Genomic DNA, 57671 nt, shown 5'->3' with positions numbered 1-57671 from the left:
GAGTAATGTACGAAAACGCGCCGACGTGGTCATTTGCGGCCTGGGCTGGGCCGGTTCGGTAATGGCCGAAGAACTCACCCGCGCCGGGCTCGAAGTGGTCGCCATCGAACGCGGCGCCTGGCGCGACACCTCGACCGACTTCCCCCCCGCGGTGGACCCGGACGAACTGCGCTGGACCACCCGCCGCGAGCTGCTGCAGCCGATGAGCGTGGAAACCACCACCTTCCGCAATCGCCTGGACCAACAGGCCGCCCCGGTGCGAAACTGGTCGGCGTTCCAGTATGGCTGGAACGTCGGCGGCGCCGGTGCGCACTGGGCCGGCATGTCGTGGCGCTTCTCGCCGTGGGACTTCGAGGTCGCCACGCAGACCCGCGAGCGCTATGGCGCGGCAAAGATGAAAGGCCTGCAGCTGCAGGACTGGGGCGTGACCTATGACGAGATGGCCCCCTACTACGACCGCTTCGAGCGCATCGCCGGGACCTCGGGGATTGCCGGCAACATCAATGGCCAGATCCAGCCCGGCGGCAACCCGTTCGAGGGGCCGCGCTCGCGTGAATACCCGACCCCACCGCTGAAAGACACGCACTGGATGCGCACCTTCCGCGACGCCTCCACGCGCCTCGGCCACCATCCGTTCACCATTCCTGCCGGCAACATCTCGCAAGCCTTCGTCAACCCGCTGGGCGTCACCATGGGCCCGTGTACCTACTGCGGCTTCTGCGATTTCCACGGCTGCGGCAACTTCTCCAAGTCGTCGCCACAAGCCTGCATTCTGCCGGCGCTGATGCGCCGGCCGAACTTCACCCTGCTCAGCGAAACCGAAGTGCTGCACGCGGTGAAGCACGACGACGGCAAGACCGTCAAAGGCGTGAAGTTCATCACCAAGGAAGGCGTCGAAGGCTTCCAGCCGGCCGATGTCGTGTGCATCACCGCCTACCAGATGGACAACGTGCGCCTGATGCTGCTGTCGCGGGTCGGCGAGCAGTACGACCCGCGCACCGGCCGCGGCACGGTCGGGCGCAACTACAACTACCAGACCTGCTCCACCGTCACCGGCTTCTTCGATGACAGCTACATGAACCCGTTCATCGGCGGCGGCGCCCTGGCCGTGCAGATCGACGACTTCAACGGCGACAACTTCGACCACTCCAATCTGGACTTCATCGGTGGCGCCGGGATCATGGGCTACTCCACCAATGGCCGGCCTATCCAGAACGCCAACACCGTGCGCCCTGGCACCAAGCGCTGGGGCAGCGAGTGGAAGAAGGCCTATGCGCGCGACTACCAGCAGTCCGGCGGCATCTTCTGCCAAGGCACCTCGATGCCGGTGCGCGATGCCTACCTGGACCTCGACCCGACCTACAAGGACCGCCACGGCCAGCCGCTGCTGCGCCTGACCTTCGACTGGAACCGCAACGACACCAACATGCTCGACTATGTCACTGAGCGTGCCGTGCGCATCATGAAAGAGGCCGGCGGGCGCGACATCATCGTCGACAACCAGGGCGAGCAGAGCTGGAACCCGTACATGCAGCACAGCTCGCACACCATTGGCGGCGCGGTGATGGGCGCCGACCCGACCACCTCGGCGATCAACCCGTACCTACAGAGCTGGGATGCGCACAACCTGTTCGTGGTCGGTGCATCGGCGTTCCCCAACAACGGTGGCTACAACCCGACCGTGACGGTCGGCGCGCTGGCCATTCGGGCGGCACGGGCGATCCACGAGACCTATTTCAACAATCCAGGCGCACTGGTCAAGGGTTGAGCGAGCAATGAAAAACTGGAAAAAAATCGCCACCGGGACCGCGCTTGTGGCTGGCCTGGCGGCCGTGGGCGTAGCCTGGATCGCCGTGAAGACCTTCGACACCTCGCGCTCCGCAGTCGCCGATAACACGGTGCCCCTGGCGCAGTTTCGCAGCACCGACCAGGCGGCCATCGTGCGGGGTGAGTACGTGATGCGCCTGGGCGACTGCGCAGCCTGCCACAAGGCCGACTTTGCCGGCGGCTACAAGATCGACACACCATTCGGCTCGTTGCTCACCTCGAACATCACCCCCGACACCCAGACCGGTATCGGCGCGATGACCGAGCGCGACTTCTTCAATGCCGTGCGTCAGGGCATCGGCTCGCATGGCCTGCTGTACCCGGCCATGCCCTACACCGCCTACACCAAACTCAACGACCGCGACATGCATGACCTGTGGTCCTACCTGTCGACCATCGCACCGGTGAACAAGCCCATCGACGAGAACGCCGGCATGCACTTCCCGTACAACGTGCGCCTGGCCATGGCCGGCTGGGACATACTGTTCTTCGACAACACCCCGTTCATCGCCGACGTCACCCAGGGCAAGGACTGGAACCGCGGCAAGTACCTCACCGACGGCCCGGCGCATTGCGGCACCTGTCATACGCCACGCAACCTGCTCGGTGGCGAGCGCAGCAGTGCCTACCTGCAAGGCGGGCGACTCGGCGCCTGGTATGCGCCCGACATCACCCCCAACCCGCTGACCGGCATTGGCCACTGGTCGGTCGACACCCTCACCACCTACCTCAAGACCGGCTCGGATGACATCGCCGTCGCAGCGGGCCCGATGGCCGAGGCTGTCGAGCACTCGTTCCAGTACTACAAGGTGAACGACCTCGATGCGATCGGCAGTTACCTCAAATCGCTGCCCGCCTCGCCTGCACAGCCTGGCCAGCCGATGACCCCGAACGCGCAGCGCATGAAGGCGGCGGCGCTGACGTATGAAGTCAACTGCTCGGCCTGTCATGGGCTCGAGGGCGAAGGCATCAAGGGCATGGTCACGGCGTTTGCAGGCAACCGCCGGATGCTTACGGATGACCCGACCAACCTGCTGCACGCCATGCTGATGGGGGCGCGCGCGCCGCATACCGAAGCACGGCAAACCGCAGCAGGGATGCCATCGTTTGCGTGGAAGATGAACGATCAGCAGGTCGCTGAGATTCTCAACTACGTGCGCAACAGCTGGGGCAACGCAGCAGTGGAAGTGAAACCCGAGCAGGTGGCTGAATTGCGCGGGGAGTTGGGAGCACACCAGAAGCTCGCGGTTCCCGAGCACGTGTCGGTCAAATAGTCCTTCTGGCAAGATCAGCGGAGCGCCCTTGCGGTGCCCCGCTGATCATGCCCAGTGCAGGCCTCTCTAGGCTTGGCGCACACCTTGCGCGTTAACTGCGAGCGGGGTCAGCAGGCGTGGCATAAGCCCGCGCTGGAGCAACCAGCCATCCAGCGAGAATTTACCTGCGCCGCTGATCATCACACCGATGAACACCACCATCAGCAGCATCACATACTCCCAGCCGCCACCACCGGCCATGGCCCACGCATAACCGCGGGTCCACTCGCCGCCAAAGCCGACGGTCGCCACCAGGAAGTAGATCAAGCTGACGAAGGCACCGAGCCTGGCGAACATGCCCAGGCCGACACTGACAGCGCTGGCGAACTCGATCAGGCCGCCGAGGACCACGAACGCCGCTGCCGCCTCGCCGAAACCGAGGTTCTGGAAACCGATTTCGAGTTTGTTGAACCACCCTGTCCCGGCGAAGATCTTCTCCGCCGAATGGCACAGCTCGTTGAGGCCGAAACACAGGCGCACCAGCGTCGCCTGCCACAACAAGGTGCCAAGCCAGGCGCCTGGCTTGCCGCGATCGCGGCGCAGGTCGCTGACCACACAGTCGATGAACTGCACGAGCAACGGCACCGCGGCAACGCTGGCGACCCAGACCATGACCTTCGCATCGTTCATTGCCGCGACGCGCCAGGCGAGGAGAAACGGCAGCAACGACAGCAGAAACCCAGGCGCGAATACCCGCGGCGTGATCAGCACGGCCGACATCAGCGCGACCGCCATCCATCCTGCGCCTGACCAAGCCGCGAAATCCGGCAGCGAGTAGTCGACCCAACCGCAATACACGGCCGCGACGAAGGTGGCCAACAGGGCCGTCATGCTCAACCAGTGCGGTGTGCGCGAGGGTTTGAGGACGTGATAGTCGCTGGCAAATGCACCATCGACGACTTCACGGTGAAGTACAGGGCTGTTCATGGGCAGGTGCTCGCTCAAGGTTGTGGGGCTGGGAGGGTTTTCTCGAAGGCGCGCGCCAGTTCAGTGGCAAAGCGCTGTTCCTGAGCGTCACCGGCGCCGCCGGCGACACCAATGGCGCCCACCCGCTGCCCCTGCTGGCGGATCACCACCCCGGCAACGGCCGGCAGGATGCCGGGGATGCTGCCCAACTGAAGGTTGTCCTTGCGCGCCAGGTCGTAGAACACCACGGTGTCGACATCGTTGATGGCCGCCGAGTTTGCTTTCTTGATGGCCGCGTCGACGCAGCCAGGGGCCGCGCCATCCATGCGCTTGAAAGCCAGCAGGTAGCCGCTGGCATCGGTCACTGCAATGCACGGGTGTACCCCGTCATCTGCGGCCCTGCTGACAGCTTTATCCAGCAGAGTGGTCGCGCCACTCAGTGACAGGTTAGGACCGTAACGCAAGGTGTTCACGGCATCAGCTGCCAGGCTTGGAGAGACAAGCACCATTGCCAACCAAGCGGGCAGCAGCCGCCTGCTGATGGCATTCAACAGCGGCGGTTTCGGGGCCTGAAAAATGTGGGCACGGGGCGGTATTGTCATTATTGGTGTCCTAGAGCCTGCAAGAAAATGGTAACGTTACCATATTTAATTGAAAAATAGACGTGATCTCTAATGAATGCAACGTGGCCGCCAGGCCCGCATCGTACGGAACAACCTTTTCCCAAGCCGCATTTCAATCTCTTCGACCCCACTGGTCAGTTTGTGCTGGTGCCCGACAAGGGGCTTGATCGAATCTTCAGCTTCCGATTCGAGCAAGGACGCCTGACCCCGGCGGCGAAAACCTAAATCTGATGGCCTGGATGGCGAAGGAATCAACGGGATGGTTACTGCCCTGGCGAACAATCCGCGCATGCTCAGCAATGACTCCACCAACCTCATCCATGCCATGTTGATGGGTTCTCGGGCGCCTCATACAGAAGCACGCCAGACAGCCGCCGGCATGCCTTCGTTCGCTTGGAAGATGAACGCCAGAGAAATTGCCGAGATTCTTAATTTCGTCCGCAACTCCTGGGGTAACAATGCGGCGGTCGTAAATCCTGAGCGAGTGTCGACGATGCGAACGGCACTGGGGGCCAAGAACAATTTGACAGTCCCAACTGCTCAGAACCTTCAGTAATAGAGAAGCTTCGCACTGAGGCTCCTTGAAGCCAGGCCCGTCAGGCGCTACGCATACAGTGAGGCGAGCGCCTGAGCCTGCCACTCCTGTCGGAGATGACCTAAGTCATTGGGAATATTGGTGTCTGACGGAGTAATTCGAACACTCGACGCCTTGCAGCCCACGCGCATTTATCGTGGTTATTCATGGATGTGAATAGCCACCCGTGGCAGGCCAAAACCCGGTAAAATCGCGCACCTAAGCCCCGAACGGCTACCACCTCGATCCGCCAGAATCCACCGACAGCCCCGTCACTCGGTGGGGTAAAGTGGGGTAAAATTCAAGCTAAACGGTTCAAGCTGAGGGTGGTACATGGCCAAACTGACAGCCAAAAGACAGGAAGCCTTCACGGCTGACGATCACGAAACTGTCCTCCGACAGGACGGTGGACTGGTCGCAAAAATCCGCGCTGGAGTGGGTGGCGTAACCATACTTTTTCGTTTCGAGTCCAAGCACGAAGGCGTGAAGCGCGACTCTGGCCGACAGCGTGGCTAATCAATCGGGTGGTAGACATGGATAAAAGGCACGGCACGGATGCGGAAGGATTCATCAGGCGAGTCCATAGCAAGCACCTACAACCCGAGTTCAAAAGCACTGTTGAAGATATGTGTGCTTCCTTGGTAGGGATACTAGGCGAGGTGGTAGATAGCATTTACCTGTATGGCAGTATTGCTGGGGGTACCGCCAAACCGGGCGAGTCAGATCTAGACGTAACTCTGCTGATCAATGGTCAACCTGAGTTATATGCTGACCAAATAACCCTTATAAAGAATGAATTACAGGCAAGGCACCCAGAGATAACCAAGATTGACTTCGACACTGGGTCTATCACCGAAGCCTTGGCTCCTGAAAACCTCTTAAGCTGGGGCTATTGGCTGAAGCACCATTGCAAATGTGTTTGGGGGAGAGACGTCACTACCAGCCTGCAACGTTTAAAGCCCTCGCGGGCTATTGCATTGGCGGTAAACGGAGACTTCGCATCAATACTAGGAACGTATGCCCAGAAGATTAAACATACCACTGATATCCCTGAGCTGCGCCGCCTTCAACGAGAGGCCTCCCGAAAGCTAATCAGATCGACAAACATTCTACGTATGGAGCAGGACGCATCATGGCCTCTGACACTTGAGGATCATGTAGAATTTTTCCTTCAGATAGCACCGAAGATGAAGCCTGAGATCGATTATTTTCTGAAACATGCAAGAACGCCCAGCTCAGGGGGAGATACGTTTTCGGCAGCACTCAATTTCTTCACCGATTGGCTGCAGGAACAGCAAGCCCTTCGAGAAATCCCCACCTAGCAAAAACGCCCCCTGGGCCGACACCATAGGCACTACACGCAGCTTTTGTTTCAACACTGCCTTCACCGGACGCTTACGGTATAGCCCCCTTCGGCACAGACTACGTTTCCCTCGCCGTGCAGTAGTTGTTAGACCTAAATGACATCGGCCACGTTGGCCGCCGTGCCCACCCAGCTATGCACGAGGCCCGATTCGGCATCGGCATGATGTTCGCTTTCATGCCGAAGTACCATTAATTGCCTTTCTTGGCCTGATGCATTTCCGGGTCGCGCTTACCGTCCTGATTCTGGCGCAGTATCGTGGTCTCGCACAACGCCTCCTGCACCGCCGGATCGCTCTAGCCGAAAACGTTCTGCATCAGATGTACGCTCAGCATTGCCATCAACGAATAGACCGACCGCCTTCCACCTTCAGACAGTGAGGCTCGATCAGGGCAATAATACCCTGCCACGGCACCAGCCGATCCATCTCGATCAGGAACAACTCTTTGCGAATCTGTTTGCGCTTGCTGGTACTCGGCATCAGCGAGGGTAATCGGCGCCATCGGAAAATTCGGGCAACGGGATCGGCATATTTCACCAGACTCGGGAAATTGTCTTCAGGATTTCCCTAACTTTTGAGGGGAGGGCAATTGGTTTGCGCGGTATTTCATACAGAGCTTAGATATTGTCCAGCCGAATTTGAACAAGGGGATCAGGAAACTGGAAGAAAAATTGGCCGACTCAGCCCGAGGCCGAGCAAGCAGCAGCTAGCTGGCGAAATTCGACCGTTCGTGTAACTCCGCTGGAATCGATGTAACGCATGGTCGCTGTCACCACTTGACAAGTGAGGGGCGACGGCACGTCGATACTAATCACCTTGGCGATGTCCATATGGTCACCATAATGATAATCATCGGCATTAGCGAGCGGTGCACTTAAAGCCGACGTCACTAGCGCAAGGCAGGCGATACGAAATAACACGTTACGGAATGTACTCATTAGTCTCAGCTTCCTTGTTAACAAAATTAAAATCATGTATCCACTATAAACTCCTCATACAGCGTAAATCTTCCCGAAAATCCCGATAAGTGTCCCTTGTTTGTTGAATCATGTCCGCACCGTAGGAATTTGTCGCAAAAGTGTATCCGGGGCCGAGACCACCGCCTCATACTCCTTTCATCGCTGGGCAGCGCTTTTCTTTTAAGGCTACCTCCTCTACCCTGAATATCGAGAACTCCTGGCGAAAATCACCCCATGAACAGTGCTACGCACATTGTCATCGTCGATGACTACGAAGATATTCGGGACCTAGTCGGTCAATATCTGCGCCAACACGGCTATCACGTCAGCGCCTGCAAAGATGCAGAATCGCTGCGTCGTTTGCTTGAAGCTCAAACCCCGCACCTCATTATTCTCGACGTCATGATGCCCGACGAAGATGGCCTAAGTGTGTGTCGGTTCTTACGCAAGCACACCGATATACCGGTTATTTTCCTGAGCGCGATGACTGAAGACCTGGATGTCATCCTCGGCCTTGAACTGGGTGCCGACGACTACCTGGCCAAACCGTTCAACCCGCGAGAACTCCTGGCACGGATCAAAGCAATACTGCGCCGTGCGCAACGGCCCACGGAGCCGCCCGCCCCTCCGCCTTCGGAGGCTGTCAGATTTGGCCAATGGACGTTCAACCGAAAACTGCGCGAACTAGTAGGCACCGATGGTATTTCAACACCTTTGAGCGCCTCGGAATTCAAACTGCTGAGCGTTTTTGTTGACCATCCCGATCAGGTACTGTCTCGCGATGAGCTGCTTGAGCAGGTCGCCGGGCGCCAGCAAGACTATTTCGACAGAAGCATCGACAATCAGGTCAGCCGCCTGCGCAAGAAAATCGAAAGCGATCCCAAGCATCCTAGGCACATCAAGACCCACTGGGGCGGAGGCTATTCCTTCTCGCTGTTGGCACTGGATTCATGAAAAAACCTTGGGAAACCAACCTCACGGCCAGATTCATTTTTCTGATGCTGCTGGCGTTGATCATCTCGCAGCTCTTGACCCTCGGGATCTCATGGGATGAACGTGGCAAAGCCTTGCGGGAGGTTGCGAAGGGCGAATTCCTGAGCCGGGCATCCTCCTTGGCCATGCTGCTCGACAGTATGCCTGGCGACAAGCGGCGTGAGATCCTCAACGTAAGCAACACCACCTATGGGCGCTTCTGGCTTCACAAAAATGAGGCTCGCACACCTTCGCAATGGTGGTTGTATGCACGCGCGCACCTGCTAGCCCCCCTGGCGAACAATGAACGCCTTGAGGACACACGACTGAATGCCAAGGTGTCCAGCGAAAACCTGGCCCCTGAGCAGATCGACAAGTTGGCCAATTGGACCACGCCCACCGACGAACTCTGGTCCTCGCCGCGACCGGTCAAATTCGTCTATCTGGCGCCGCTCAATGTTATGGGCATCGCCACACCGCTCAAGGACGGTACCTGGCTGCACGCGGTGTACGCCAAGCCCGTGGAGGTATCCCCTTTCGAAACCAAAGCCGTGTTGTCCTGGTTGATGACCGCGCTGGCTCTATCTGCCATCGCCGCGTTGATCGCCCGCGAAATCAGTCGCCCCCTGAAGCAGCTCGCCGAAGCGGCCGAGCGCTTGGGGCGAGGCGAAATCATTGATGACCTGCCCGAAACCGGACCTGCCGATATTCGCCGAACCGCGAAGGCCTTCAACCGCATGCAATTGCGCATCCGACGCTTCGTGGAAGACCGTACACGCATGCTTGCCGCCATCGGCCACGACCTGCGTACGCCGCTGACTTCGCTGCGCCTGCGCGCCGAGTTCGTTGTCGACCCCGACCTGCAAGATAAGATGTTGCGAACCATCGCTGAAATCAGCGCTATGACCGAGGCGGCTATCCACTATGCACGGGGAGAATGCTTAAGCGAGTCCACTCGGCTGATTGATATATCGGCGTTGGTCGAGAGCCTGTGCGAAGATTTGACGGAACTTGGCCTAAATGTTCAATACGCTACCGATGAGAAAATCGTATTGCATTGCCGGCCGGACTCACTACGGCGAGCTTTGCGCAACCTTATCGAGAACGCAGTGCGGTATGGCACACGTGCTCAGATCACCGTCGCTCAGACGCCGAACGACGTCCTGATCGAAGTTCAGGACGAGGGGCCGGGAATACCGCCAGGTGAAATGGAGCAGGTGTTCACACCTTTCTACCGCCTGGAACAATCGCGCAACCGTCATACTGGGGGCGTGGGGCTGGGCTTGCCGACCGCGCGCTCGGTTGCGAGACAGCACGGTGGTGACATCACTCTGCACAATTCGCCCAACGGCATGACTGCGCGCATCATCCTTCCAAAACCCTGATCCTTGCGCTTACCAAACCGCTGATCCCCTACGGGGGGCCTACGGCGATCTGGTCGGAGTCGGAGGCAGACCAGCCCCCGCCCAGGGCCTTGTACAACTGGATCTGCGCAGTCCTTTGAGCAAGCCGGTCAGTTAGCAGTTTCTGACGCGCTGTAAGCAATTGCCGTTGCGCATCAAGCAACGTCAGGTAGCTGTCAACACCTTCGTCATATCGCTGCTGGGCCATCTGCGCATACTCGACGCAAGCGCTCACCAGATCTTCCTGACTCTCGAGCGCCTCCTTCCAAGTCTCCACCGCCGCCAAGCCATCGGTCACTTCCCGGAACGCGGTCTGAACCGTCTTTTCATAATCGGCCACCTCGATACTTTTTTGGATCCTGGCGTAGTTCAGGCTGGCGGACAGTCGCCCGCCATTGAAGATGGGCATGTGGATCTGCGGTACAAAGGCCCAGCTTTCGGAGCCAGGTTCGAACAGCCCGCTGAGCTGGCTACTTGCTGTGCCGGCGCTGGCGGTCAAGCTAATGCTGGGAAAGAAAGCCGCCCGAGCCGCACCGATGTTGGCATTCGCCGCCACCAACTGGTGTTCGGCGGCGCGGATATCAGGCCGTTGTTGCAGCAGATTGGCTGGAAGGCCTGGCGGCACTTGAGCTAATACCTGCGCGCCAGGCGCCAAGGTTGGCATGTCCGCAGGAAGATCGGTGCCGACCAGCAACCGTAGGGCGTTGAGGTCCTGTGCCACTTCTCGAGTGTAGGCCTGGACCTGCCCCCGAGCGCTGTCAACCAAGGTACGCGCTTGGCGAACATCCAGTTCCGATGCGGTACCTGCATCGCTGCTGGCTTGGATGAGAGCCAAGCTATGGTCATAGTTTTCCAGGGTCGAGCGAGTCACCCTTAACAAATTTCGGTCGGTGTGCCACGTAAGGTAGGCCACAGCCACATCGGCCACCAGACCTATACGGACGCTTCGGCGGGCCTCCTCGCTCGCCAGGTAAATTTCCTGGGCCTCTTGCGACAGGCTACGAATCCGCCCCCACACATCCAGCTCATAACTGGTCAGGCCCACCGAGACGCCGCTGTCACCAGACGTCAGATGCTTACCCGTGTCAGACAAGCCTGCAGGGCTACGTGACCGCTCACCTTCACCGTCCAAGCCGATTTCGGGAAACAGCGCCGAGCGCTGGATTTGGAACTGGGCTCGATAGGCTGCAACGTTCAGGGCTGCCTTGCGCAGATCACGGTTATTGACCAATGACAGGTCGATCAACCGGTGCAATGCCGGGTCTTTGAAAAAGTGCTGCCAGTCGATCGGCGCACGCTCGTCTCCGTGCTCCGCCACGTATGTGGCACCTTGGGTGTAAGCTGCTGGGACGGGCATGTCAGGACGTTGGTAGGTCGGGATGAAGCTGCAAGCCGCAAGGGAAACGACCACAGTCAGCAACAGCAGCTTATGCATCATGCGTCACTCCTTTTACGCCCTCAGCTTTCGCCGCACGCCTGGAGGCGAACAGTTTCATGACACTCACATAGAACAGGGGAACGAAAAAAATTGCCAGGAAGGTCGCGGCTAACGTGCCACCCACCACCCCTGTGCCGATTGAATGTTGGCTGCCGCTGCCGGGACCGTGCGCACGAGCCAGGGGCAGCGTGCCCATCACGAAGGCGATGGATGTCATGATGATCGGACGCAAGCGCAGTCGCGCAGCTTCCAGCGCAGCCTCCACCAACGAACGACCATGCTTTTCGTGCAAGTCCTTGGCGAACTCAACGATGAGGATCGCATTCTTGGCCGCCAGACCCATGGTGGTCAGCATGCCCACCTGGAAGAACACGTCATTGGACAGCCCGCGCCCAAGGGTAGCGGCCAAAGCCCCAAGAACACCGAGCGGCACCACCAACATGACCGCCACCGGCACCGACCAGCTTTCGTACAGCGCTGCCAGACACAGGAACACAATCAACAACGACACGGCGTAAAGCATGGGTGCCTGCGAGCCTGCGGCGCGCTCCTCGTAAGAGAGGCCCGTCCAAGAAAGCCCGACACCATTGGGCAGTTGGGCTGCGATGCGCTCGACCGCTGCCATCGCGTCACCCGTGCTGTACCCCTCGGCAGGCTGACCTAGCACTTCCACTGAAGGGATGCCGCCAAAGCGTTCCAGCTTTGGTGAACCATAAATCCATTCGCCGCTGGCGAAGGCCGAAAAGGGCACCATCTGTCCGGCATCATTGCGCACGTACCATTTGTCAAAGTCTTCAGGCGCCAACCGGGAATCCTTTTGACCTTGTACATAAACTTTCTTGACACGGCCTTTGTCGATGAAGTCGTTCACGTACGATGATCCCCAAGCAACCGACATGGTTTCATTGATCGAGGTGATAGGTACCTGTAACGCGCGGGCTTTTTCGTCATCGACGGTAACTTGATACTGGCCCTCGTCGTTCAGCCCATTGGGACGGGTCAAGCGCAATATCGGCTCTTTTGCCGCCAACGCCAGGAACTGATCACGAGCTTTCATCAATCCCGCATGACCAATGCCGGCGTTGTCTTGCAGGAACATGTCGAAGCCGATCGCGTTGCCCATTTCCTGAATTGCCGGCGGCACAATCGGGACCACGTTGGCATCTTTGATGCCAGCGGCAAATTTGCCGATGCGCGCAGCCACAGCAAACACACTCTGGTCTGACGTTGTGCGCTCATTGAACGGTTTGAAGCCGATGAATACCAGGCCCGAGCTCTGCCCGCGACCTGCGAAGTTGAACCCATTGACCTCAAAGGCCGAACTCACCGCCCCCTGTTCGTGGGTCAACACATAGTCCCGTACCTGATCCATGACTGCCTGCGTGCGTGCGGCACTGCTGTTGGGAGGGGTCTGCACCTGAACCATCATCACACCCTGGTCCTCGTCGGGCAGGAATGAAGACGGCAACTCATGGAACAGTAACGCCATGCCCGCCAGCAGCAGCACGTAGATCGCAAAGGTTCGCTTGGGAGCACGCAGCAACCGACCGACGCCGCGTTCGTATCGCGCAGCATTGGTTTCAAACTTTCGATTGAACCAGTCGAAGAAGCCCCTCCTCGGGCCATCGACTGCTGCATGGGGCTTGAGCAGCGTGGCGCACAACGCCGGGGTGAACACCAATGCGATCAGCACCGACAGCGCCATGGACGAAATGATCGTAATCGCGAACTGGCGGTAGATGATGCCCGCAGACCCTCCGAAGAAAGCCATAGGCAGAAATACCGCACTGATGACCAAGCCAATACCGACCAAAGCGCCAGATATCTGCTCCATGGATTTGTAGGTGGCGTCCCTGGGAGACAGGTGTTCCTCTGCCATAAGCCGCTCGACATTCTCGACCACTACGATGGCGTCGTCCACCAACAAACCGATTGCCAGCACCATGGCGAACATGGTCATTACATTGATCGTGAAGCCACAGGCATACAGCACACCGAAGGTCCCGAGCAGTACCACTGGTACCGCCAGCGATGGTATGAGCGTGGCGCGTATGTTCTGCAGGAACAGCAGCATCACCACGAACACCAAGGCGATGGCTTCGAACAGAGTGTGAACCACCGCGTGGATCGAGGCATTAACCACCGGTGAGGTGTCATAGGGAAACACTACCTCGACCCCCTCCGGAAGGTATGGCTTGAGCTTTTCGACCGTGGACCGTACCCGGGAAATCGCATCGAGCAGGTTCGCACCCGTGGCCAGCCGTAATGCGATACCAGCCGCAGGCTTCCCATTGTATTCCCCACTGATCGAATAGTTCTCGCTGCCCAAGGTAACCTCGCCCAGGTCCTTAAGCCGGATCTGCGAACCATCAGCCTGCACCTTGACCAGAATCTCCTTGAATTCACCGGCCGTACGCATACGCGTCTTGCCTATGATGGTCGCATTGAGCTGCACGCCCCCAAGCGTTGGCAACCCGCCGATGGACCCGGAAGACACTTGCACGTTCTGCGCAGAGATCGCGTCCACCACATCCTCAGGCACTAACTGGTAGCTGTTTAGCTTGGCCGGGTCTAGCCAGATACGCATTGCGTTCTGCGCACCCATCACGAGGTAATCGCCAACACCTTTGGTGCGTGACAGCGGGTCCTGGAACTGGGAGACGATCAAGTTACCCAGGTCGAAGTTGGAAAGCCGCCCGTCCTTGGACACCAGCGCCATCACCAGCATGAAGTTGATCTGATATTTCACTACTCGAATGCCCTGGCGCTGCACCTCTTCAGGGAGCATGGGTTCGGCGAGCTGAAGTTTGTTCTGAACCTGGACCTGAGCGATATCAGGGTTGGTGCCCTGATCGAACGTGACGATGATCTGCAGGCTGCCATCGGAGTTGGAGTTGGAGGTGATGTAGCGCAGGCCATCAAGGCCGTTGAGCTGCTGCTCGATCACTTGCACTACTGTATCCTGCACCGTCTGTGCCGAAGCCCCCGGGTAGGTAACGCTGATCTGGATGGCCGGAGCTGCAATGTTGGGGTATTGATTGACCGCAAGCGATCGAATCGCCAAGGCACCGCCCAACATGATGACTAGAGCGACAACCCAGGCGAAGATCGGCCGGTCAATAAAGAAACGAGACATGGAATATTACCTTTATCGCGACGCAGTCAGCGGGTCTAGATCGACGTTATGCGCCACGGTGGCGTGCAATACGCTGTCCGCATCGACGTGCTGTAGGCCTTCGGTAATCACCTGCTCGCCTGGCTCTACGCCATTGTCGACTAGCCAGGCATTACCCAGGGTGCGAACCACATTAAGATCGCGGTGCTCGACGTGATTGTTCGGGGTGACGACCCAGGCGGTGGCCACCCCACGGCTATCGCGTACGATTGCCTGCTCGGGCACCAGCAACGCGCTTTCACGCACCCCTTCCTTCAATTGGGCGTGTACGAACATTCCCGGTAGCAGTGCCCGATCAGGGTTAGGGAATACCGCCCGTAGGGTCACCGAGCCGGTACCCTCGTCAACATTCACCTCCGAAAACTTTAAGGTCCCAGTCAGCGGATAGGCACTACCGTCGTCAAGTGTGAGGCTGACTTCGGCGCGGTCAGCCCCCGCACTTTTCAATGTGCCGGACTTTAGGGCGCGCTTGAGCGCCAGTATTCGGGTAATCGGCTGGGTGACGTCAACATAGATCGGATCGAGCTGGGTGACTGTCGCCATCGCACTGCTTTGGCCATTGGTTACCAAGGCGCCTTCGGTCACTGCCGACCGACCAATACGACCGGAGATCGGCGACATGACCCCGGTGTATTGCACATTGATGTCGGCGACCTGCTTGTCTGCTTCAGCCTGTTTCCAGGCCGCAAATGCATCATCATACTGCTGTTGGCTTACCGCCTTGTTCTTGAGTAACCGACCGTAACGCTCGGCCAGATTGCGAGCGCTACGCAAGTTGGCTTGCGCACGGGACTGTTGAGCCTCATAGGTGCGCGGGTCAATCTGATACAACCGCTGCCCCTGCTTGACCTCAGCACCTTCAGCGAAAAGACGGTGTTCAAGAATGCCACTGACCTGAGGGCGCACTTCGGCGATACGGAACGCTGCAGTGCGACCCGGCAGATCGGTGGTCAGCGTCAGCGGGGCCGCGGTGATGGTATAAGTCCCAACCTCAACAGGCGCAGTCGCAGTCGCTTGCTGCACCTGGTCACAGGAGCAAAGCAGCGCCAATAAAACGATCAAACACGTAACGCGCTGGGCGCTGGATAATTGCACAACATGGCTCCTCAATAATTAAAGGATCTGGAGGGCGAGTACGGCCACTTCGCTTGCTGGCTACACCACACTTCACGAATGCCATCCGACAGAGATGCACCCTTAGGGTTTGGCCACAGCTAATGAATTCGAGTGTTCATGGACACCCTCAAATCGCCGCTCGAAGATTCGCTAATATAGATGCCGCCCCCCCTCGTTTAATGCCGAAATTGATCGGTGTTGTCGGCAGTTTGTCTAAAGTGTGTCGCTACCTTATAAAATCGTCGCAAGAATGTAGCGTGGCTGATGACGCTCAGTCTTTGCTCTTCCGAACGGCCAGCCGCTGCCCGCAAGTTCCAGTTAATCCGCGTCGCCGGCACATGACGCCCGTCGCGGAGCAACAGCTTGCTGCCGAGCAGCACAGCGTGATGCCAAGAAGCCTGCGATAAAAAAATTGGATATCTCATTAAAGAAATCCCGCAGGCGCTGCCATGGACCTTGGGATTACAGTCCGCCTCACGCCGTAGTCCGGCGGGGTGATTGCTGATGGACCGTTACGCGTTCGAAGCCTTACCGGAACCATCGCAATTCACACCAATACAAGAACAAAGGTGACCACGCATGCTTAAGCCTCCTGTCGATGCCCCTATCGATGTCAAAGACTGGATCGATAACCGCCCCATTGCTGCCTACCAGTGGCTGATCCTGTCGCTGTGCTTCCTGATCGTGCTGTTCGATGGCTTCGATGTCGCCGTCATGGGTTTCATTGCGCCTTCGCTGATGCAGGACTGGGGCCTGTCGCGCGCTGCCTTTGGCCCGGTGATGAGTGCCGGCATGGTCGGCCTTGCCATCGGCGCACTGACCGCCGGCCCTTACGCCGACCGGTTAGGGCGCAAGAAAGTGCTGCTGATCGCGGTCAGCGGTTTCAGCCTGCTGAGCCTGGCCTGTGCCTTCGCCCGCAACCCCTATGAGCTGGCCGTGTTACGGCTGCTGACCGGCATTGCACTGGGTGCGGCCATGCCCAACTGCACCACTCTGCTCGCCGAATACCTGCCCACACGCAACCGCTCGCTGATGATCACCATCATGTTCACCGGCTTCAACATGGGCTCGGGCCTGGGCGGCTTTTTGTCCGCCTGGCTGATCCCTCATCACGGCTGGAAATCGGTACTGCTGGCCGGCGGCCTGCTGCCACTGGCTTTGCTGCCCCTGCTGTGGTGGCTGCTGCCAGAGTCCGCTCGCTTCCTCGCTGCACGCCAGGCACCGGCCAGCCAAATCGCGGCGGCCTTGGCCAAGCTCGGCGGCCGCTTCGCTGCTGGCACCCGCTTTATCGTCAGTGAGCCAACCACGCAACACAAGGCACCGGCCCGGCAGCTGTTCAGCGAGCGCTACCGGTTTGGCACCCTGGCCCTGTGGCTGACCTATTTCATGGGGCTGCTGGTGATCTATCTGACCATGGGCTGGTTGCCGACCCTGCTGCGTGATGGAGGGCTGTCCATCGAGCGCGCCGCCACCATCACCGGTCTGTTCCAGATCGGCGGCGCAGTGGGCGCAATTGTGGTCGGTTGGATCATGGACCGACGCAACCCCAACCGGGTCATCGCCATCGCCTACGCCCTCGGCGGCCTGTGCATCGTCTCACTGGGCGCCCTGAGCCTGGAGTCGAGCCTACTGGTAGTGGGCGTGGCGGCTGCCGGGTTCTGCATGAGCGGTGCGCAGACCGGCCTGAACGCCTTCGCCCCTGGCTATTACCCGACCGAGTTCCGCGCCACAGGTGTAAGCTGGATGCTCGGTATCGGGCGCTTCGGGGCCATTTTCGGCTCCCTAATCGGTGGTGCCGTGCTCAGCCTGGGGCTGGGCCTGCCGCTGCTGTTCACCCTCCTTGGCCTGCCGGCATTCGCCGCAGCCCTGGCGATCCTGGCCAACGGCCACGCCCGGCTGCGTGCGAACCCCGCAGTAACCGCGCCGTAACCTGTAACAGAGGACCTTCGCATGGCTCGTATCATTGGTGGCCTGGCCGTCTCCCATACCCCAACCATCGGCTTCGCAGTCGACCACGACAAACAGGAGGAAGCCGCCTGGGCGCCGATCTTCGAAAGCTTCGAGCCGATCCGCACGTGGCTGCAGCAGCGTCAGCCGGACGTACTGTTCTACATCTTCAACGACCACGTCACCTCGTTCTTCTTTGACCATTACAGTGCCTTCACCTTGGGGGTAGACGAGCAATACGGCGTGGCCGATGAAGGGGGCAACCCGCGGGATCTTCCACCAGTTGGTGGCCACGCAGGGCTGTCGCGGCACATCGGCCAGAGCCTAATGGCCGATGAGTTTGACATGAGTTTCTTCCGCGACAAGCCGCTGGACCACGGCTTCTTCTCGCCCATGTCAGCGCTGCTGCCCTGCGATGAAAGCTGGCCCGTACAGATCGTGCCGCTGCAGGTCGGCGTACTGCAGCTGCCGATACCCACGGCGCGGCGCTGCTACAAACTGGGCCAGGCATTGCGCCGCGCCATCGAGAGCTACCCCGAAGACCTCAAGGTGGCGATCGTCGCCACCGGCGGGGTGTCACACCAGGTGCACGGCGAGCGTTGCGGCTTCAACAACCCGGAGTGGGACGCGCAGTTCCTTGAACTGCTGGTGAACGACCCACAGCGCCTTACCGAGATGACACTGGCTGAGTACGCCACGCTCGGCGGTATGGAAGGCGCCGAGGTGATCACCTGGCTGATCATGCGTGGCGCGTTGTCTGCCAACGTTGAGCGAAAGCACCAAAGCTACTACCTGCCGTCGATGACCGGCATTGCCACCCTGCTGCTGGAAAACCGCGACCAGGCACTGCCGGCGCCGGTCAACGAACGCCACCGCCAGCACATGCAGCATCAGCTGGCGGGGGCGGAGCAGCTTGAGGGGACCTACCCCTACACCCTGGAGCGCAGTGCGAAAGGCTACCGCCTGAATAAGTTCTTGCATCGCATGATCGAGCCGCAGTGGCGCCAGCGCTTTCTCAGCGAACCCGAAACGCTATACCGCGAGGCGGGCCTGAGCGAAGAGGAAAGCGACCTGCTACGCCGCCGCGACTGGCGCGGGCTTATCCACTACGGGGTGATCTTCTTTGTGCTGGAGAAGCTGGGCGCCGTACTGGGTGTGTCCAACCTGGACATTTACGCCGCCATGCGCGGGCAGAGCATCGAAGACTTCATGAAGACCCGTAATCAGCAGGTACGCTACTCGGTGGCCGGCAAAGCGCCGAACTGACCGACGCACCCGCTCCGGGGCCAAGCCCCGGAGCCCTGCACTCTGGAATTCCACAAAAACCATAAACGGAATCCGCCCCATGCCGCAACTTACCCCACTTCCCGCTTGATCGTGTGACGGCGCGTCCGCGCCCCCCCCCGCTCCCTGATTCAACCTGCCCAGCGCTCATGCGCCGCTGGCGGGCAGCGCTTTGCCCATCCCTGGAGAATAAAAACAATGAACTGTCGCACCCTGTACCCACTCGTCCCTACATTCGCACTGGCAGCCAGCCTACCACTGCAAGCCGTGGCCGAAGGCTTCGTCGACGACGCCAAGGCAACCCTGACACTGCGTAACTTCTACATGAACCGCGACTACACGGGCACGGCAAGGCAAGGCAAAGCCGAGGAATGGACGCAAAGTTTCATCCTTGACTTCAAGTCCGGCTACACCCCCGGCGTGGTCGGTTTCGGCGTTGACGTGCTGGGCCTTTACAGCATCAAACTTGATGGCGGCAAGGGCACCGCCGGCACGCAGTTGCTGCCTGTTCATGACGACGGGCGCCCGGCGGACGACTTTGGCCGCACGGCGCTGGCGGGCAAGATGCGGGTGTCCAAGACGGAACTCAAAGTCGGTGAGTGGTCGCCTACACTGCCCATCCTGCGCGCCGATGACGGCCGCTCGCTGCCACAAACCTTGCAGGGCGCGCAGGTCACCTCCAACGAGCTGGCCGGTCTGACCCTGTATGGCGGCCAGTTCCGCCAGAACAGCCCGCGCAACGACGCCAGCATGCAGGACATGAGCCTGTTCACACGCACAGCCTTCACCTCGGACCGCTTCAACTTCGCCGGCGGCGAATACCGCTTAAACCAAGAGCGCACCTTGGTCGGCGCCTGGTACGCCCAGCTGGAAGAAATCTACCAGCAGCGTTACGTTCAGGTGCAGCATCAACAGCCGCTGGGCAACTGGGTACTGGGCGCCAACCTGGGTTACTTCTGGGGCAAGGACGACGGTGGCGCCAAGGCAGGCGAACTGGACAACCGCACCGCTTCTGGCCTGTTCTCGGCGAAGCTTGGTGGCAACACGTTCTACGTCGGCTTGCAGAAGGTCATGGGCGATGATGAATGGTTCCGGGTCAACGGTGCCAGCGGCGGTACGCTGGCCAACGACGCCTTCGGCTCAAGCTACGAGAGCGCCCGGGAACGCTCCTGGCAGGTGCGCCACGACTTCAACTTCGTGGTGCTTGGCATACCCGGCCTGACCCTGATGAACCGCTATATCCACGGCGACAACGTGCATAACGCCAGCACCCAGGATGGCACCGAGTGGGGGCGCGAAAGCGAGCTGGCCTATGTGATCCAGTCTGGGCCGCTCAAGGCCCTTAACCTCAAGTGGCGCAACTCCAGCCAGCGCCGGGACTGGGGCAGCACCAACAGTTTCGACGAGAATCGGCTGATCGTCAGCTACCCGCTGAGCCTGCTTTAAGGCTACTGGGCTCACGCCTGCTCGGCGATGACCTGGCGAATATAGGCCATCAGCGCGACCGCCGCCGGTGACTGCAGGCAGCCACTGCGCTGCATGAGGCCGATGGCGCGGGCAGTACCGGGCAGTGCCAGCGGCAGGCGTTGCAGCTCGCCGCTGGCAATCTCGTAAGCCAACTGGTGCGCAGACACCGCCGCCAGCATGTCCGATCGCACCAACAGGCCACGGATAACCGCCAGATCAGCGCTTTCCACCACCGGCCACGGCGCTGCCAGGCCAGCGGCGGCGAAGCAGTTGTCGAGCAGCCGGCGCGCCGGTGAGCCGGCGCGCGGCAACACCCAGCGCGCCTGGTGCACGCCCTCGAGCGTCAGGTGTGTGTGCAACAGCGGATGCCCCCGACGGGCCAGCAGCACCATTTCCTCGTTGATGAGCGGCTCGCCCACCAGGTCACTGGCATAGTCGTGGGGCCGCAAGGCGCCCAAGACAAAATCCACATCCCCTACTCGCAGCTCGGTTGCCAGCAGGTCAAACGGGCTTTCGTTGGTAACCACCCGAACCTGTGGATGGAGGGCACTGAAGCGTAATATGGCATCCGGCAGAATGCGCGAGCGGCCCAATGGTAATGCGCCGACATGCACCACCCCACGCAGGGTGCCTTGCATCGCGCTCAGGTCACTGTCCAGAAGCCGCAACTCGTTCAGCGCCCGGCGGATGGGGAACAGAATGTCCCGGCTGGCCACAGTGGGCTGCAGGCCGCGCGAAGTACGCACGAACAAGGGCTGCCCGCACCCGCCCTCAAGCACTTTTAAAGCAGCACTGACAGCCGGCTGGCTAAGGCCGAAGTGCCGTGCCACGGTTTGCATGTGCCGTGTCTCACAGAGTTTCACGAACACCTGCAGGCGCCGCGCCTGAAACAAGTAAAGGGGCTCGCCCTGCGCGGTGCCCAGCAACCTCGGCACGCCGTCCAGTTCCGCCAGCACACGCAGTGCACGCGGCAGCAAACACTCGCCATAGTCGGTCAGGCGCATACCATTGGCATGGCGCTCGAACAGGGGCACAGCGAACCGCGCCTCCAGCTCGGCGATAGCGCGGGTGACCACGGACTGAGCACGGAACAACACCTCCGTCGCCCGCGAAACACTGCCCAGTTCGGCTACGCGGATGAACGCGCGTACTTGCATCAGATTGGGCAGTTCGACGTCGATCATAAGGCTTCCCCACCGCTCGGCTCGTGACTGGGGCCACTATGCCTCTACACCGCTTGCCAGGCAATAAGTAAAACGCATAGCCATTGCAGTCGAACGCATTAGTGCCGCGCACAGGCCGATGACATCCTGCGCTAAACCCACTGCAGGAGCCAACGAACAATGAAAACCCCACAAAAATCCGCCCTGGTGGTCAGTGCACATTCCGCCGACTTTGTCTGGCGTGCCGGTGGCGCCATTGCGCTGCACGCTGAGCAAGGCTATGCCATGCACGTGGTTTGCCTGTCTTTCGGCGAGCGTGGTGAGTCTGCGAAGTTGTGGCGCAAGGGTGAAATGACCGAAGCCAAGGTCAAGGACGCTCGCCGAGAGGAAGCCATGGCAGCGGCCGAGATCCTCGGTGCCAGCGTGGAGTTCTTCGACATCGGCGACTACCCGATGCGCGCCGACAAAGACACCCTGTTCCGCTTGGCTGATGTGTATCGCCGGGTCCAACCGGAATTTGTGCTCAGCCACTCCCTCAAAGACCCCTACAACTACGACCACCCACTGGCCATGCACCTGGCCCAGGAAGCCCGCATCATCGCCCAGGCCGAAGGCTACAAGCCGGGCGAGAAAATCGTTGGCGCCCCGCCGGTATACGCCTTTGAGCCGCACCAGCCCGAACAGTGCGAATGGCGCCCGGACACCTTCCTGGACATTACCTCGGTGTGGGACAAAAAGTACGCCGCCATCCAGTGCATGGCCGGCCAGGAACACCTCTGGGAGTACTACACCCGCGTGGCCCTTCAGCGCGGCGTGCAAGCCAAGCGTAACGTGGGCATCACCAGTGCACGCAACATCGTCTACGCCGAAGGCCTGCAGAGCGTGTTCCCACGCGTGACGGAGAACCTGGCATGAGCGGGCTGATCGGCAAGACCGGCATCGTGGTGCGTAATATCCCACGCGTTGAGCCACACATCATCGATGCCCTGGGCCGGCTGGGTGTCGCCACGGTGCATGAGGCCCAAGGTCGCAAGGGGCTGTTCAATACTGCCGTGCGCCCCATCCAGCAGGGTGTGGCGGTGGCTGGCAGCGCGGTAACCGTGCTGGTGGCACCTGGCGACAACTGGATGTTCCATGTTGCCGTGGAGCAGTGCCGCCCGGGCGACGTGCTGGTGGTGGCGCCCAGTTCGCCATGCAGCGATGGCTATTTCGGCGACCTGCTGGCGACCTCGCTCCAGGCCCGCGGCGTGCGCGGCCTGGTGATCGATGCGGGCGTGCGCGATAGCCAGACACTACGCGACATGGGCTTTGCCGTGTGGTCCCGCGCCATCAACGCCCAAGGCACTGTGAAGGAGGTGCTGGGTTCGGTGAACCTGCCACTGCTGTGTGCCAGGCAGTTCGTCAATGCCGGTGACATCGTAGTGGCCGATGACGACGGTGTAGTGGTTGTGCGCCATGGCGAAGCCCAGGCGGTACTCGATGCCGCCACCCAGCGCGCCGACCTGGAAGAACGCAAACGCGTGCGCCTGGCCGCCGGCGAGCTTGGCCTGGACATTTACGAGATGCGCCCGCGCCTGGCGGCGAAGGGCCTGCGTTATGTCGACCACCTCACAGACCTGGAAGGCTGAACATGAGCCAGACCCGCATACCCTGCCTGCTGATGCGCGGCGGCACCTCAAAGGGCGCTTATTTTCTGCATGACGACCTGCCGGCCCCTGGCCCGCTGCGTGATCGGGTGCTGCTGGCGGTGATGGGCTCACCCGATGCCCGGCAGATTGACGGGATCGGCGGCGCCGACTCGCTCACCAGCAAAGTCGCCATCATCCGCGCTTCACAGCGCGATGACGCCGACGTCGACTACCTGTTCGCTCAGGTGGTGGTGGACGAGGCGCGGGTGGACTATGGGCAGAACTGCGGCAACATCCTGGCCGGCATAGGGCCGTTCGCCATTGAGCGCGGCCTGGTGGCCGCCAGCGGCGCGAGCACACCGGTACGCATCTTCATGGAAAACACCGGGCAGATCGCCATCGCCCAGGTGCCGACCACCGATGGCCAGGTGGAGTACGCCGGCGATACCCAAATTGATGGGGTGCCGGGCCGTGCGGCGGCGCTGGTGGTAACGTTTGCCGACGTGGCCGGCGCTAGCTGCGGAGCCCTGTTGCCCACCGGCAACAGCCGCGACTGTGTCGATGGCCTGGAAGTGACCTGCATCGACAACGGCATGCCCGTGGTGCTGCTGCGTGCAGAAGACCTTGGCGTGACCGGTTACGAGCCGTGCGAAACGCTGGAGGCCGACAGCGCCCTGAAAACACGCCTGGAAGCCATCCGCCTGCAACTGGGCCCACGCATGAACCTGGGTGATGTCCGCCAGCGCAATGTGCCAAAGATGTGCCTGCTGTCAGCACCGCGCAACGGCGGCACGGTCAATACGCGCTCGTTCATCCCGCACCGCTGCCATGCGTCCATCGGGGTGTTTGGTGCGGTGAGTGTTGCTACGGCCTGTTTGATCGAAGGGTCGGTTGCACAGGGCCTTGCCAGCACGTCCGGCGGTGATCGTCAGCGTTTGGCGGTGGAGCATCCGAGTGGGGAATTTACGGTGCAAATCAGCCTGGAACATGGCGTGATCAAGGGGTGCGGGTTGGTGAGGACGGCGCGTTTGTTGTTCGATGGCTTCGTATGTATTGAGCGGGACATCTGGGGTGGACGGGACTGATTAACTCCTGCAGATTTAAATAACGTGCAAATGCAAGTGATAGGCATGTGCGTCAATCGGTAAACTCGTGCCTACCCTGACCTCCTCCCCCGAGCAGGTACGGCCCCATCGGAACACATTATGATTACTCCCCTCTTGTCCTTTCATCGCCGGCCGAAGGCACGCGTCAGGCATGCCATGTTCAGCGGCGTGTTGATGGTATGCAGCGCCAGTGCTGTCGCTGGCACGACGCTGGACACGGCCTTCGGCCCCGTGACGGTCAATGGCCACCCTGAGCGCGTTGTGACGCTGGGTGACAACAGCCTGGACGCTGCACTTACGCTAGGTGTGAAGCCCGTCGGAGCCCTGGCCAGCAGGGGGGGAAACGATATACCGGGGTATCTCAAGGCGGTGTCTGGCAGCTTGCCTTTGGTCGGTAATGTCCGCGCAGTGAATCTCGAGGCCGTTCTGGCCAAGCGCCCCGACTTGATACTCGCGGGCCCGGACTTGACCCAGGAGCAATTTGCCAAACTCAGCCTGATGGCGCCCACGGTAGTGCCTAAGGGCAATGTCATGAGTGACTGGCGCGCGACGTTGCGCACGTTTGCACACGCACTTGGCAAACCGTTGGAAGCCGATCAAAGGCTCGAACAAGTCGACAAGCGCATCACTGCATTACGCACTCGCTTGCCATCAGAAATGAGCCTGAGTGTCCTGCGCTGGAACCCGCAGGGGCCGATCATGATGTCCAGCCACCTGTTCGCAGGCCAGTTGCTGGATGAGCTGGGCATAACGGCCAACCCCTTGGCGGCCCAACAAACCGCTCGCCCACATACCGACACACTGAGCCTGGAGAACCTGGGCAAGGCTGACGCCGACTGGATCTTTCTCGCTACGTTAAACGCGGATGGGGAACGGGCGGTGGCTGAAGCGCGACAGCAGCCGGCCTTTACGCGCCTCAAGGCCAGCCAGGCTGGCCACCTGGAGAGTGTCGACGGCCAGATCTGGAGTAGCAGTTCAGGCTACCTGGCAGCCCAACAGGTACTGAATGACGTGGAAAAGGCCTTGGCCGAGTAATGAGTGTTCCACGTTTGTCATTAACTCTTTCCATCTGCCTGGCCGCATCAGCGTTGCTATTGCTATGCCTGGCAAGCTTTTTGCTCGGTGCCGGTGCCGCAGGTGTAGGCCAAAGCTTACAAGCGCTGTTTGGCTCAGTCGATGCCGACACGCAGTTCGTCGTCGGTGTGCTGAGGCGCTCACGTACTGAGTTGGCCTTGTTGGTTGGCATGGCCTTGGGTGCCGCCGGCCTACTGTTGCAATCGGTAACCCGTAATCCTTTGGCCGAGCCGGGCCTGCTCGGCGTAAGCGCTGGCTCTGCCTTTGCCGTGACCACGAGCATCAACCTGGGGCGCAACTGCAGCGGGCCTACATCTGGGCGTAGCTGTGGCGGGAGCCCTGGGCGGGAGCCTGCTGGTGCTCTGCGTCTCGAGGTTGAACCAGATCGGCCATGACCCGGTGCGCCTTGTACTGGCAGGCGTTGCTTTCTCCGGCTTGCTGAGCGCACTAAGCAGCCTTTTCCTGTTGTGGGACCAACGTACCGCCGATGAGGTACGGTTCTGGGTCGTGGGTAGCCTGGCCGGGCGCCCGCCACACACGCTGCCGTGGACAGCGGCGGGCCTGCTTGCCGGCATTGCAGTGGCACTGCCACTGCTGCGCCCCCTCGCTGCACTGGCATTGGGTGACAACGTTGCCAAAGGGCTGGGTCACTACCCGCAGCGGGTGCGGCTATTGGCATTGCTGGCGGTCGCATTGTTGGTTGGAACAGCCAACGCCGCGGCGGGGCCAATCGCTTTCCTGGGCCTGATCGTCCCTTTCATAGCCCGGCGCCTGATCGGCAACAACCTGCGCGGCGGCTTTGTGCTGTGCCTGTTCCTGGGTCCCTGCATATTGCTGCTTGCTGACATCCTGGCACGGTTGCTTGTACAGCCCTACGAACTGCCGGTAGGCGTGATCACTGCCTTGCTTGGCGCGCCAATTCTCATCGCTGTGGTGCGCTCACAGCGTCTGCCGATCCTGCACCCATGAATACGTTGAGAAACAGACCTCAAGGCTATGGCCTGATTCGCTTCGATCAATGCTCGCTGCTCTTGGACATACGAGCCCTGTGGGCAGGGTCGATCTTGCTGACGCTGATTGGCGTCGCGACGCTGTTCTGTCTAGTCGGCGACGGTATTACAGCTAGGCAGGTGCTGGCGACCCTGGTTGGCCAAGGCGACCCAATTCAACAGTTGCTAGTGTACCAGTTGCGGCTGCCGCGTCTGATGGCCGGTTTGCTGAGTGGTGCCGCCTTGGGCGCCGCGGGTTGCCTGATGCAGACGCTGGCCCGCAATCGCCTGGCGACCCCGGGCATGGTTGGTCTGGACAACGGTGCCACGGCCTTCGCGGTGGCTTCGATCGTTGCGGTTCCCACCAGCCTGGCACCCTCGGCCCTGGCACTGACCGGTGCTGCAACCGCGGCCGCACTGACCTTCGTGCTTGCCGCCGGGTCGAGTGCGCGCGGATACCGTTTCATCGTGGTCGGGCTTGGTATCGGCGCCCTCTTCGGGGCCATCACCAACCTGATGTTGGCCCGTGCCGACATGGATGCAGCGAACGCTGCCTATCCATGGACCATCGGCAGCCTCAATGCGCGCCCCACACAAGCCGTCTGGCTACTGGCACTAGGGCTGGCGGTTGGCCTGCCCATGGCCAGATCACTGGGGCATTCACTGGCTTTGATGCGCTTCAGCGACAGCGTGGCGATCACGTTGGGCCTGCGTATGCGCGAGACGCGCGTAGCCACGCTTGGCCTGAGCGTTACTCTCACAGGGTTGGCCGTTGCGGTCGCGGGCCCGCTTGGGCTGGTTGCGTTAATTGCACCGGAGATCGCCCGGTACCTGAACAGATGGCGTGGCGTACCGGTGCTCAATGCCGCATGGTGCGGCGCCCTGCTCACGCTGATCGCCGATTGGCTGGGAAGAACCGCGCTGGCGCCTATGGAGATACCTGTGGGCATCGTCATGGCGTTGATCGGCGCCCCCTATCTGCTGTGGATCATCCTTCGCCAACCCAACAGGAGCACGACATGAGCCTTTCCCTGCAAACCGAGGCCATTATCGAAGCACGCGGGTTGACCCTTTGTCATGGGAAGCACCCCATCATCGAAGGTCTGAACGTGCAGCTACCAACGGGCCAGGTAACCGCAATCGTCGGCCCCAACGGTTGCGGCAAGTCAACCTTGCTGGCAGGCCTGGCACGCTTGCACAAACCCAGCGGCGGCACCGTGCTGCTCGATGGAAAAGTCATTTCCAGCCTGCCATCACGAGAGGTCGCGCAGCGCCTGGCGCTGCTGCCCCAGGATGCCACTGCGCCAGAAGGTCTCACGGTCTCGGAATTGATCCGCTATGGTCGCCAGCCTCATGTGGGCATGTTCCAGCAATGGAGCGAGAAGGATCAGGCTGTGGTAGAGACGGCGCTGGCCGCTGCTGACCTGCAAACACTGGCGAATCGTCCATTGGAATCGATGTCGGGCGGGCAGCGCCAACGCGCCTGGATAGCCATGGCCATTGCCCAAGATACCGCGCTGCTACTGTTGGACGAACCTACCTCCGCGCTGGACATCGGCCATCAGGTTGAAATTTTCGAGCTGATTCGCAAGCTTGCCGCAACGGGGAAAACCATCGCCATGGTGGTGCACGACATCACCAGTGCTTCGCGGTATGCCGACCATGTGATTGCCATGAAAAGCGGCAAGATCGTCGATGAGGGATGCCCCAGGAAGGTCATCACCAAGGCATTGGTCGACACCCTCTACGATGTCCACTGCACCTTGCTCGCGGACCCACTCAGCGGGACCCCGGTTATCGCCGGGCTCAGGCCAAAGTCAGCATGTGCCCAGCCCACAGACACATCGGCGAGCCGGGCTGGCTAGCCCTGCGTACAGCATCACTGATCATAAGCATAATGAATGCCCCCTTAATGATATCGCGTTTCCTGGAACTCCCCCCTGCGGCAAAAATGGGTCTCCAATAATTAAAAGAAGGGACAACACTCATGAAGCTTGGGTGGTACTCGCACTTGTCTCCAACGGAAAAGCGTACCTACTGGGCCTGCCTGGCGGGCTACACGCTGGACTCGATGGATTCGACGATCTATTCGCTTGTGATGCCGGTTTTGCTCACAGTGCTCGCGCTGAGCAAGGCGGATGCTGGTGTCCTCAGTTCAGTAGCGCTGATCGGCAGCGCCATCGGTGGCTGGGGGGCTGGCTTGCTCGCAGACCGCTATGGGCGAATCAAGATCATGCAGCTGACTGTGTGCTGGGTCGCAGCATTTACCTTAGCAGCAGCGTTCTGCACAGATTTCTGGGAGTTCTTCATCGTACGGTTCCTCCAAGGCATCGGCTACGGGGGGGAAGCCGTGGTGGGAGCGGTATTGATCAGTGAAGTCATCAAGCCCGCCCTGCGAGGCCGCGTAGCCGCCTCGATTCAAAGCGGGTATGCACTCGGTTATGGGCTCTCGCTTTGTGCCATGCCCGTGGTGTTCTGGGTTCTCCCGGATGACATCGCATGGCGATGGTTCTTCGCCATCGGGATACTGCCGGCGGTGTTGGTGTGGTTCATTCGGCGCATCGTGCCGGAGTCTGAAACGTTCACCAAGTCACGTGTCAAGGTTCGGGACAACGCTGATTTCCTCAAGATTTTTGTCTCTCGTCAGCGTCGCATAACCATTACTTCGACGCTTCTGGCCACCGGGATTTTTGGTGGCGCATACATCATGATCACATGGCTACCCACCTACCTGCGCCTGGTACTTGGGCTGCCGATCACCTCAATGTCTGGCTATCTTGCGGTGAATATCCTGGGTTCCCTCATCGGGCCTTTCATCTACGGTCTTGTCAGTGATCGCTATGGTCGAGGCCGCACGTTCATGATGTTCCTGTGCTGCCAAGCTGTGGTGGTTGCGTGCTACCTATTCCTGCCCATTGGCTTGGGTTTGACGCTGGTGTTGGGATTATTCCTCGGCGCGTTTCAAGGGGGACTTGCATCGGGTTTAACCCCAACGTTCGCTGAGCTCTATCCCACGTCGATCCGAGCCAGTGGTGCTGGATTTTGCACCAGCTTTGGACGGGGCTTCGGCGCAATCATGCCGGCTGCAGTGGGCATTGCCTCAGCCTATATACCCCTTGGATATGCGATGGGAGGCTTTGCCATCCTGTCGTATCTGCTGGGTTTCTGTGCGGCGTGCGTTCTGCCCGATGCCACCGGCGTTGATATGAATGAGGTCGCAGACGCAACGATCCTGCCTGTCGGTGGAGCAGATAACCCAAGCGAACTAAAGGCACGATAAGGTTCAGCAGATCTGACATTTGAAGCAAGCACGGGTTTAGAATCACAGCGGGAGCAAGCGCTTGCGGTGATGCCATGCAGGGATCCCCGCAAGCGACAGGCTTAGTCAGTTGCAATCCGGAGTGATGCAACGCGCGTAGGCGATCGCCCGCGTGAGCAGTTCTGACTCTTCGACCACTTCATGGAAGAAGCCGAATTTTCCGCCTTCTCAAGGGAATACAGCTCGCCTTTAAGGGTTGTCAGGGCGCCGGCCTGATTACCCAGCGCATATTTGACGATCTCGACGTAGGCGGCCGGCATCGGAATACCGATAGGCACTTCGTTGAGACCAAACTTTGCCGGCTTGCGCGCCGCAATCCTGAAATCACAGTCCAGTGCGGTAATCAGCCCGCCTGCAATCGCATGACCATTGATCGCAGCAACAGTGGGCCGTGGATACTGGAAGATCCTCGTCAAGTACCGCAACGATGAGAGTATCAGCGCCACGATCCGCCAATGCTTGCGCGGGCAAAGCCCTGAAGCCTGGCCGAAGCTCGACGTGCTGGCAACGATGCTGGGCGTGTCGTATTCAACACTGCAGCGCCGTCTGCTGGCCGAAGGCCTCAGCTACCAGCGGCGACTAAAGGACAACCTGCGGCGGGATATCGCAATGCTCAGCCAACCAGGTCTGACAGTCACTGGCGCGGCGCAGTAGACCGGATTCCAGGAAACCAGCGCCTTTCACCGCGTCTTCAACAAGTGGACCGGAGTAAGCCCCGGCGCCTATCGCCGATCCCAGGATGCGCCGACCTCTGACAGCGAGCAGTCCTAACAAGCCCCCCTTTACGCATTGATTTGCAGCGCCCGTCCCACAGGGTACACCCTGCAAGGCCACACCTTCGGTGGGGGCTACCAGAAGGCGTGGGGCGATACGCCGTTCGCATTCGTCAACGGGTCAGATACCTACCTGTTTGGCGAATCACTGGTGAGCACATTCACCGCGCCTAACGAACGCGTCTGGTTTGGCCGTTACGACTACGATTTCGCGGCCCTGGGTATCCCCGGCCTGACACTGACTCTGAGGTACGTCAAAGGCGATGATGTCGATCCGGCTCTGCTGACCACTCGCCAAGCTGCAGCACTGCGCGGGGCCGGTCAACAGGGCAAGGAGTGGGAACGGGTCAGTGACATCGCTTACGTGATCCAGAGCGGCCCGGTCAAAGGCCTGGCGGTGCAATGGCGCGACTCAACCAACCGCTCCACCTATGCTGACAGCGCCAACGAGAACCGCCTCATCGTGCGCTATACCGTCAACTTCTAGGCATCGGCTTCGCCAGTAGATCGCGGGTCAAGCCCCCACACACAGCACCTATAGGAGCAGCTTTGCCCCAGAAGAGTCCACTATTGCCAATGCAAATCGCAGGGCGCCAGCCCCGCCCTGCCAAACCAAAATCGGCCCGTAAGTCAACAAAGCGAGAGCGCAAACATTCGCCCGTCGGCGATTGCTGTTGATCTTGATCTACCAGCAACACTGAAGGCCGAGCGCAGGTCCTGCGGAGGGAGGGGGGTGGCACCACGGAAGGCTAGCAAGCACTGGGCCGTTCTGCAGGAATCGAGTTCGATTTCAGCCTGCAGAAGACTCAAGAAACTAGCGACCAACAGCGTCTCAAACGAGTAAGGGCGCTTGAGTCCTAATCCAACTGTTTCCAGTGAGTGAGCGTAGTTGACGCACGGACCCGTTCGTTGAGACGGTGCATTTTGCACATATGGACTTGGCGACCTGAGCGCCCAGAGTTCCTCCCCACCAATCGCTAAACCTCGCAAAGACAACAGAGACGGCTCACCTGCCTCGAGGCGGTCGACTACTAGCGACTTGTTCAAGGGGAAGGCCATGGTGATGCTAGTGCGTTATCGCCTACCTATACTTTGAACTGCTCGACTAGGTGCATCTGATAAGTCGTCAGTGTGTTCAGTTCGGCACTGACCTTAGCACTTGCGCCCGCCTGCTCTGACAGTTTTTCGGTCACGCAACCAATGGCCGCAAGGCTGCGGTTCACGTCATCGGCTACCGCGTTTTGCTCCTCAGCCGCGCTTGCGATCTGAAGATTCATCTCTGTGATCACACAGACGGCAGTGTTGATTAAATCCAGTGCCAACGATGCCTCAACCGCCTGTTCGGCGTTCAAGTGCGCATGATTCCGGCTCGAGTGCATGGCCGCGACCACGTTTTGAGTGCTGCCGTGAATCCCCTCAATAACATGCCGAATCTCCTCCACTGAGTCCTGCGTACGTTTGGCTAAACCACGGACTTCGTCAGCCACTACCGCAAACCCGCGGCCGTTATCACCGGCGCGAGCAGCTTCGATCGCAGCATTAAGCGCTAAAAGGTTGGTCTGTTCAGCAATGCTACGAATCACATCGAGCACGATCACGATCTCCTCATTGTTCTCGGCCAGATGCTCAACTTGCACGACAGCCTTGCCTACTTCGTCAGCAAGGATCTTGATCCCTTGGGCACTCTGTGCAATTACCTCCGTTGCGGCACTTGCGGCTTCTTGCGCATGCTTGGCGGCGCTGGCCGCCTTGGCAGCGCTGCACGCTACTTCGTGAGCCGTGGCACTCATCTCGTTCGAGGCTGTGGCAACCTGTTCGATCTCTCGATTTTGCACGTACATACCGTCCCTGGTCTGCTGCGCAACCAGCGCTGACTTGTCCGCAGTCGCACGCGCGCCAGTGATGCTGGACTTGAGATCCGCGACAATAGGCTGAAGCTTATCGAGAAACCTGTTGAAGTTGTTAGTCAACGCGCCGAGTTCGTCGCTACGTTCATAGTCAAGGCGCTGGGTGAGGTCTCCGTCACCGCTTGCAATGTTTTCGAGCATGCGGGCAACTCGATCAATGGGGCGGGTGACACCGGATGCCGTAAACCACAATGAGACCAAGCCACACAACGCCGCCAAGGCAGTGACTAGCAGGGTAGCAAACGTACCCTCACGCTGCGCGTCACTTAGTGCTGCGCGGATACTATTGGATTCTGCCAGAAACACGTCGCGGGGCAAGTCGATGGTCACAGCCCAGGCGGGCGCGCCCTCCGCTGGGCTGACCGAGTACACAGCTCTGATGAAGTCGTCTTGCTCGATAATGGACGCCGTAGTCCCAGCGGCACGCTGAAGCGTTTCGAATCCGTCTTGGCCCAATACCTCAGCGATAGGCTTGCCCAGGCTGGTAGGTTCAGAGCTATCCGCTGCAACAACGCCGTTACCCGCGAGAACCATTACGCGCGCGGTGCCGCCAAATAATTCTGCCTGCGCGTGCTCGGCGCTTTCCTGCAGCGCGCTAAGCGCTATATCCACACCCGCGACACCGATGGTCCTGCCGGCGAGAATCACAGGGACAGCGATAGTGGTCATTAGTACGGTCTGCTTGCCAACATTGACGGCGTAGGGCTCCAGCAAGCAAGTCCGAGAAGAACGCAAGGCGCAGGCGTACCAATGATTTGAGGAAGCACCTGAGCTATTGATCTGCGTGTTGGCTAAATCACGTTCGGCAATGACCGAGTTCACGTCCTCACCGCTCGTGCGGCTCCAGTAGGAGCCGAAACGGCCAGTTTCATTTGACCCTAGCCTGGACTGATTGATGGCCATGGCATCGCGCCCGTCAAAAGCGTCGGGCTCGAATACACTCCAGACACCTAATACATCCGTGTTCCGCGTGAACGCGCGCCCCAATGCTCGATTGGCGTCCTCGCGCATCGCAATGCTGGAAGTGCCGTGACGGCGGAAGGCATCACTCAGGTTGGCGAGTTGCTCCGCAATATCCTCAGCCAGCATGATGTCGGTAGAAAAAAGTCGCTGCAGCCGGACTGCATGTTCGCCGGCCTTGGCCAGCACCAACGCCTCAGCAGTGGCGGTCATACTTCGATTCGTTCGTTGGCTGACCAAAGCGTTGTTGGCGTGGCTTTGGTACAGGTTCATCAAGAGCAATGTGAGGATCACGGCAACCAGTGATAGCCCAGAAAGAAGAACAATTCTTGATCGTATGGAAAGAGGCGGCAACATGGTCATGCTCGTGCAAGTTGAACTTGATGAAGGGCGCCCCTCTGGCGAGACAGCGACCAGCATAAACAAGGTTTGTGGCGTCCACGCAATGGCCCGACAAGTGCCGGGCACGGGTTACAGGCTCGTTAGAATTTCGCCATTAACAACAATTGGGCGTAGACGTTGGTACGGTTGTCGTTTAGCTGAGATCCGCCGTTGTCGATGTCTTTTTCCGGCTTATAAAAGCCCACCAAGGGCATCGCCGAGAGCCGCTCGTTAATTTGCCACATGGCATAGATATCGAGCTCGGATCCATCAAGATTCGCAAACGCGCCGGCAGTCTTGCTGACGGTTTTAAAGCGGTAAGCAAGGATCCCTAGCGTAACACTGTCGGTAGGCGTCAGCGCGAGGCCCACCTGATGGATGCGTGTATTGGTGCTGAAGGGCCCTGCGTAGTTACTCGCCACTTCCCCTTGAAACCAGGTTCCCAGCGCTCTGACGTTTCCATAGAAGAGTGGATCGTACCCTTCCGAAAAACGGCTGTAGCGATAGCTCACTGCAGGACGCCAAGGTGTATCGGAGAAGGTCCATCCTGACTCGAGGTACCAGGCATTTTCTTCGCCAGCGTTGCGCTGCTGCTTGGCGTATTCCCCGCTGAGGAGCAAACCAGGTTGACCAAGATCACCCTGCGCCCTGATTGAGACGGTCCTGGTGCCATCGCGATCAACGAAGTCTAAGGCGGGATCGGTGTCGACAACTTTCAGATAGGTCAGCCCAATGGTACCCAGCGTGCTGACGTTTTCCAGCGTCGCAGCAACGATCTCTGACTTTCCCTGTGCAGGGTTATCCGATTTCAGCCACATCAAATCGCTGCGAAGACCTTCTGCGCCACCGATCCTTACGACGGCTGTTTCGTCGAATGCCTTACGCCCAGTCAGATAGTACGCACCACCGCGGTTAACGGAGCCATCTAAAAAGGATTTACCAATATTCAGAGCATCACCCGCAATCAGGAAGCCATCCCCAACGATGACATTCTGCCGCCCGAATGAAATATCCAGGCCGTCTTTACCCAACCCTGAAACGCTGTCGCCGGACTTCCAGCCAAGGTAGGCATCCTCAATCTTGGTCGTACGTTCAGTCCCTTCTGTCCAGCCCGCTGCATCGCCTTCGCCGAAGGTCGCGCTGGAAACCCAGTTCAACGCGCCATAAGTACGTTGTGACTGGCTACCCGAGTTGACCCACCCGCTGAGGCCGTATTTGGCATACGACTCCTGCCAGTCTTTAGCTCCGCCCATCATAGTGCTGGACTGGCCATAACTTTTGCGGCTATGAAATACGCCGAGCGCGATTTCAGCGTCTGCATTCAACACACCGCCGTCAGATGAATACAATTCATAGGCACTCACCATGGGAGTGATTTGCAATGCCGCGCAAAACAGTAAGACGTTCGTATTCTTATTATAACTGACCATCGAGTGTGCTCCGTTATGAGTTTTACCGACTACGTGAAAGTAAGTGAGGGGCAAAAGCAAAACGGCAGTTAGGGGAAGCCTGGCGCACAAATCCTAGTCGGTGCGCGACGCTAAGCGGGTCTTGCCTGCCTTCTCTTATTATTTTTAACGCAAGCAACGCCCTAAGGGCGGGAAGGTAATTAGAATGCATCACCCTGCCCCTGCGGGCAGGGTAAATTCAATGTATCAGAGCGGGAACTTGCGCTCGCCCAACTGGAGTGTTACCCATTTCAGCTCAGTCATGTCCTGAACCGAGTAACGACCATTCTCTTTACCGTGGCCGCTGTCTTTGAAACCACCGAAGGGTGCGTTAGGGTCGTCGTCAAACGAATTGTCATTGATATGAACGGAGCCCGCCTCTACCCGCATGGCGAAATCGAATGCCTTTTGCAAGTCGTTGGTCACAATCCCGGAAGACAGACCATATGACGTGTCGTTGGCCAGTTCAACCGCATGCTCATAGTCCCTCGCCTTGTAGATTGAGACCAAGGGGCCGAAGGTCTCTTCGTTATAGACCGCCATCGACGGCCCAACATCTGTAAGTACCGAGGGCTGGAATAAATTACCGCGGTACTCCCCCCCCGCCAGGAGGGTGGCACCTTTGGACACGGCGTCGTCGATCTGACCTTTGATGAACTCGCATTGGCGGGCATTGATCAACGGCCCGATGATGGTCGACGGATCGGCAGGGTCACCGGAACGAATGGACCGCACTTTCTCGGCAAAGGCGCGGCAGAATGTATCGTAGATCGGTGCTTCGACGATAATCCGGGAGTTGGCCATGCATACCTGACCCTGGTTGAAGAAGATACCAAACGCGGCGGCGCGCACCGCGTAGTCAAGATCGGCGTCCTGCAGAATCACGATCGGGCTTTTTCCGCCCAGCTCCAGCACGATGCGCTTCTGGAATTTCCCGGCGAGTTCGGAGAGGTACTGTCCAACTTTCGCCGAACCGGTGAAGGTGACCATCTTCACGCGTTTATCCGAGAAGAATGTGTCGCCCAGTGCTTCGTTGGTCGTCGGCAGGACGTTGAAGACGCCCGGCGGCAGGCCCGCTTCCTCGAGTATTTCCGCGAACAGCAGGCCAATGAGCGGAGTTTGCGGAGCGGGTTTGAGCAAGAACGCATTGCCTGCAGCCAATGCGGGCGCAAGCTTCTTGCCGTTCAGGAGCAATGGAGCGTTGAACGGCCCCACACCTGCGATAACTCCGAGCGGCTGTCGGAACGACATGGAAATCCGGCCCGGCCCATCAGCAGGCATCGTCTCACCACGGACATCTCGGGCTTGCCCCGCCGCAATGCGGAAAGTACTGACCATGTAATCGCATTCGAACATCGCCTTGCCGAAAACATTGCCACCTTCCTCGATGAGGATCTTGGCAATGTCCCCGCGACGGCGCTCTATGATATCTGCAGCACGGCAGAGAACCGCCTCACGCTCTTTGGCCAGTGTCTTGCCCCAGCTTTTCTGGGCTTCATACGCGGCAGCGATAGCACTGTCGATATCGGCGGCTGTGGCCAGTTTGACGCGTGCGATGGGGGTTTGGTCATAAGGATTGATAACCACCTGCTCCGGCTGGTCATCGCTCCCCCAGGATCTGCCATTGATGTAGGGATGATAGGTTTTGAGAGATGTTGCGGCCAAGTCAGTCATTGTAGCCCGCCTTTTAGTCTGGTTTTGCTCCGGTGAACGGCGCGGAGCGTATCGGCAGAGAAATGTCAGTGGGAACCGTGTTGGTGACGATTCCGCACGCGTGAATTCAGAGAGATTCGCTGTTTTTCCAATTCGCCATCAGTGTGTTGGAAGGCAGGGTTTCGTCTAGCAGTTTCTGTGCAGTGATCACACCTGCCACCGGCAGCCCTTCTGGGTTCAGCAGACCGATCTGGACGAGCACGCTCGCCTGGTCCCAGTAGATATGCTCGTGATAGAGCTTGTCACCGCGGAATCTGACCACACCCAGCATCGGAATCTCGACATAATTCCCAGTCGGCGCAACGTTAGGCAGCAACCAGTCGATCTCGGTGGTGTGCGTGAAGCACATGATGAATTCGTCAACGATCTGCAGCGCACCGACCGTCCGAGACAAGGGGATCAATTTCATGTCCGGTGGGTTGCCATGCACGAAGTGGTGCTGATAGAACCGGCTGAGCTGCTTGTTGCCTACGCCGCCCGTCATGGTCGGGATATGGTTTACATACGGTTCGGCGACCATCGTCGCCATGGTGGCCGGCACATCACGGGTTTCGAACTCGTGCTTGACGTGCTCGTCCCAAAGGTGGGACAGGTTGAAATGCGGGCCGATCTCGCGCTTCAGCGCCGCTATGGTCCGCTCGTGAGCCATGAGTGCGGCCGGTTTATCGAAGTGCGCACTTCCGACACGGGCAAACGCGTGATCAACGTTGGGATAGATATAGACCTCAGCGCGATTGTTTGCGTTAAGCGCAGCACAGATTTTCGCCCGCGCGCCGGCATCACAGTAGTTGTCGTTTTCGGCAAAGTGCAGCACCAGCCGGCCCGATACTTCATCGACTTCGTCGAGGTAGTTTTCAATACCCATACCGTAGAAACCGATAGAGCATGCGGCTTTGGTGCGCGTTGCAGTCAGGTAGGCAAGCTTGCCACCCATGCAGAAGCCGACGTAGCCCAAGCCATCCCCTTCGACCTGATTCAACGTCTCAAGTTTGGCGAAACTGGCAGCAATGTCACTGACGGCCGCATCAACGTCCATGCGCTGGAAAAGATCAATGGCTTTGGCAAAGTCTTCCTGCGTGTAGCCCAGGTCTACATCACGCTCCAGCCTCCAGAAAAGATCGGGGACGAGCACGACATAGCCCTCCTCCGCGTAAAGATCGGCGACTGCACGCATGTTGGCGTTGACACCGAAAATCTCTTGCCCGAGCACTAGACCGGGCCCTTTGCCGCTGGCCGGTACTGCGAGGTAGCCGCGGAAGGTCTGTTGTTTATCCATCGTCTGGATAGCAATGAATTCGCCCATGTGTCTTACTCCTTGAAATTGAACTATTCGCAATGACGCTGGAACCAGACCCGCGGCGACAAACCCCGGTCCGGACCCAGGATCGAAAAACCGCCATCGACCGGGACGTCAACGCCGGTCATCCAGGAGGCACCACCAGTGCAAAGGAAGGCAACCACATTACCGATTTCATCGCCCCGACCTACGCGGCCAAGGGGGTGAAAATACGCCCCCACCTTGTCGGCAAGATCAATATCGTTGTTGGTCAACGAAGCGACACTCGGCGACCAGGTCCAGGCGGGTGAAACACTCAGAACGCGGATACCTTGGGGCGCGAGACTCACTGCAAAATTCTTGGTCAGTTGCAGCATCGCGGCTTTGGAGGCCGGGTACAGTGCCCTGCCGGCTGCACCAAACTTGCCGCCAGTGCTGGTGATGTTGACGATCGTGCTGCCATTACCCAGAACCGCTGAGACTTTTTGCACGAACATCGCGGATGAAACGATGTTGACACTCAGACTCTGGTGCCATTCCTCGCGTGATGACGCGAGGCCATTGTCGGCGTAGAGACAGGCGTTATTAACCAGGATGTCGATCTTGCCGAATTGATTGATCGTGTTGTCGATGCACGTGTCGATGTCTTCATCGTTTTCAATATCGCATTCGGTATAGGATGCACAGGGACCTAGCGCTTCACTCAGCTCGTGGCCGACTTTCGCATTCCTGCCTACCAGCATGACTTCTGCGCCTTGGGCGAGCAGGACCTTGGCGATATCCAGGCCCAACCCTTGGGTACTCCCCGTGACGATTGCCACTTTTCCGTCAAGACTCATAGCGATGACTCCATCAACTGACTGACGCTGGTGACGTTGGCGATAAGACTCATGCTGTTGAGGGAGGCCTGGTGCACCGCAGGGTCCGCTGATGCGCATGCGTCAGCAGGGACGACCACTCGGTAACCACAGTCCACTGCATGCCGCACCGTGCTCTCCACCACCGAGTGAGTTGCCACGCCGGCGATGATCAGTGTCCGCGCGCCAAGCATGGTCAGCAGCGCTTCAGCGTGCGTTCCGTAGAATGCATTTATGCGTTTGTGTGTCACCACAAACTCATTGCTGCTCTCGTAAGGCCTCAGGGCATCGAGAAACTCGGCACCCCACGATCCATCAATGACCGCGCCAATCTTTCTGACGTTTTGCAAAATCGGCGCGTTCGCGATCAAATCGGAATAATTACCCCGATAGGCCACTCGGGCATGAATGATGGGCCAGTCGTTTTTACGGGCGCCTCGCAGGAGTTTTTCAGCGGCCAAGATTAGATGCGCACGCGCCTCGCCATCGCTATCCAGACCAACCTTTATACGACCGTCTGCGTGCAACACGTCGTTCTGGTAATGAAGCGCGATAACGACTGGCCGCTCCATCACACGAACACCTCGAGGTTGGCGAAGACGTCATTGCAGTTGACCAGGTCTACCCGCTTGAGCTTGATCTTCCAGCCATCGGCCTTGTTACCCGCCAACTTATAGGTGTAGCGCCCTGCGAGTTGCCGTTGATCAAGACGCCATTCGGTGGCCTGGAAGCTGGCGCTCACCACCAAATAGTCATCTTCGTCAAAGCCTTCAACGCAGATATTGCCAACCAGGTGCGCTGTCTGGGTCTGGGGCTGCTGGGACCAATTGCGCGCATTCTCGACCCGCCGAATGCGCGTTTCACGCAGCATACGGTTCTCCCAGAATAGGGAAATATGATCGAACGGGTTTTCTTGATTGTGCTTGTGCGGGACCCAGTACATACCGTCATCGGTAAAGAGCTTGTCCCACTCCCAGAATTTCCAGGTATCCAGCAATCGCGCTTCTCGATAGACGAACTGCTCGAGCGAGCGCAGCGTGCTTTCATCGACAGTAGTGGGTGTCAGAACAGTGGTGTTTACGTTGAAATTTCGGTCAAGCAACATGGTTGCTCTCCTTGGCGATGAGGGTTCCGGTCATGAATTTTTTCCAGGCGGCGAATTGGTTGCGCATTGGCAACTCACTGGTGCCGTTTGTAGAAACCGCGCCGTCCTCCAGGATCTTGTCGGTGCCCGCATAGCGGTGCATGCTGATCCAGTTGCCACCACGGGTCATGTTGCCTTCCTGGCAACGGGCGTAGACTTCAACATCGTCTGGCATGACGTTCGAGGACGGTGAATTGATGACGTTGGCGTACGTGAGGGCGCGATCGAACACTACTTCCGGCGCGCCCTTGCAGCGGAATGTCTGAATTTCAACGATGGTTTTATCCACCGCCACGGGCCGAATCACCCGGAACTGCATGAAAACGGTATGAGGCGAACCGCTGCCGTAGATGACGGTGTTGTGACGATTCATGCCCATGATTTCTCGCGCCCGCTCGGCACCGTATGCCTCGCTCAGACAGTCGAAATGCGCCTTCGCCACTTCATCACGTTCTGCGGCACCTGGATCGAAAATCGCTTCCATGTAGCCATGGCCATTGTGGTAAGCCCTGAGTTCCAGTTTTTCCCAGAAGTCATAAGGCTCTCCGTTGCCATCCATAATCAGCAGTTCGAAGGGCATCTCACCGATGGCTTCGGCTTCCTGACGAGCGGCATCCACGGAGGACTCGTGAGTCACGCGGGCGTGCATGGTGTCGTGCAGATTTTCGTAAAAAACCTTCCAGTTGGAGCGTTGCTGCACACGGAAAATGCCCCCGGCCACCTCCAGTTCGCCAACAGGAGAGCGGTCGCACATGTTGTCAATAGACGTCACTACACCGCCGAGGAAGGTCTTCAGATCTTCTCCATAAGCGGCTTGGCTGGCGAACACAAAACCGCGATAGCTATCAACACGGGCGACGCTGACCATGGAGAAATCGGGATGTTTGGGATCGTAGCAAGTGCCCTCGAATCCGCTTTTCAGGGGGGTGGACAAGTGTGAGCCGTCGAGCTTGAAGGTCCAGGCATGGTAAGGGCAGCGAAAGAACTTCCCGACATTCCCGTCACCATCGGCAACTAACTTTGCCCCTTTGTGAGGGCAGCGGTTGTAATGGACGTTCACTTTGCCGTCGGGCGCTCTCACCATCACCACATCTTGGTCACCGATGCGGGTGGTGTGGTAATCGCCTACGTTCTTGACCTGGCTCTCGTGTCCTACGTAAATCCACGCGTGGCCGTAGATTCGTTCCATCTCGAGCTGAAACAGAACGGGGTCGGTATAAACGCTTTTGTGAACGCTGTCTTCTCGAATCAGGTCAGCGATTTGTTCATTTGTAGGAATCATTGTTGTTCTCTCCGTAACTGATTAGAGGTCCAGCACCAATTTGGCGGTCTTGGCACGAGAAACACAGGTGCAGAACGCCCCACCCGAGCGTTCGCGATCGGACAGGCAGATATCCCGGTGATCGGCCTCTCCGTCCAAAATCTGGGTGACACATACGCCGCAGTCTCCACGGCGACAATCGAACATAGGATCCAGGCCGGCCTCGACCATCACATCTAGCAAGTTTTGCCCTGCATTCACGGTCAGGGTGACCCCGCTGCCCCGCAGTTCGACCTCAAATGCCTGATCCCCATCTACTTCCAAGGCGCCAGCGAACAGTTCGTAATGCACCTGCTCTTCTGGCCAGCCGAGTTCGCGTGCGGTCTGTATTACCGCAGTGATCATCTGGGTGGGCCCGCAGATGTAGAGGTGCGTATTACTGCCAGGGTTGGCGAGAACCCGTGCAGCAGGAAAACGCTTTGACGCGTCTCCACCGCTGATCCAGCACTGGCTGTTTTCCAGGCATTGAACCTCCGCCAGATACGCCATGTTGGAAGCGTCGCGGCCGGCGTAATGAAGGGTGAAAGCCTGCTCAGACTCGACCAGGGCACGGGCCATGCTCAGCATCGGTGTAATGCCGATCCCGCCTGCGATCAGTACGTAGTGTTCGGCCTCGGCAATCAGCGGAAAGTGGTTCTTAGGAATCTCTACCTCCACCTGTTGCCCCTCGACGAGGCTGTGGACCCACTTCGAGCCGCCGGTGCTTTGTTCATCGAGTTGGACAGCAATTTCGTAATGATCCCTGGCCGATAGATTGACTATCGAATACGCGCGCTTTTGCTTGCGCCCGCCGGGAATATGCAACTCGATATGCGCACCGGGTGTGAAATCCGGCAGCGGCGCGTTATCCAGCGTGGTAAGTACCACACGGCGAATACGCGGAGTCAGACTTTCAATTTTTTCAACTTTCAACGTCAAACTGGACATAACGAGACCCTACACGCATATGGCGATCGATCAGTAAACTTGACAGGAAGCCTGCAGTTGACTTTTGGCCTAGGTGTTGCTTTCAGTAAACTTCTCAAAGTACATGCGCACTGCCGTCCGGGCCTTATCGGCATGCCACGCCTTGATAGATTCGACCATTGGCGGCGGGCCGCACATATACATGTCAAACGGCGTATCCGTGCGTTCGTATTGGCCAAGGTGCGCTGGGATGAAGCCTTTTCGCCCCTCCCAAGAGTCGCCGGGATCACTCAATACGGGTGTAAACTCAAAGCCTTGGATACGCGCTCTGTAGGTTTCGATACGCGTCAGTTCACACAGATCCTGCTCGGTCCGGACCCCGTAAAAGAGATGAACAGGGAATCCCGAACCGCCTTTTTCGGCGAGTTGGTCGAGCATCCCGAGAAACGCAGAGAGCCCGGTACCACCTGCGACCATGATCACCGGTCGGTCGATGTGTCGAAGGTAAAATGCCCCCAGTGGCGCTTCCATCTTGATGGTATCGCCCACTTTGCAGCGCTCACGCACGTAGTCCGTCATCACACCACTGGGCAACAGGCGCACCAGGAACTCCAGGTTCCGGCTACCTGGTGCACAGGCAAATGAGTACGAACGACTGTGCTCGGTCCCTGGAACCTTGAGGCGGGCGTACTGGCCTGGGAGGTAATTCAGCACCGGTTGATCACTGTCGATTTCGACTTTGATGATCGCGGTACTGTCGGAGACATGGATGACCTGGGTCACAGTCGTCGTGACGTCCGCCGCTCCTTCACCACCACATAGCGTCGAGTCGAAATCAAAGTAGAACGAGGCGTCAGAAAGTACTCGGGTTTGGCACGATAATATTTTGCGGTCAGCCAAATCCTGCGACGAGAGTGCTTCTTCATCGACGTAATCTTGAGTGTACATACCGGACTCGCAGCGGCCCTGACAGGTCGCGCAAACCCCTTCTCGGCAATCCAGGGGGATTTTAATTCCGCTCTTGAGTGCCGCATCCAACAGAATGTCGTTAGGGCGCACCGCGCAAAACAGAGTCTTGCCGTCAGAGAAGTTCAACGCAACCTTGTACATGGCTTAACCTTTTCGCGACTTAAATGTGGTAGAAATCCAGCACCGAATTGATCGTGTCATTCAGCAGCACGGTGTGCTTCTTGGAGATCAACCAGCTCTCAGCGTGCGGCCGCAGGGTGTACGTGGCCCGCCCATAGAATTGCTCCGACGTCGCTTGGCGATAGTACAAAGTCTGCCAGTTGACCTGTACCTCCAGGTCGCCCCCCTCCAACGGCTGGATACGCACATTACTGATCTGGTGAAGCGTGCGCGGCATGGGAGTTGCCGAGGCCGCCTTGCCAGTACGTATGCGAAAAACGCGGTCCTCAAGCCCTCCTCGGTTGGGATAGTAGATCAGCGACATGCCTTTTTTGGGGTCGGTGGTATAGACGTGTTCCGAATCCCATTGCGGCAAGTGAAAGATACTGTCTTCGCTGAACAGAGCCAGATAGCCATCCCAATCCTGGGCATCACACAGGGCTGATTTTTTGTAGAGAAACTGCTCGATTTGATATTGGAGTTCAACACTCATTTCCTATACCTCTTTAAGTTTCAATGCGTTGGCCTCAGCGGCTTTCCGTGCGAGGCCGGTGAGTAGAAACTTCTGCCAGTTACCATGCTGGTTGACGTACAGGCCTTCATGTGTGAACTCCGCGCCGATCATGGCCGGCTGTATGCCGATGGTCTCGGTATTCCGGGTCGGCCCCGTGGTCCATTTGTCGCGACCGCGGGAAATGTCACTCCAGCGCTCCAAGCGAGCCTGGAAGCCACGTTGCGCTTCGCGGAACTCGACGAGATCGTCGGGGGTACCCATACCGGAAACGTTGAAGAAGTCTTCGAACTGCCGTATGCGGTTTTCGCGGTCAGCGTCAGATTCGCCCTTGACGCCTAGACAGAAGCTGTTGATCTCTGTCTTATCCCAGGCGATTGGGCGAATGATGCGCAGTTGAGAGCTGATCTGGTCCAGGAAAAACATACTGGGGTATACATTCAGGTTTCGAAGGCGATGCATCATCCACTCCGCTTTGTCCTGACCGTACTCTTCAACCAGACGCGGCATGATCGTCGCATAACCAGGGCGCACCTCAGGGTTGGGCATATCACTGAAAAGCACACTGTGACCGTTATTGAACGCAAACCAGCCATCGTCGGTCGCTGTATCCCCCGCCCCCAGTTTGCTGTAATCCAAGGTATCACCTGAGTCGACACCCTTTTCGGCGTTGACTTGCTGGCGATGCTGCACCGTCGAAACGTAGTTATAGTGGACCGTGCTCACATGGTAGCCGTCGAGGCCATTCTCATTCTGCAACTTCCAGTTACCGTCATAGGTATACGCAGACTTTCCTGGCAAGACCTCAAGTTCCCCGGTGGGCGACTGAGCGACCATCATGTCGAAAAATACTTTTGCATCGCCAAGGTACGCCTCAAGACTGTCCGCACCTTGAACATCGAGACTGACAAATACAAAGCCCTTATAGCTCTCTATTCGCGCCTTTTTAAGACCACGCGCTGCTTTGTCGAAGTCCTCGCCATATTCGGTAGGTGCCTTGACTTTAACCAGCCGACCGTCACTCTTGTAGCACCAGGCATGGAATGGGCAGGTAAAGGTAGACTGGTTACCTTTGCCGACGCGCGTCAGAGTAGCTCCCCGATGCTGGCACGCGTTGATCAACGCATTTAGTTTACCTTCGCCGTCACGCGTGATGATCAATGGCTGACGTCCGGCGCGAATCGTCACGAAATCATGATTGTTCGCGATTTCACTTTCGTGGCAGGCGTAGATCCAGTTCTTCTCGAAGATTAATTCCATCTCCAGGTCGAACAACTCTGGCTCGGTAAACATATCCCGAGCAATACGATAGATGCCTTCTTCGCTTCGAAAGTCCAAGCAACTTTCGATGTATTCTTGCCATTGACTTATGTCGCGCATACGGCTCATCGGTAGATCCTCAATCGTGCGGCTGTCCAGGGCTCCCATTAAATGTGGATACTCCGATCCGGTCTATCCGATTTGTAGATGACTTAAGTCCAGTTAAGGAGAAGGCTTCAATCGTCTCGTGATCGCAACCCATTCATGAGAACGATAATCAACAATAAATAGCGCAGCGAAGTGTTACTCGCCAATGGGTATAAAGGTGGCGCCACTCGCACACTCAGACGGTAACAACTGGTGCGATTGCAATGCCCATCTGCTCTCTATCGGTGCATTAACAGAACGACGGGGGAGGATTGGCACTAAGACAATACGGGTCTATCCAAAAAGTCGGATCGCCCTGTCCGTATACGCTGATCTCATCCAGCGACAGCGCTCGTGGCATAGCTCTTGCTGCTTGAGCGACACGCGCCGAAGAGCGACCTGTCCATAACCGTGGAGCCTTGCTATGACCGCACCCAATATCGTTGAACCTCGCGATATCCGTATCAATAGCTATGACATGGCTGGCGCTCGTGCATGGATGGAGGAGGTCTGCGGCCCGCACAGCCTGCAGAGCGCGCAACCTGACAGGGTGTCGTTTCGCCACAGCGCGCGGGTTTTCAAGTCTTACGCTACGACGCTTGGCACCATGGAGTACGGCGCTGACGTGCGTATCGGTGTGGAAGGATCGGATCACCTGGACAGCTACAGTCTTAGCCTGCCCCTGACGGGCGAACAGGAGCTGATCTACCGGGGCAGTCGCGTACAGTCGAACCGCAATGTGGGGATCATCGTGTCACCGTTCCACAGCCAGGAACTGTTGATGGCCGGTAACTGCAGGAAAATCTCTGTGGTTATCCCCCGCGTGTCGATGAGGCTGGCCCTGGAGGAAATCCTCAAAAGGCCGGTGGAAATACCTATTAATTTCGACCCTGTCATGGATAGCCAGACCGGTGCCAGTGGCTCTTGGTGGCGGCTGGTCGCCCACTTCGTATCTGAGCAGGAGGTGGACGGCGGTGTGTTTGACCAGACGCTGTTTTCTCGAGACATCGAAGCCGCGATGGTCCGCGGTTTAATCTTGGCACAGAAAAACAACTACACCAATGAAATTCAGGAAACGTTGATCGGAAAGTTACCAAGTTACTTGGTGCGCGCCAAAGACTTCATCCACGCCAATGCACGTGAAGATGTACGCTTGGAAGACATCGAAGCCGCGGCGGGCGTTTCGCGATTCAAACTCTTCGACGGTTTCAGGAAACACATGGGGATGTCACCCATGGCCTACCTGAAGAAATTTCGCCTATCCGAAGTGCGTAAGCACCTGCTGACAGGGGGCCGAGGCACCAACATATCCACTGTGGCCACCGAATGGGGATTCAATCATCTAGGGCGATTCGCAAGTGAGTACCGAAAATTATTCAACGAGATGCCCAGTGCGACGCTGCATCGAAATGATACTACCCGCGCGCACATGAGTTGATATCTGCCGCGACGGACTGATAGCGCTTTGACTGATGCATTCGTTTGGCCCTGGCGATGAACTCGCTGGGGCTTTTTTCGGCTCAGCCTCAGTCAACGGTCGCAGCGACGTGTAACGCAGCGCTTCTAAAACTGGCACCGGCATCCATATATTTTGTCCCTGGCCGCATTTTTCGGATCATTTTGCTAAGTTTTTGGATTGTATAAGTGTTTTGTCTCGGGTGAAATATACGTGCAGCGCCATGATCAACAATTGTCTTGAGTACTGATCAGTGCTGCAGTAGCTGTTCACAGAAATCGAGCGTAGCCCGGCGGCTAACCAGACCTGTGGTGAGCAGGTTTGCAATTGCGCGGCGCGCATTCATTAAGCGTAATGGGGCGAATGATGTCTACTGACGATAATGACAAGAAAAGCGATAGTTCGATCCAGTTGAGCCGACGTCATACTTTATTTGGGATGGCTATTGGTGTCACCACGCTTGCAGCCTCCTCTCTCGTGCGAGCCGCAACGTCGAACAACGATGAAAGCAAGTCTCCCAGCGGCGCCTACGATGTCATTATCATCGGCGCAGGCATGGCGGGTTCGACCGCCGCCCGTGAATTGGGTGCCCTAGGTAAAAAATGCCTGGTTCTCGAGGCTCGCAATCGTGTTGGAGGACGCACCTGGACCGCGGACATCTTCGGCCAACAGTCCGAAGTAGGCGGTCAGTGGGTCCACTGGTACCAACCCCATGTCTGGGCGGAGATCAAACGGTACGGCCTGGAGATCGATGAAACGCCCGGGGCTAACCCAACCTATGGCACGGTGCTGATCAACAACCAGTTGAAAAACATCGATCCAGCGGAATCGTTCGCGATGCTGGACAAGGGGATGAAAGCGTTTTGCGGTGACCTGATCAACGCGTTCCCTCGGCCTTACGACCCTGGCTTTGACCCTAGCTTCTTGAAACACGACGATATCTCGATCGCACAACGCCTAAAGCAAATCAACCTGGATATCACCACGCACACCATCCTCGAGTCCTTCTTCGCCACGGCTGTGAGCGGTAGCCTGGAAACAGCTGGCATGCTCGATCAGGTGCATTGGTACGCCCGAGCCGACAATGACATGGGCCGCCTGTTACGCGCGTGTACCCAGTATTACATCAAATCCGGCACCTCCTCGCTGATCAAGAGCATGCTCGATGACAGTAACGCTGACGTCAGAACCAATACCCCGGTACGCAAGGTAGAGCATCACGCTACCGGTGTTACCGTGACCGTTGAAAATGGCGATGTTTTTAGAGCCAGCGCCTGTGTCGTAGCCATGCCGATGAACTGCTGGAACGACATCCAATGGGCCCCCGCGTTGCTCCCTGGCAAGGTAGCCGCCAGTAAGGAGCGCCATGTGGGTGCTGGCTTCAAACTGAAAATCAAGGTCAAGGGCAACAAGGGTGCCTACCAGAGTTTGGCGGGGGTTGGTCACCCGGTGAACATGGTCTACACCGATCACTTCTACGACGACCACACCACGCTTTTCTGCATGGGCTACCCCACCCCAGGGTTTGATTACAACAACAAGGCGCTGGTCTTGAAGGAGGTAGATAAGCTGCTGCCAAACGCTGAAGTACTGGACACCTTCGCATACGACTGGACGAGCGACCCCTACTCAAAAGGCAGCTGGTGTGATTACAAGGTGGGCATGTGGAGCAAGTACGGTGCTGATATGCGCAAGACCGAAGGTCGGGTGATCTTCGCAGGCTCCGACGTCGCGGATGGATGGCGAGGGTTCATCGACGGCGCCATCGAGACGGGGTTGCGAGCAGGCCGTGAAGCATCCCGATTGCTGTCCAGCAAATCGTGATCAATGCTTGCCTCATTGTCTCCGTGTTAGCGCTGTTTCCATTGAGCGCCAGTGCCAGCCAGCCAGCGTGTGAACCCTTGGCGGTCGAGCAAGCATGGCACCAGTGTGCGGTGTGCCATACGGTAGTGCCAGGCGATACTTCGAAGCTTGGACCTAATCTGAACGGTGTGATCGGAAGACCGGCTGGAAGCCAGCCGGGCTACGTTTTTTCGCCTGCTCTGGCGCAAACCAAGTTCATCTGGAGCCGTGCCAGGCTGGATGCCTTCCTGCGTGCCCCGCAACTGCAGGTACCTGGAAACAGGATGCCGTTCGGTGGGATAGCCGATGCTCAAACGCGTGCGGACATCCTCTGCACGCTGGTAAAGGCTAAACAATAGACGTGTTTATTTACGAGAGGTTAACGCCATGAGTCATTCGCTGACCCACTTCACGCGCAATCGCTTTCTATTACTACTGAACATTCTAGCGGTGGTGCTGTGCTTCAACACCATTTACCTCGCCCTGCAGGCCGGCAGCTTTGAATATGAAGCGACCGGGAATATCGCCGGGCAACTTGAGGTTGGGGTTGCAGGCTCTGCCAATCTGAAGTGGATGATGATCAGTGATTTATTCGGATTTTACTTGTTCAGCATCCCCTCGTGCATCTATCTCTGGTTCTCGCTCCGAGTGCATCGCCCCTACTTGCTCACCCTGGCGACCCTAGCGGGTATCCTTTTTGGCATTGTAGGCGCTATCGGGGCCGCGCTTCTATCTGTGGTGTGGCCCGTCCTGACAGTGCTGCACGCAACGGCAACAGAGCCTACCATTCAATTGATTACACAAGAGATCTTTCGGATTCTCACTATGGCAGTCCAGGACGGTATGTGGGGGCGACTGGAGTTTTTCCTCTCCGGCATTTGGTACCTCGGCCTGACGATAGTTTTGTGGCCTCATAAACGAATGTTCGCAGTGGTTACCTGCGTGAACGCAGCCTGTGCATTAGTAACCAGTTTCGGCAAAATCATGGGCATGGGGGAATTAGCCGGCCTTGCGCTCACAGGTGTTACCTATGCCACTCCGGTGTTCTACATCTGGCTAGGTGTTATTGCATGGCGAGGATCTGCGCCCGAACTGGCTAGTTCTTGCGAACCCCACAGTGAGGCAAAGGTAATTAATGGCGCCTGATCGATAAACCACTTGGTGGAAAGCGCTGCCATGGCAGCCGTGGTAGCCCTTTCCCCCAATCGAAAACTGTTTAATCAACACCAATGCACTGGACAGGTGCTCATGATTGTAGCGTTAACTAATGATGCCGGGGAAGACCCTGTCCGTCTCAGCTCACACACGGGAGCAACCAATGGGTATTATGGATTGGAAACACTGGATTGTAGTCTTGATCGTGGTCGTACTGGTCTTCGGCACCAAGAAGCTCAAGGGGCTTGGGACAGACATGGGTGAAACCATAAAAGGATTCCGCCAAGCGATGAAAGACGATGAAGTCCAACCGGGCCCGCCCTCAGCCCCCCCTTCCTCATCCCTCGGGCCGCAAACGATTTCGAGTAAATCCGAACATTGCTAATAGCGATTATTAATTGTGTCAACTTAGTAATTACGACTTACGCTCGTCCGTTCTAGAGCACCATATCTTCCGCAGTAGTTAAGCAAAGGATTACGGCCCCTCATGAGGCCGTAATCCAATGCACGGCATTTATTCCTGCGAGTGAGCTGCAGAGGGATATTGACCGGATTACTTCCACCAGTATTCCATTTGGACGCCGACGTTTGAACCGTGCAAAGCACTGCCAAAGATACCTGTATTCGACAGTGCCGTCCCAGGCGACATTAGATCTGCAGCAGCTTGCGCTGCTTTGTTCCACGTCGCATAGGTATAGTACAAGCGGATCTCCGGACGCTCCCAGAACCCCGACCCTTTCGGAGACCAGGTTGGAGCAACCGTGTACTTGGTGAGCTTGCGCGTACCGTCAGGAGCTTCCACCTGATCACGCCCGATCTCGGTGACGAATTTGAATTGATCGGTGAAGGCGTAGATTGGGCGGAGGCCCACAGAGAGCCACTTTTGATTTTGGCCGTCTGACCGCGTGTCATTCTGGTAGACTACCTGGAACTGACCACTGAAGGCACGCGTGACCTGCCAATCGAAGAACTCAACCAAACGCCAGCTCTGGTTGCTGTTGTCCAGGGCCGAGTCTCCTGTGTAACCGAGGGCAGTGCCGGGGCCCTCACCATACTGCACGGCAAACTTGTTGACCCCACCTAGGAACGCTTCCTGCCGGTGCTGCACCACCGCAGACCAGCCTGCGTGGGCGCCATCGCGACTCGGTTTATCCAGATAGCTCACACCGAACTGAATTTCGCCACCTGGGTTGGTGTTTATCCCACCAACGGTGAAGTCGTGGCGGCTAACCATGTCCTGCTGGAAAACATTGTCTTTGCGCGAAAAAACGTAGCTGTACTTGAGCCCATTCCATTCGAGCTGGTCGAAGCCGAAGCCTGTGGCGCTCTGGTTCCAGTAGTAGTAGTCGCTGATATGAATGTCGTTACGGTTGTAGTAGCGACGCCCGGCCCATAATGAGCCCCCATTGAGCGCCGGCATCTTGCTCCATTCTGCATACAGCTGGGGCATCCGGGTGAACCCGTAGTCACCGTCAAATTTCAATTCGTGTCCATACTCGTTGTAGAACTGCGCCATCCCTTCGACGCTCACAACAGACCCATCATCGAGTGTTAGGAGATCTTGGCGAAGGTCAAGCTCCAAGTACTGCTCACATTCGTTGCCGAGACGGTACTTCGAGCTTGCACCCGGAAGCTGGAAGCAGGATTGCTTACCACCTTGGGTAGAACTCCCTACCCCCGTCCTGAAATAGCCACTGAAGTTTGTCGCACACGCTTCCACCGGCAACAGACCAGCAGCAGTAAACGCGCCTAGAACAACGCCGAGACTTTTGAACTTCATGCAGAACACCTTAAGTCTTGTTTTATTTATTTGAAAAGGCAGAGTTTTATAAGACAGATTGAGGGTTTATAGTTACAAAAAAAGGCACCGTTACTCAGATCCAAAAGCCTGAACAATAACGGTGCAAGATGACCACCTTTAGCTGGTGACTGATCAAGAACCGAGCCCCAAACAGTCACCTGCGTTTATGCCTTGCGATGTTGTTTGAAGCCGTATCCAGCGACGACCAAAAAACACGCCAAGGGAATAATAAATGCGGTAGCAGTGCCGTAAGCATCAGCCACAGTGCCCATGCAGTAAGGTGCGATTGCACCACCCACCAAAGTCATCACCAAGTAGGAGCCAGCCTTCTTGGTATGCGCCCCCAGGTTCTTCACACCCATGGCGAAAATGCTGGGGTAGAGGATGGACATGAAGAAGAACACGGCGATAAGGGCATACACCGAAAGCCGTTCAATACCAGCAAAAGCGACGGCGCAAAGGCCGGCGTTGATGAGTGCATATGCCACGAGCATGACCGTGGCAGGAATCACGCTCATCAAAAGCGTGCTGATGAATCGACCTATCATGAAGCTGAGCATAGCAACCGACAGCAGGTAGGAAGCCCTTTGAGTGGTCAGACCACTCCAATGCTCGATGGCGTAGTTGATGAAGAAAGCGCCTACACCTACCTGGGCAGCCATGTAGAAGAACTGGGCCACCAGCGCCCCGGTGAAGTTAGTATGGGACCACAGGGAGCAAGCAGTGCTGGAAGGAGCATTTGAAGCCCCAACTGCCTGGATCTCCGGCAGGGGGAACGCCGCGAACACGGCCATCATGACAATCACAACCAGCCCCAGCGTGGCGTAGGTCAGCATGACCGGGTCGAGAGTTACACCCACTAAGGCTATAGGTGGAGCGAAGAAGAGCGAGCCACCGATTAATGGGCCGATGAACACTCCGAGCCCATTGAACGATTGGGCAAAGTTGAGGCGCCTCTCGGCAGTTTCCGGCCTACCGAGCACAGCGGCATAAAGGTTAGCGGCAGTCTCCAAGCACCCCAGCCCGCATGCCAGGATGAAGAGTGCCCCTAGGAAGGCCACAAAGGTGCCGGCGCTAGTGGCTGGAATAAAGAGCAACGCGCCCAACGCGAAGAGCGCAAGCCCCACCAAGATCCCGGCTTTGTACCCACAGCGATCCATGAACGCGCCAACAGGTAGCGCCACGATGAAATACGCTCCGAAATATGCCGCTTGCAGGTAGCCTGACTGCGCCTTGCTAACATTCAAAGTATCCTGGAAGTGCTTATTCAGCACATCCAACAACCCGTGCGAGAACCCCCACATGAAAAAAAGACTGGTCACCAAGATGAAAGCTAACTTGGTTGCAGACGTGGCAGTCGCCCGCGCGGGCATGTCGAGATGAACGTTCATATACGCCTCGTTTTTATTAGAACTATCAAAGGTCAGATGCTTATTTCGGAACCCCGTGTCTCCGGCGCGAAGAAAGTCGCCACGAACGAGACGCCCGCCAATAGAACGACGTAAGTTGCTACTGGCCAGTAGTGATTACCTGCCCCACTCAACAGTGCTGCAGCAATAAATGGCGCAATACCGCCAGATGCGAGTGCCGCAAACTCCTTGCTCACTGCGATCCCGGTATAGCGATAGCGGGCATCAAACAGTTCAGGGAAGTAAGCAGCCTGTACCGAATACATGCCGAAAGCGCCCAGACTGATTGCCACCACCATGCCCAATACGATCAAGGTCGTGTCCATGGTGTTGAACAGCCAAAATGCAGGAAATGCCCATAGGGCTGCGACCAGGGACGTCACCCGATACATCACCCGGCGCCCCAGTCGGTCAGACAGGTAGCCGATGAGAGGGATAGTCAAAACAGATAACCCCGCGGCCACAATCAGGCCAAGCGTGCCGACCGATTTGTCGACCAGAAGCACCTTGGTCAGGTAGCTCAGAGCGAACACCTGGTAGAGGTACGAGGTGCCGTTCTCGCCGATTCGCAAGCAGCAGGCGACGATCAGGTTTTTGCGCGAGTAGCGCAGGAGATCCTTCACCGGCTGCTTGCTGGCGAGTTTCTTCCGCTTCATTTCCTCGAAGACTGGGCTTTCCCTCACCCGCAGCCGGATGATGATGCCGACCGCAATCACCACAAAGCTGAAGAGGAACGGGATGCGCCATCCCCAAGCCATGAAGTCGTCATGGGGCATTTGCTGGACGACCGAAAACATGCCTGCAGCCAGCAGGATGCCGATGATGATGCCAGCAAAGGGCAATGATGCGTAAAAGCCGCGGGTCTCCTTCGGCGCGAATTCGGCTACGATCAGAGAGGCGCCAGCTTGCTCAGCGCCTGAGCCAAAACCTTGTAGTAAACGCAATATCACCAATAAACCTGTTGCCCACGCACCGATCTGCCCGTAGGTAGGCAGGAGCCCGATCAGCAGCGTCGAAACCCCCATCAGCAATACGGTAGAAACTAGTACGAACTTGCGGCCTTTACGGTCGCCCACGCGACCGAAGAACAGACCGCCAAAGGGCCTCGCTACAAATCCCACTGCATAGGTGGCGAAGATCGCCAGCAGCGCCGTGACCTTGTCCAGACCGGGGAAAAACAGTTCAGAAAAAATCAGCGCCGAAGCGGTGCCGTAAATCGAGAAGTCGTACCACTCCATGGCGCTTCCGGCGATGCTCGCGACAATAACCCGGTGCAGATCCTTTTTGTCCACTTCTTGGGAAGCAGTTTCAGGCACGATTCCAGTGGCAGTACTCATGGGGTATCCCCTCTTGTTCTTCACGCAGAGCAGGGTTCGCGATCACGAACCCTGTGCCGTTGTGCATCATCGATTAGCCGGTGATGCCGCCGCACACCGAAGCGAGACCTTTCATCCGCTCTACTGCCAACTCAGGCTGGATCAAAACGCCGGCCTGGTCGGCCAGACGGAAGACTTCGCTGTAGTGGGAAAGCGAACGAGCCGACTGCATGCCACCGAGCATGGTGAAGTGATCCTGGTGGCCGTTCAGCCAAGCCAGCAGCACAACGCCTGCTTTGTAGTAGCGCGTCGGGGCCTTGAAGATTTCACGAGACAGCGCCACGGTCGGGTTCATGAGTGCGTGGTAGCGCTCCAGATCTCCGTCGGTCAGGGCAGCCAGCGCGTGAGCTGCAACCGGTGCGATTGGATCGAAGATCCCCAAGAGCGCGTGTGAGTGGTGAGTGGCGTCACCTGCGATCAGTTCGCCGAAGTTGAAGTCGTCACCGGTATAGAGCTTCACACCCTCAGGCAGACGACGGCGAAGCTCGATCTCCCACTCAGCTTCCAGCAGAGAAATCTTGATACCGTCGACCTTGTCCACGTTGGACTCGATGATCGACAGCACGGTGTTCATCGCGGTCGGCACATCGGTGCTGCCCCAGTAGCCGCGGAGGTTGGAGTCGAAAGCTTCGCCCAACCAGTGCAGAACGACTTTCTGACGAGCCTCGCCGAGCAGAGTCGAGTAGACCTTCTCGTAGTCTTCACCACCTTTGGCCACAGCGCACAGGGCCCGGCTTGCCATCAGGATGGCGCTGCCACCAACGCTGTCGACCACTTCGAACTGTTCGCGGTATGCGGCCAGTACGTCGTCCAGGGTGGTCGACGGTGTAACGACCAGTTGATCAGTGCCTACGCCACAGCTCAGGTCTGCACCCTCAATCTGGCGAGCATGAGTAACGCTACGACGGATCAGCTCTGCGGACTCTTTCCAACCCAGACCCATGCCACGTTGAGCAGTGTCCATGGCCTCTGCGATTTTGAAACCCAGGCTCCACAGATACTCACGGAAGCCCAAAGTCTTGTCCCAGTCGATAGCGACTGTTTCGTCCCATGGATTTGCCGGACGAGCAGGATCGATCACGACATGAGCGGCAGCGTAAGCGATGCGGCTCAGCGGGCGCTTCTCGAACTTGGCGAGCGGTGCGTCTGCATTTTTCAGGTCGTAGCGCTCAATGCGGCCATCAAGCGTGGGCAACAGAATATTCACGGAACTTCTCCTCAGTCTGGGGGGCTTTGCCAAGAATGAGATCAGCCGCTTTCTCGGCGATCATGATGGTCGGCGCATTGGTGTTACTGCTGTTCACTCGCGGCATGATCGAGGCATCCACAACACGGAGGCCTTCAAGTCCGTGGACTTTCAGGTCGGTGGATACCACTGCATCGTCACCGTGCCCCATACGGCAGGTACCCGCTGGGTGATGGTCGGTCTTCGCGTTAGCGCAGGCGTATTCGAAGAGCTCCTCGTCGGAGATCTTTTCAGGGCCAGGCAGCTTCTCGGAGAGCACGTACCGCTGCAGTGCTGGCTGCGCGAGGATCTGCCGAGCCAAACGCAGGCCACGCAGGGACATTTCCCGGTCATACGGATCTGCGAAGTAGTTCGGGTCGATGAGCGGAGCATCAGCCGGGTTCGCACTGGCTAGGCGCACCGTTCCTCGCGAGCGGGGGCGCAGGAACGCCGAGTTCAAGGTCACCCCTGGGTTCGTCATGTGTGCGACACCTGCCTCGATGCCCGAACCCAAGCCCAGATGGAATTGAATATCCGGGGAACGTGCGGAAGGATCCGCGTACCAGAACCCACCCGTTTCAAAGAGGCTGGAGGCCACCGGCCCTTTCTTCAGCAGAAGGTATTGCAGACCGGCCCAGGCAGCCATATGGATCTTGCCGTATGGGTCGTAGGTATGGTTCCCGGTGCATTCGGCGATGGCGAACAGATCTAGGTGATCCTGCAGGTTGCTACCAACCCCTTCCAAGGCATGCTCAATCTTCACGCCGACTTCACGAAGGTGATCTTCCGGGCCAATCCCGGACTGCATCAACACCTTGGGTGAGCCGATTGCGCCGCTGCTGAGAATCACCTCACGTGTAGCCTCAAATAGCGCTGGATGATCGGCGCCTTGCTGCACAACCTCGACGCCCACGGCGCGCTTTCCGTTCAGCACAATGCGGCGAGTAAAAGCTCCCAGCATGACCGTGAGGTTCGAGCGACTCATCGCAGGGCGCAAATACGCCACGGAAGTCGACGAGCGCTTGGCGTTCAGTTGGGTCAGCTGGTAGTAACCCAGACCATCTTGTTCAGCCCCATTGAAATCAGGGTTGAACGGGATACCCATCTCTTGGCCCGCCTGGAAAAACGCTTCGCAGATTGGCAGTGGACTAATCGGGTTCGAAACGCCGAGCGGGCCCTGGTAGCCGTGGTACTTGTTGGCAAAGCGCTGGTTGTTCTCAGCCTTTTTGAAGTAAGGCAGAACGTCCTTATAAGCCCACCCCTCAGCACCACACTCGCTCGCCCATTCGTCATAGTCCGCAGCTGCACCACGGGTGTAGATCTGGGCATTGACTGAGGAGCCGCCACCGATCACTTTGGCCTGGGTGAAATTCAGCACGCGGCTCTTCAGATGCTTCTGAGGAACTGTCGACCAGCCCCACGAGCCACGGCCTTTAGTCATCTTGGCAAAGCCGGCTGGCATAGCGAAGAACGGGTGACTGTCAGCCCCGCCAGCCTCCAGCAGAAGAACCTTGTTGCTCGGGCTTTCACTGAGCCGGTTAGCCAACACGCATCCTGCGGAGCCGCCACCGACAATGATGTAGTCGAATTTCATGGCCGTACTCACAGACGAGGGATGGCAAGGCCGCCATCCGCGTGAATGACAGAGCCCGTAGCGAACCCAAACTGCCCCGATGCCAAGGAACTGACGATGGAGGCGATGTCGTTGGTTTCACCCCAGCGGCCCATCGGTACCAGGCCATCCTTGAAGCGCTGCTCGTACTTCTCTGCAACGCCTGCAGTCATGTCAGTACGGATCACGCCAGGACGCACTTCGAAAACGCCGATGCTTTCGCTTGCCAGGCGCAGAGCGAAGAGCTTGGTGGACATACCAAGTGCCGCTTTCGACATGCAGTATTCACCGCGCTCAGGGGATGCCAGCTCCACGCTCACGCTCGAAACATTCACGATGCTGCGAGGGTGGGGAGATGGGTTGTCGATCATCTGCTTGGCAACCGCCTGGGTGAGGAAGAAAGTTCCCCGCAGGTT

Annotated in this window: 49 protein-coding genes and 4 pseudogenes (2 of these 53 only partly in view); 25 read left to right on the top strand and 28 right to left on the bottom strand. The window is 58.1% G+C overall.

Features of this window, described 5'->3' with window-relative positions:
• Positions 1–1768: the 3' portion of a GMC family oxidoreductase gene (locus tag AB7M33_RS19545; RefSeq protein WP_454243361.1), read on the top strand. It extends 2 nt beyond the left edge of the window; the window shows 1768 of its 1770 coding nt (coding positions 3–1770); only part of the start codon is in view: it crosses the left edge, with 1 base visible at position 1; its stop codon occupies positions 1766–1768.
• Positions 1769–1775: 7 nt separating this feature from the next.
• On the top strand, positions 1776–3101 hold the full coding sequence (locus tag AB7M33_RS19540; RefSeq protein ID WP_454243360.1) for a c-type cytochrome: 1326 nt from the start codon (positions 1776–1778) through the stop codon (positions 3099–3101).
• A gap of 66 nt (positions 3102–3167) precedes the next feature.
• On the opposite strand, the gene AB7M33_RS19535 is transcribed toward AB7M33_RS19540, so the two are convergent.
• Positions 3168–4067, bottom strand: coding sequence for a DoxX family protein (locus AB7M33_RS19535; RefSeq protein WP_138736189.1), 900 nt, complete (start codon positions 4065–4067; stop codon positions 3168–3170).
• A 14-nt stretch (positions 4068–4081) separates the two neighbouring features.
• Positions 4082–4519: a GlcG/HbpS family heme-binding protein gene (locus AB7M33_RS19530; protein WP_192902539.1), complete on the bottom strand. Its 438-nt coding sequence runs from the start codon at positions 4517–4519 to the stop codon at positions 4082–4084.
• A gap of 216 nt (positions 4520–4735) precedes the next feature.
• Here AB7M33_RS19530 and AB7M33_RS19525 point away from each other — a divergent pair.
• The 3 genes and pseudogenes from AB7M33_RS19525 to AB7M33_RS19515 all read left to right on the top strand — a co-directional run.
• Positions 4736–4882, top strand: a pseudogene (locus AB7M33_RS19525) (beta-propeller fold lactonase family protein); the annotation flags it as partial.
• Positions 4883–4928: 46 nt separating this feature from the next.
• Positions 4929–5225 carry a c-type cytochrome gene (locus AB7M33_RS19520; protein ID WP_138736186.1) on the top strand — a complete coding sequence of 99 codons (297 nt, stop codon included), beginning with the start codon at positions 4929–4931 and terminating at the stop codon, positions 5223–5225.
• Positions 5226–5776: 551 nt separating this feature from the next.
• The gene (locus tag AB7M33_RS19515) at positions 5777–6565 is read left to right on the top strand and encodes a nucleotidyltransferase domain-containing protein (protein ID WP_138736185.1); all 789 of its coding nucleotides are present in this window, start codon (positions 5777–5779) and stop codon (positions 6563–6565) included.
• 137 nt (positions 6566–6702) lie between these two features.
• Here AB7M33_RS19515 and AB7M33_RS19510 read toward each other — a convergent pair.
• Both AB7M33_RS19510 and AB7M33_RS19505 read right to left on the bottom strand, forming a co-directional pair.
• Positions 6703–7109: pseudogene (locus AB7M33_RS19510) on the bottom strand (IS5/IS1182 family transposase); the annotation flags it as partial.
• A 178-nt stretch (positions 7110–7287) separates the two neighbouring features.
• Entirely contained in the window at positions 7288–7545 is a 258-nt protein-coding gene (locus AB7M33_RS19505; protein WP_454243359.1) for a DUF2790 domain-containing protein, read from the bottom strand.
• 255 nt (positions 7546–7800) lie between these two features.
• On the opposite strand from AB7M33_RS19505, the gene AB7M33_RS19500 reads away from it, so the two are divergent.
• Positions 7801–8520: a response regulator gene (locus tag AB7M33_RS19500; RefSeq protein WP_138736183.1), complete on the top strand. Its 720-nt coding sequence runs from the start codon at positions 7801–7803 to the stop codon at positions 8518–8520.
• Positions 8517–9923 carry an ATP-binding protein gene (locus AB7M33_RS19495; RefSeq protein ID WP_138736182.1) on the top strand — a complete coding sequence of 469 codons (1407 nt, stop codon included), beginning with the start codon at positions 8517–8519 and terminating at the stop codon, positions 9921–9923. Before AB7M33_RS19500 ends, AB7M33_RS19495 begins: the two co-directional genes overlap by 4 nt.
• Before the next feature lie 28 nt (positions 9924–9951).
• Here the strand turns inward: AB7M33_RS19495 and AB7M33_RS19490 are convergent, their stop codons facing one another.
• Genes AB7M33_RS19490 through AB7M33_RS19480 form a run of 3 tightly spaced genes read right to left on the bottom strand, consistent with a single transcriptional unit; the run spans position 9952 to position 15649 of the window.
• A complete protein-coding gene (locus AB7M33_RS19490) occupies positions 9952–11376 on the bottom strand; it encodes an efflux transporter outer membrane subunit (RefSeq protein WP_416220504.1) in 1425 nt (474 codons plus the stop codon).
• Entirely contained in the window at positions 11369–14515 is a 3147-nt protein-coding gene (locus AB7M33_RS19485; RefSeq protein ID WP_454243358.1) for an efflux RND transporter permease subunit, read from the bottom strand. The genes AB7M33_RS19490 and AB7M33_RS19485 overlap by 8 nt, the downstream gene beginning before the upstream one ends.
• Positions 14516–14527: 12 nt before the next feature.
• Positions 14528–15649 carry an efflux RND transporter periplasmic adaptor subunit gene (locus tag AB7M33_RS19480; protein WP_454243357.1) on the bottom strand — a complete coding sequence of 374 codons (1122 nt, stop codon included), beginning with the start codon at positions 15647–15649 and terminating at the stop codon, positions 14528–14530.
• Positions 15650–16249: 600 nt separating this feature from the next.
• On the opposite strand from AB7M33_RS19480, the gene AB7M33_RS19475 reads away from it, so the two are divergent.
• The 3 genes from AB7M33_RS19475 to AB7M33_RS19465 all read left to right on the top strand — a co-directional run bounded on the left by AB7M33_RS19475 (position 16250) and on the right by AB7M33_RS19465 (position 20347).
• Positions 16250–17599, top strand: a complete 1350-nt coding sequence (locus AB7M33_RS19475; RefSeq protein WP_138736178.1) for an MFS transporter — start codon at positions 16250–16252, stop codon at positions 17597–17599.
• Between the two features lie 21 nt (positions 17600–17620).
• Positions 17621–18883, top strand: a complete 1263-nt coding sequence (locus AB7M33_RS19470) for a gallate dioxygenase (protein WP_138736177.1) — start codon at positions 17621–17623, stop codon at positions 18881–18883.
• Between the two features lie 216 nt (positions 18884–19099).
• Complete coding sequence (locus AB7M33_RS19465) at positions 19100–20347, top strand: OprD family porin (protein WP_454243356.1); 1248 nt, start codon at positions 19100–19102, stop codon at positions 20345–20347.
• Between the two features lie 11 nt (positions 20348–20358).
• On the opposite strand, the gene AB7M33_RS19460 is transcribed toward AB7M33_RS19465, so the two are convergent.
• Positions 20359–21552 (bottom strand): LysR family transcriptional regulator, encoded by a 1194-nt coding sequence (locus tag AB7M33_RS19460; RefSeq protein ID WP_454243355.1) that lies wholly within the window; start codon positions 21550–21552, stop codon positions 20359–20361.
• Between the two features lie 159 nt (positions 21553–21711).
• Between AB7M33_RS19460 and galB the strand changes: the two genes are divergently transcribed.
• From galB to AB7M33_RS19415, 9 genes are all read left to right on the top strand, one after another.
• Entirely contained in the window at positions 21712–22446 is a 735-nt protein-coding gene (galB, locus tag AB7M33_RS19455) for a 4-oxalmesaconate hydratase (RefSeq protein ID WP_454243354.1), read from the top strand.
• The gene (locus tag AB7M33_RS19450; RefSeq protein ID WP_454243353.1) at positions 22443–23159 is read left to right on the top strand and encodes a 4-carboxy-4-hydroxy-2-oxoadipate aldolase/oxaloacetate decarboxylase; all 717 of its coding nucleotides are present in this window, start codon (positions 22443–22445) and stop codon (positions 23157–23159) included. The genes galB and AB7M33_RS19450 overlap by 4 nt, the downstream gene beginning before the upstream one ends.
• 2 nt (positions 23160–23161) lie before the next feature.
• On the top strand, positions 23162–24244 hold the full coding sequence (locus AB7M33_RS19445; protein WP_454243352.1) for a 4-oxalomesaconate tautomerase: 1083 nt from the start codon (positions 23162–23164) through the stop codon (positions 24242–24244).
• Between the two features lie 120 nt (positions 24245–24364).
• Positions 24365–25300 (top strand): ABC transporter substrate-binding protein, encoded by a 936-nt coding sequence (locus AB7M33_RS19440; RefSeq protein ID WP_454243351.1) that lies wholly within the window; start codon positions 24365–24367, stop codon positions 25298–25300.
• Positions 25300–25734: an iron chelate uptake ABC transporter family permease subunit gene (locus AB7M33_RS19435; RefSeq protein WP_454243350.1), complete on the top strand. Its 435-nt coding sequence runs from the start codon at positions 25300–25302 to the stop codon at positions 25732–25734. Before AB7M33_RS19440 ends, AB7M33_RS19435 begins: the two co-directional genes overlap by 1 nt.
• Positions 25697–26308 (top strand): FecCD family ABC transporter permease, encoded by a 612-nt coding sequence (locus tag AB7M33_RS19430; protein WP_454243349.1) that lies wholly within the window; start codon positions 25697–25699, stop codon positions 26306–26308. The genes AB7M33_RS19435 and AB7M33_RS19430 overlap by 38 nt, the downstream gene beginning before the upstream one ends.
• On the top strand, positions 26305–27351 hold the full coding sequence (locus AB7M33_RS19425) for a FecCD family ABC transporter permease (RefSeq protein WP_454243348.1): 1047 nt from the start codon (positions 26305–26307) through the stop codon (positions 27349–27351). Before AB7M33_RS19430 ends, AB7M33_RS19425 begins: the two co-directional genes overlap by 4 nt.
• Entirely contained in the window at positions 27348–28193 is an 846-nt protein-coding gene (locus AB7M33_RS19420) for an ABC transporter ATP-binding protein (RefSeq protein ID WP_138736170.1), read from the top strand. Before AB7M33_RS19425 ends, AB7M33_RS19420 begins: the two co-directional genes overlap by 4 nt.
• Positions 28194–28315: 122 nt before the next feature.
• Positions 28316–29608, top strand: a complete 1293-nt coding sequence (locus AB7M33_RS19415; protein ID WP_454243347.1) for an MFS transporter — start codon at positions 28316–28318, stop codon at positions 29606–29608.
• A gap of 101 nt (positions 29609–29709) precedes the next feature.
• Here AB7M33_RS19415 and AB7M33_RS19410 read toward each other — a convergent pair whose 3' ends face one another.
• Positions 29710–30063 (bottom strand): enoyl-CoA hydratase/isomerase family protein, encoded by a 354-nt coding sequence (locus AB7M33_RS19410; RefSeq protein WP_202877127.1) that lies wholly within the window; start codon positions 30061–30063, stop codon positions 29710–29712.
• 43 nt (positions 30064–30106) lie between these two features.
• Here AB7M33_RS19410 and AB7M33_RS19405 point away from each other — a divergent pair, with 43 nt between their 5' ends.
• A complete protein-coding gene (locus AB7M33_RS19405) occupies positions 30107–30301 on the top strand; it encodes a hypothetical protein (RefSeq protein ID WP_454243346.1) in 195 nt (64 codons plus the stop codon).
• A gap of 162 nt (positions 30302–30463) precedes the next feature.
• Positions 30464–30907: pseudogene (locus AB7M33_RS19400) on the top strand (OprD family outer membrane porin); the annotation flags it as partial.
• Between the two features lie 598 nt (positions 30908–31505).
• On the opposite strand, the gene AB7M33_RS19395 reads toward AB7M33_RS19400, so the two are convergent.
• From AB7M33_RS19395 to antA, 13 genes and pseudogenes are all read right to left on the bottom strand, one after another.
• The gene (locus AB7M33_RS19395) at positions 31506–32261 is read right to left on the bottom strand and encodes a methyl-accepting chemotaxis protein (RefSeq protein ID WP_416220505.1); all 756 of its coding nucleotides are present in this window, start codon (positions 32259–32261) and stop codon (positions 31506–31508) included.
• Positions 32262–32363: 102 nt separating this feature from the next.
• Positions 32364–33338 (bottom strand): annotated as a pseudogene (locus tag AB7M33_RS19390) (HAMP domain-containing protein); the annotation flags it as partial.
• Between the two features lie 431 nt (positions 33339–33769).
• Positions 33770–35098: a hypothetical protein gene (locus tag AB7M33_RS19385; RefSeq protein WP_454243345.1), complete on the bottom strand. Its 1329-nt coding sequence runs from the start codon at positions 35096–35098 to the stop codon at positions 33770–33772.
• A 225-nt stretch (positions 35099–35323) separates the two neighbouring features.
• Positions 35324–36790, bottom strand: coding sequence for an aldehyde dehydrogenase family protein (locus AB7M33_RS19380; protein ID WP_138736164.1), 1467 nt, complete (start codon positions 36788–36790; stop codon positions 35324–35326).
• Positions 36791–36896: 106 nt separating this feature from the next.
• Positions 36897–38132: a dienelactone hydrolase family protein gene (locus tag AB7M33_RS19375; protein WP_454243344.1), complete on the bottom strand. Its 1236-nt coding sequence runs from the start codon at positions 38130–38132 to the stop codon at positions 36897–36899.
• A 23-nt stretch (positions 38133–38155) separates the two neighbouring features.
• A complete protein-coding gene (locus AB7M33_RS19370; protein WP_138736162.1) occupies positions 38156–38944 on the bottom strand; it encodes an SDR family oxidoreductase in 789 nt (262 codons plus the stop codon).
• Complete coding sequence (locus tag AB7M33_RS19365; protein WP_138736161.1) at positions 38941–39534, bottom strand: cysteine hydrolase family protein; 594 nt, start codon at positions 39532–39534, stop codon at positions 38941–38943. The genes AB7M33_RS19370 and AB7M33_RS19365 overlap by 4 nt, the downstream gene beginning before the upstream one ends.
• Positions 39534–40067 carry an aromatic-ring-hydroxylating dioxygenase subunit beta gene (locus AB7M33_RS19360; RefSeq protein ID WP_138736160.1) on the bottom strand — a complete coding sequence of 178 codons (534 nt, stop codon included), beginning with the start codon at positions 40065–40067 and terminating at the stop codon, positions 39534–39536. Before AB7M33_RS19360 ends, AB7M33_RS19365 begins: the two co-directional genes overlap by 1 nt.
• Entirely contained in the window at positions 40057–41388 is a 1332-nt protein-coding gene (locus tag AB7M33_RS19355) for an aromatic ring-hydroxylating dioxygenase subunit alpha (protein ID WP_138736159.1), read from the bottom strand. The genes AB7M33_RS19360 and AB7M33_RS19355 overlap by 11 nt, the downstream gene beginning before the upstream one ends.
• Positions 41389–41409: 21 nt before the next feature.
• The gene (locus AB7M33_RS19350; protein WP_454243343.1) at positions 41410–42354 is read right to left on the bottom strand and encodes a PDR/VanB family oxidoreductase; all 945 of its coding nucleotides are present in this window, start codon (positions 42352–42354) and stop codon (positions 41410–41412) included.
• Positions 42355–42423: 69 nt separating this feature from the next.
• Positions 42424–43443, bottom strand: a complete 1020-nt coding sequence (antC, locus tag AB7M33_RS19345; RefSeq protein ID WP_138736157.1) for an anthranilate 1,2-dioxygenase electron transfer component AntC — start codon at positions 43441–43443, stop codon at positions 42424–42426.
• A 19-nt stretch (positions 43444–43462) separates the two neighbouring features.
• Positions 43463–43954 (bottom strand): anthranilate 1,2-dioxygenase small subunit, encoded by a 492-nt coding sequence (gene antB, locus AB7M33_RS19340; protein ID WP_138736156.1) that lies wholly within the window; start codon positions 43952–43954, stop codon positions 43463–43465.
• Positions 43955–43957: 3 nt separating this feature from the next.
• A complete protein-coding gene (antA, locus tag AB7M33_RS19335) occupies positions 43958–45361 on the bottom strand; it encodes an anthranilate 1,2-dioxygenase large subunit (RefSeq protein WP_138736155.1) in 1404 nt (467 codons plus the stop codon).
• 442 nt (positions 45362–45803) lie between these two features.
• Here antA and AB7M33_RS19330 point away from each other — a divergent pair, with 442 nt between their 5' ends.
• From AB7M33_RS19330 to AB7M33_RS19315, 4 genes are all read left to right on the top strand, one after another.
• Entirely contained in the window at positions 45804–46817 is a 1014-nt protein-coding gene (locus tag AB7M33_RS19330) for an AraC family transcriptional regulator (protein WP_454243342.1), read from the top strand.
• A gap of 384 nt (positions 46818–47201) precedes the next feature.
• Positions 47202–48659: an FAD-dependent oxidoreductase gene (locus AB7M33_RS19325; protein ID WP_454243341.1), complete on the top strand. Its 1458-nt coding sequence runs from the start codon at positions 47202–47204 to the stop codon at positions 48657–48659.
• Between the two features lie 405 nt (positions 48660–49064).
• The gene (locus AB7M33_RS19320) at positions 49065–49823 is read left to right on the top strand and encodes a hypothetical protein (RefSeq protein ID WP_238341808.1); all 759 of its coding nucleotides are present in this window, start codon (positions 49065–49067) and stop codon (positions 49821–49823) included.
• 172 nt (positions 49824–49995) lie between these two features.
• Positions 49996–50217 carry a twin-arginine translocase TatA/TatE family subunit gene (locus tag AB7M33_RS19315; protein ID WP_138736152.1) on the top strand — a complete coding sequence of 74 codons (222 nt, stop codon included), beginning with the start codon at positions 49996–49998 and terminating at the stop codon, positions 50215–50217.
• 168 nt (positions 50218–50385) lie between these two features.
• On the opposite strand, the gene AB7M33_RS19310 is transcribed toward AB7M33_RS19315, so the two are convergent.
• The 6 genes from AB7M33_RS19310 to AB7M33_RS19285 form a co-directional block, all read right to left on the bottom strand.
• The gene (locus tag AB7M33_RS19310; RefSeq protein ID WP_138736151.1) at positions 50386–51612 is read right to left on the bottom strand and encodes a maltoporin; all 1227 of its coding nucleotides are present in this window, start codon (positions 51610–51612) and stop codon (positions 50386–50388) included.
• A 185-nt stretch (positions 51613–51797) separates the two neighbouring features.
• On the bottom strand, positions 51798–53024 hold the full coding sequence (locus tag AB7M33_RS19305; protein ID WP_238341807.1) for a sugar MFS transporter: 1227 nt from the start codon (positions 53022–53024) through the stop codon (positions 51798–51800).
• A 32-nt stretch (positions 53025–53056) separates the two neighbouring features.
• Positions 53057–54379, bottom strand: coding sequence for an MFS transporter (locus AB7M33_RS19300; RefSeq protein ID WP_138736149.1), 1323 nt, complete (start codon positions 54377–54379; stop codon positions 53057–53059).
• Between the two features lie 73 nt (positions 54380–54452).
• Positions 54453–55625: a dihydrodipicolinate synthase family protein gene (locus tag AB7M33_RS19295; RefSeq protein WP_454243340.1), complete on the bottom strand. Its 1173-nt coding sequence runs from the start codon at positions 55623–55625 to the stop codon at positions 54453–54455.
• Complete coding sequence (locus AB7M33_RS19290; RefSeq protein ID WP_454243339.1) at positions 55600–57237, bottom strand: GMC family oxidoreductase; 1638 nt, start codon at positions 57235–57237, stop codon at positions 55600–55602. Before AB7M33_RS19290 ends, AB7M33_RS19295 begins: the two co-directional genes overlap by 26 nt.
• An 8-nt stretch (positions 57238–57245) precedes the next feature.
• A protein-coding gene (locus AB7M33_RS19285) for a 3-ketoacyl-ACP reductase (RefSeq protein ID WP_138736146.1) crosses the window boundary here: on the bottom strand, positions 57246–57671 show its 3' portion. It continues 360 nt past the right edge of the window; only the last 426 of its 786 coding nucleotides appear in the window; its start codon lies off the right edge, out of view; the stop codon is at positions 57246–57248.

This window comes from Pseudomonas sp. Y3 TE3536, from assembly GCF_053629175.1.
This window is presented reverse-complemented; position numbering and strand designations above follow the sequence as displayed.

Excerpts from the sequence above, each read along its gene's own strand:
- AB7M33_RS19440 (WP_454243351.1), top strand. The coding sequence starts at position 24,365 with ATGATTACTCCCCTCTTGTCCTTTCATCGCCGGCCGAAGGCACGCGTC.
- AB7M33_RS19415 (WP_454243347.1), top strand. The coding sequence starts at position 28,316 with ATGAAGCTTGGGTGGTACTCGCACTTGTCTCCAACGGAAAAGCGTACC.
- AB7M33_RS19350 (WP_454243343.1), bottom strand. The coding sequence starts at position 42,354 with ATGTCCAGTTTGACGTTGAAAGTTGAAAAAATTGAAAGTCTGACTCCG.
- AB7M33_RS19365 (WP_138736161.1), bottom strand. The coding sequence starts at position 39,534 with ATGGAGCGGCCAGTCGTTATCGCGCTTCATTACCAGAACGACGTGTTG.
- AB7M33_RS19505 (WP_454243359.1), bottom strand. The coding sequence starts at position 7,545 with ATGAGTACATTCCGTAACGTGTTATTTCGTATCGCCTGCCTTGCGCTA.
- AB7M33_RS19435 (WP_454243350.1), top strand. The coding sequence starts at position 25,300 with ATGAGTGTTCCACGTTTGTCATTAACTCTTTCCATCTGCCTGGCCGCA.
- antB (WP_138736156.1), bottom strand. The coding sequence starts at position 43,954 with ATGAGTGTTGAACTCCAATATCAAATCGAGCAGTTTCTCTACAAAAAA.
- AB7M33_RS19540 (WP_454243360.1), top strand. The coding sequence starts at position 1,776 with ATGAAAAACTGGAAAAAAATCGCCACCGGGACCGCGCTTGTGGCTGGC.
- AB7M33_RS19450 (WP_454243353.1), top strand. The coding sequence starts at position 22,443 with ATGAGCGGGCTGATCGGCAAGACCGGCATCGTGGTGCGTAATATCCCA.
- AB7M33_RS19425 (WP_454243348.1), top strand. The coding sequence starts at position 26,305 with ATGAATACGTTGAGAAACAGACCTCAAGGCTATGGCCTGATTCGCTTC.
- AB7M33_RS19475 (WP_138736178.1), top strand. The coding sequence starts at position 16,250 with ATGCTTAAGCCTCCTGTCGATGCCCCTATCGATGTCAAAGACTGGATC.
- AB7M33_RS19360 (WP_138736160.1), bottom strand. The coding sequence starts at position 40,067 with ATGTTGCTTGACCGAAATTTCAACGTAAACACCACTGTTCTGACACCC.
- AB7M33_RS19380 (WP_138736164.1), bottom strand. The coding sequence starts at position 36,790 with ATGACTGACTTGGCCGCAACATCTCTCAAAACCTATCATCCCTACATC.
- AB7M33_RS19375 (WP_454243344.1), bottom strand. The coding sequence starts at position 38,132 with ATGGGCGAATTCATTGCTATCCAGACGATGGATAAACAACAGACCTTC.
- AB7M33_RS19515 (WP_138736185.1), top strand. The coding sequence starts at position 5,777 with ATGGATAAAAGGCACGGCACGGATGCGGAAGGATTCATCAGGCGAGTC.
- antC (WP_138736157.1), bottom strand. The coding sequence starts at position 43,443 with ATGTACAAGGTTGCGTTGAACTTCTCTGACGGCAAGACTCTGTTTTGC.
- AB7M33_RS19485 (WP_454243358.1), bottom strand. The coding sequence starts at position 14,515 with ATGTCTCGTTTCTTTATTGACCGGCCGATCTTCGCCTGGGTTGTCGCT.
- AB7M33_RS19495 (WP_138736182.1), top strand. The coding sequence starts at position 8,517 with ATGAAAAAACCTTGGGAAACCAACCTCACGGCCAGATTCATTTTTCTG.
- AB7M33_RS19305 (WP_238341807.1), bottom strand. The coding sequence starts at position 53,024 with ATGAACGTTCATCTCGACATGCCCGCGCGGGCGACTGCCACGTCTGCA.
- antA (WP_138736155.1), bottom strand. The coding sequence starts at position 45,361 with ATGAGCCGTATGCGCGACATAAGTCAATGGCAAGAATACATCGAAAGT.
- AB7M33_RS19320 (WP_238341808.1), top strand. The coding sequence starts at position 49,065 with ATGAGTCATTCGCTGACCCACTTCACGCGCAATCGCTTTCTATTACTA.
- AB7M33_RS19355 (WP_138736159.1), bottom strand. The coding sequence starts at position 41,388 with ATGATTCCTACAAATGAACAAATCGCTGACCTGATTCGAGAAGACAGC.
- AB7M33_RS19445 (WP_454243352.1), top strand. The coding sequence starts at position 23,162 with ATGAGCCAGACCCGCATACCCTGCCTGCTGATGCGCGGCGGCACCTCA.
- AB7M33_RS19500 (WP_138736183.1), top strand. The coding sequence starts at position 7,801 with ATGAACAGTGCTACGCACATTGTCATCGTCGATGACTACGAAGATATT.
- AB7M33_RS19490 (WP_416220504.1), bottom strand. The coding sequence starts at position 11,376 with ATGCATAAGCTGCTGTTGCTGACTGTGGTCGTTTCCCTTGCGGCTTGC.
- AB7M33_RS19460 (WP_454243355.1), bottom strand. The coding sequence starts at position 21,552 with ATGATCGACGTCGAACTGCCCAATCTGATGCAAGTACGCGCGTTCATC.
- AB7M33_RS19315 (WP_138736152.1), top strand. The coding sequence starts at position 49,996 with ATGGGTATTATGGATTGGAAACACTGGATTGTAGTCTTGATCGTGGTC.
- AB7M33_RS19385 (WP_454243345.1), bottom strand. The coding sequence starts at position 35,098 with ATGGTCAGTTATAATAAGAATACGAACGTCTTACTGTTTTGCGCGGCA.
- AB7M33_RS19520 (WP_138736186.1), top strand. The coding sequence starts at position 4,929 with ATGGTTACTGCCCTGGCGAACAATCCGCGCATGCTCAGCAATGACTCC.
- AB7M33_RS19325 (WP_454243341.1), top strand. The coding sequence starts at position 47,202 with ATGTCTACTGACGATAATGACAAGAAAAGCGATAGTTCGATCCAGTTG.
- AB7M33_RS19420 (WP_138736170.1), top strand. The coding sequence starts at position 27,348 with ATGAGCCTTTCCCTGCAAACCGAGGCCATTATCGAAGCACGCGGGTTG.
- AB7M33_RS19310 (WP_138736151.1), bottom strand. The coding sequence starts at position 51,612 with ATGAAGTTCAAAAGTCTCGGCGTTGTTCTAGGCGCGTTTACTGCTGCT.
- AB7M33_RS19370 (WP_138736162.1), bottom strand. The coding sequence starts at position 38,944 with ATGAGTCTTGACGGAAAAGTGGCAATCGTCACGGGGAGTACCCAAGGG.
- AB7M33_RS19330 (WP_454243342.1), top strand. The coding sequence starts at position 45,804 with ATGACCGCACCCAATATCGTTGAACCTCGCGATATCCGTATCAATAGC.
- AB7M33_RS19300 (WP_138736149.1), bottom strand. The coding sequence starts at position 54,379 with ATGAGTACTGCCACTGGAATCGTGCCTGAAACTGCTTCCCAAGAAGTG.
- AB7M33_RS19465 (WP_454243356.1), top strand. The coding sequence starts at position 19,100 with ATGAACTGTCGCACCCTGTACCCACTCGTCCCTACATTCGCACTGGCA.
- AB7M33_RS19290 (WP_454243339.1), bottom strand. The coding sequence starts at position 57,237 with ATGAAATTCGACTACATCATTGTCGGTGGCGGCTCCGCAGGATGCGTG.
- AB7M33_RS19535 (WP_138736189.1), bottom strand. The coding sequence starts at position 4,067 with ATGAACAGCCCTGTACTTCACCGTGAAGTCGTCGATGGTGCATTTGCC.
- galB (WP_454243354.1), top strand. The coding sequence starts at position 21,712 with ATGAAAACCCCACAAAAATCCGCCCTGGTGGTCAGTGCACATTCCGCC.
- AB7M33_RS19470 (WP_138736177.1), top strand. The coding sequence starts at position 17,621 with ATGGCTCGTATCATTGGTGGCCTGGCCGTCTCCCATACCCCAACCATC.
- AB7M33_RS19395 (WP_416220505.1), bottom strand. The coding sequence starts at position 32,261 with ATGTACGTGCAAAATCGAGAGATCGAACAGGTTGCCACAGCCTCGAAC.